The sequence below is a fragment of the Paenibacillus sp. 1011MAR3C5 genome (genome assembly GCF_003591485.1).
Taxonomy (GTDB): Bacteria; Bacillota; Bacilli; order Paenibacillales; family Paenibacillaceae; genus Pristimantibacillus.
This window is the reverse complement of sequence record NZ_QZCF01000005.1, coordinates 57,158-114,828: the sequence shown is the minus strand read 5'-3', so window position 1 is coordinate 114,828 and position 57,671 is coordinate 57,158. Positions and strand designations below refer to the sequence as shown.

Sequence of the window (57,671 nt, the reverse complement as noted above, 5' to 3'; positions counted from 1 at the left end):
GGCAGCAAGTTGAAGATGCCAAGGTACAAGCTGAGCAAAGCCGTCCAAGATGTAAGCTGAACAATTCCTTTGCGCGCTATCTCGGCCGTCATATCAGCTGTTCGAACCGGACCGCCCAGATCCTCCAGCTTGAATTGACCGGTAATCAGCATCTTGAAGCTCTCAAATATAAACTCTGTCGATACCTTCATGAGTGTTGCTGCCCTGGAGATCGTCTCGGTGAACGTCGCCGATCTCATCGGCGGTGACGCACTGATGCCGACCTTGCCTACGCCAAGCTCATTCAACATTGGCGTGACCTTGATCGTATGTACTTGGCCATCCCTGTTCACGATCATTTCGACCGGTTTGCCAGGCGATTTGCCGATAATATCGATCATTTGTTCCAAATCCGCCCCGATTTTAACCCCGTTCACGGACTCCACCACATCGCCTTTTTTCAGATCTACTCCGGCTGCGGGCATTTTCTCTTCGATCGAGCTAATGATCAGCTTATCCGGATTCTCCACCGGCACACCCACCATTTGAGCATACACGGCATAGAGCACGAATGCCAGAATAAAATTCATCATCGGGCCGGCAAATATCGCCATCGCTTTTTTGCCGACCGGCTTGCTGCCGAAATGCCTGTCAATCGGCGCGATCTGTGTGTCTCTGCCTTTGGCAATGACCAGCGCTTGCGGATGAACATCGTATCTCTCCGGCTCTCCCTCAACCAGCAGGGAAATCGAAAGCCTGCGCTCCAGATCCACATCCTCCACCTCGCCGCGAACGGTTCCCGTCCGCTCATCAAGCCGATCCAGGAAGATGCGAGTGACTTGATTATCCTTAATCCGAACGGCTACCGTCTGCCCTGGCTGGACTTCCACAATCTCGGGATCTTCTCCCGCCATCCTGACAAAGCCGCCTGCCGGTATGAGCCGCAGTGTATATCTGGTTTCGCCGCGTTTGACGGAGAAGAGCTTCGGCCCAAAGCCGATTGCAAATTCCCTGACGAGAATACCCGCCCGCTTGGCAAAATAGTAATGTCCCCATTCATGTATCGTCACAATGACGAAAAATACGAGCACGGTCGATAAGACGACCTGAATCATCCCCATAGACGTGTTGCCTCCTGTTCGTTACGGCCTGTACATAGATTATCATTATTCTCCCGCCCGATACAAGAGAACCACTTTTTCGGCAGGGTCAGACCGTCGCGGCTAGACCGCGAGCCCACTCGTCCACTTCCGCAATTGTCTGTAAATCATGGACATCGCATACGTTATGCCGCTCTACTACGGTTTCCAGCACCCGCTCGATATCGAGGAAGGTAATTTCTTTATTCAGGAATCGGGCTACCGCCACTTCATTCGCCGCGTTATACACCGTCGGCGCAGACTGTCCCAGACGTCCGCAATCAAAAGCGAGTCTAAGGCAAGGGAAGCGCTCATAATCCATAGCTCTGAAGTTAAGCTTGCCGATCTCTGCGAGACTAAGTCGTTCGGTAGGCGTAGGAAGCCGCTCCGGATAGGTCAGCGCATACTGAATCGGCACGCGCATATCCGGCATGCCGAGTTGAGCTATGATGCTGTGGTCATTGAATTCAACAAAAGAATGAATAATACTCTCTGGATGGATAAGAACATTAACCTGATCGTAATCAAGACCGAACAGCCATTTGGCTTCAATGACTTCAAGACCTTTGTTCACCATTGTAGCGGAGTCGATCGTTATCTTGGCACCCATCGACCAATTCGGATGCTTGAGCGCATCCTCTACCGTGACGCCAGCCAGTTGTTCCCGCGTACGGTCGCGGAACGAGCCGCCGGAAGCTGTCAACGTAATGCCGAGCACGTCATTCCGTCGCTCACCATTCAGACACTGATAGATAGCAGAGTGCTCAGAGTCGATCGGCAGAATCGACACGCCTCGCTCCTTGGCTCGCTGCATAACAATATGCCCTGCCGTAACCAGCGTTTCTTTGTTCGCCAGACCAATGGTTTTGCCGGCATGAATGGCGGCAAGCGCAGCAGGCAGCCCTCTGCTGCCGATAATGGCCGTCACGACCGTATCCGCGTCAGTCCCAGCGGCAACCTCGATCAGTCCTTCTTCACCGTAGGTGACACGCGTTCCACCCGGCATGTATGGCCGGGCCTGCTCCGCCAGCTCCTTTGTAGCGAGACTTACTAATGCGGGTCTGAATTCTTTCGCTTGCTCGATGACGAGCTCCACATTGTTTCCTGCCGACAAGGCCGTGACACGGAAGCGGTCCGGTTGATGCCTCACAATATCCAGCGTCTGAGTGCCGATGGACCCCGTGGAGCCTAATAGCGCTATCTTCTTCAACTAAAGTACCTCCAACTTAAACAGGGATAAGCTCCGTTAGCAATAATAGCGGAAATACGATCAACCAGCTGTCACAGCGGTCGAGCACGCCTCCGTGGCCAGGAAGCAAATTGCCTGTGTCTTTTATGTTCCTAACGCGCTTGTACGCCGATTGGATCAGATCGCCGAATTGACCAGCGATGGCTGCAACAACGCCAATTAGCAGCGCTCTGCCGATACCGACTGTATCCGGGCCCAGCAGGGCAAATACAACGGCAACAACTAACGACAGCACGATGCCGCCAACTGCGCCTTCAATGGTCTTGTTGGGGCTAATAGAAGGCCACAGCTTCGTCTTGCCTATTGCCCGGCCGGTGAAATAAGCGCCGATATCCGAAGCCCATATGCAACCAAAGGAAAGAAACGACCAGAACAGGCCATGCTCGCCCATGTCGCGTACCGCAATCATGGCAGCAAATCCATAACCTACATATAAGGCGCCAAGCAGCATAAGCGAAGCGCCGTCTATGGTCGTTTTGTTTTTGGTTACGACTGTTACGGCAAGCAGAAGAAATGCCAGCATCCACATAATCGTGAGCGGCGAAGGCATGCTGAGACCCCATGCCTCCCATGGAAGGACGAAGTACAGCACTCCGGCGAAGCCAAGCAACGCGGAAGGGTGAAACGGAGAAAAACCGTTCATGCGGGTATATTCATAAAATCCGATAATGGCAAGCAGCACCAGCAATCCTGTATAATAGGCTCCGCCCAATACGGCCAGGGCGACAAACACTGCGCCTGCAATGACACCTGTAATCAATCGTTGTTTCAATGCCAAGTCACACTCCGTCGTTTGATGCTATAATCCGCCATACCTCCGACCTCGCCGTTGATAGGTTTCAATGGCTTCGTGGAAATGCTTTTCCGTAAATTCAGGCCAATATACATCCGTAAACCAAAACTCACTGTACGCCAGCTGCCAAAGCATGAAGTTGCTTAGTCGCAGCTCGCCGCTTGTACGAATAAGCAAATCCGGATCAGGGATGTCGTTTGTAAGCAATCGGCTCGACATGGCGTCTTCGTCGATCGCTTCCGCATCCAGCTTGCCGTTCTTCACATCCAGCGCGATATGTTTAATAGCGTCCAGCATTTCCATGCGGCTGCCGTAATTTAGAGCGAAGTTAAGGACAAGTCCCGTATTGCCAGCTGTCTTGCTGACTGCTTCTTCCAGGGCGTGTATCGTATGCTGAGGCAAGTTATCCCTGGATCCCATCATGCGTACTTGCACATTGTTGGCGATCAGCTCGTCCAGCTCGATCTCCAAAAACTGCTGCGGCAGCTTCATCAGGAAATCAACTTCAGCTTTAGGCCGTTTCCAGTTCTCCGTGGAGAAGGCGTACATGGTTAGATATTGTATACCAAGCCGGTCCGCAGCAATCGTAATGCGCTTGACCGTTTTCATCCCGGAATGATGGCCTGCCATACGCGGCAAACCGCGTTTCTTGGCCCATCTTCCGTTCCCATCCATAATAATGGCTACGTGCCTCGGCACATTTCCTGTCTCAATTGAAGCCGGCTTCGGCGCGAATGATTCGCTTAATCTTGCCCAAAGTCGCTTGATCATCTAGCTTCCTCCCAACCGATAAGAACAATCGTCTATCGGAGTACTTCGAGGATGGGTGATTATCGCCCATCCCTCTTCGTATGATCAATAAAAACGTAACCCCACCTGTCGGAGGGGTTTAAGCGTGATTTAAACTTCCATTATTTCTTTTTCTTTGGCAGAAAGAACCTTCTCGACTTCTGCGATGAATTTATCCGTTGTCTTTTGAATATCATCCTGATGGCGACGCGACTCGTCTTCGGAAATATCCGTTTTCTCCAGCTTCTTCACATCATCGTTGGCATCGCGGCGAATGTTGCGGATCGCTACTTTTGCTTCTTCACCGAATTTCTTGGACGTCTTCACCAGTTCAGAGCGGCGCTCTTCCGTTAGTGGCGGCACGGAGATCCGGATGGAAAGTCCGTCATTGGATGGCGTCAGGCCAAGATCCGACTTCAAAATCGCTTTCTCGATCGCTCCCAGTGACGATTTGTCCCAAGGCTGGATCATCAGTGTCCGTGAATCCGGCGTATTGATGTTCGCGAGCTGGTTCAGAGGCGTCTGTGCGCCATAGTATTCAACTTGAATACGGTCAAACAGCGCCGGGCTTGCCTTGCCCGCGCGAAGCGTGGACAGATCGCGCTTTAACGCGCCGATCGCTTTCTCCATGCGCTCTTCTGCACTTTTCTTAATCGCTTGTGGCATGCTATTTCGCACTTCCTTTCACGATCGTACCGATTTTCTCACCCAGCACGACCCGTTTAATATTTCCATTCTCCGTGATGGAGAATACGATTAGCGGGATATTATTATCCATGCAAAGCGAGGATGCCGTGGAATCCATTACGCCCAGATTGCGGTTAAGCATGTCTAGGTATGTAAGTTCTTCGAATTTCTCGGCGTTTTCGTCTTTGAACGGATCGGCGGAGTATACGCCGTCTACTTTGTTCTTCGCCATTAGAATCACTTCAGCTTCAATCTCCGCTGCGCGCAGAGCTGCTGTTGTATCTGTGGAGAAGAACGGGTTGCCTGTTCCGGCAGCGAAGATCACGACGCGCCCCTTCTCCAGATGGCGAATTGCGCGACGTCTAATGTACGGCTCAGCGATTTGCTGCATGGCAATCGAAGTTTGAACGCGAGTTGGCACATCAATTTGCTCCAGTGCGTCTTGAAGAGCTAGTGAATTCATGACGGTGGCCAGCATGCCCATGTAATCCGCCGTTGCACGATCGATGCCTTTGGCTGTGCCTGCGATGCCTCTCCAGATGTTGCCGCCGCCTACGACAATAGCAACTTCTACGCCAAGATCAATCACTTCCTTCACTTGATTGGCTATGGAAGAGATAACGGATGCTTCAATGCCGTAACCTTCTTGACCGGACAATGATTCGCCGCTCACTTTCAAGACGATGCGTTTAAATACAGGATGTTCCAACGTTATTACCTCCATCATGCACCTCGCAACCGAGGACACTCTTTTTTATTCCGGTTAAGCTAGAATTGTACGATATGCCATTTATAGAAAAGAAGGCGGGGCGGACGCCCCGCCCCGCCTGTGCGTTCGGATTACAGTTTTGCTTGAGCCATAACTTCTTCAACGAAGTTGTCGACTTTTTTCTCAAGGCCTTCGCCCAGCTCATAACGAACGAAGCGACGGATCGAAATATTTTCGCCGATTTTGCTGATTTTTTCATTCAGCAGGTTAGAGATCGTTTTGTCCGGATCTTTAATGAAGGACTGCTCAAGCAGGCAATACTCTTCATAGTATTTCGAGATGCGGCCTTCAACCATTTTTTCAACGATTTTCTCAGGCTTGCCTTCGTTTAGAGCTTGGTTTTTAAGAATTTCTTTTTCTTTTTCGAGTTCTTCAGCCGGAACTTCTTCACGACGAACGAATTTCGGATTTGCTGCAGCGATTTGCATCGCGATATCTCTTGCAAACTCACGGAATTGATCCGTTTTTGCAACAAAGTCAGTCTCACAGTTAATTTCAACCAGCACGCCGATACGGCCGCCAGCATGGATGTAGGATTCAACTACGCCCTCAGTCGCAACACGTCCAGCTTTGTTCGCTGCCGCAGCAAGACCTTTCTCGCGAAGCAATGCGATCGCTTTTTCTACGTCGCCACCTGTTTCGTCCAGCGCTTTTTTGCAATCGAGCATACCTGCTCCCGTTCTCTCACGAAGTTCCTTTACCGCGCTTGCGCTAACTGCCATGAAAAACCCTCCTAAAAGTTTACATCAGAATTTTGTTCAAAAAAAGGGTAGTGAGAGGTTTGCACCATCTGACCACCCTTTGTTGTTACGAAATGATGTTTTAGTTTGCGATTAGGCTGTTGTTTGCTCGCCTTGGTTCGCTTCGATGATCGCATCAGCCATTTTAGCTGTAAGAAGCTTAACTGCACGGATCGCATCGTCGTTACCAGGGATAACGTAGTCGATTTCGTCCGGATCGCAGTTTGTATCAACGATACCTACGATTGGGATACCCAATTTGCGAGCTTCAGCAACGGCAATACGCTCTTTGCGCGGATCGATAACGAACAATGCGCTTGGCAGGCCTTTCATGCCTTTGATGCCGCCCAGGAATTTCTGAAGACGATCTTTTTCCTTACGAAGAATGATAACTTCTTTCTTCGGAAGAACTTCGAACGTGCCGTCCTCTTCCCATTTCTCAAGCTGCTTCAGACGGTCGATACGCTTTTGAATCGTTTGGAAATTCGTCAGCGTGCCGCCGAGCCAGCGTTGGTTAATGTAGAAGTTGCCGCAACGCTCTGCTTCTTCTTTCACCGAATCTTGAGCTTGCTTCTTTGTGCCGACAAACAGCATAGTGCCGCCCTCAGCTGCTACGGATTTAACAAAGTTGTACGCTTCGTCAACTTTCTTAACCGTTTTTTGCAAGTCGATAATGTAAATTCCGTTTCTTTCTGTGAAGATATAACGATCCATCTTCGGGTTCCAACGACGAGTCTGGTGACCGAAGTGTACCCCAGCTTCTAGAAGCTGTTTCATGGAAATAACCGCCATTTCTTCAACACCTCCTGTAATGGTTTTTGTGTGTCCCTCCGCTCGATCGCGTTTTCCGACAAAACTCTCGCCTGGCGAAAGCACCGTTGACGGAATTGATCAGCGTGTGTTTTTAACACCGTCAATTAATATATCATAGATGAGGGGCCCATGCAAGAACACTTTGCCACTTCCGTATGAGAAATCCATTATTGCGCGGCCAGCCACGCTTCCGCTTCCGACTTGCTAATCGGTTGTCCCGTTACGCCGACTATTGCCCCGTCGATTCCGGCCTTCTCAGCAATCAAAAAATAACCGGCTCTGACCTGCTTGTTTTTAGCTTTCATTTGTTTGACGAATAAGGGCGCATCATCGATGATGCCGCTGGCAAGCAGCAGCTCCGATGTCTCTGTCAGATTAAAGCCGGGCTCGATGCGGATGAGCTTCTGAGCCGGCTCCTGCAGCTCTCCCGCTTCTTCCTCCCCCACATCCGCAACCGGCGTTTCGGACCCCTGAGCTTCCGAAGGGGACACCTCTGGGGTCCCTTCAGGAGAAGCTTCCGGTGATTCCGAGACGGCATTTTCATTGCCCGCTGAGGAATCCGGCGTAAGTTCTTCTCCGGTCGGCTGTTCCTCTTGCAAACCGCCTTGCCTTAATTCCTGCTCCATTTCGTTCAGCTTATTCTGGCTGTTCTGTCCCAGCATGAACAGCTGCAGCAGCAGCGCACCTGCAATGATCCCAACGCCAAGCCCAAGCACAAAGGAACGTTTGTTAAACATGGAGCGAGCCCTCCTGCTTGGACAGGCCGATAATAAGCTGAACCTCTCCTTTATTCATCCCGAGCTTCTTGGCAATCGCTTCGATCGACTTACCTTCCGCATAGAGCCGGAACAGCTCCGAATAGCGGTCATGAATCGAGCTCGGCTTGGCGCTTTGGTCCTCAAAGCCGATCTCTGCCATTTCGGTCCTGGCTGAATGAGAAGCCGAAACGGGAGCCGCTTGCCCCGCTAGATCGGCAGTTGCAGACTGCTCAGCGATCAAGCGGGCTTCGGCAGGCTTAACAAGCGAATCTTGCAGAAGCTTCTCAAGCTGCCCGCAGCGCTCTTCTAATGTAGCGATCCGTTTATCCTTGCTGTCCGCCTCCTGCTTGGCCGCTTGCTGGGATTCCGCAATCAGCCGGATCAGATGCTCATTGTCCTTCTCCATGTTTTCCATGAATTGATCGAGCGCGGTCTCCATATTGCGGACTGACTGCGGGGCTTCAGTGCTGTCCGGCTTCTTCCTCGGCATGGCGAAGGCGCCTACGGCGACAACCGCTCCTACGAGTACAATATAGTGCCATGGTTCCATGTATAGCATCCCGCCTCTTTTTACTTATACTGCTGATCTACAGCTTGATATCCAAACGATGTCCCTTATACGGATGCACCGGCGGCTCGTCTTCTGGGAATTCCTCGTCCGTTCCATCCGCTTTCTTGCGGGTTCCCCGCTTATACCCGCCATCATTCGCACCGTCTTGATCCGCACGTACTTGAGGCTTCGAGGATTGCTCGACCGCCGTATTCTGGTTGCGCAGTTCTTCCGTTTGCTTTGTCGCCTGATTCGCCAGCATGTTCTGCTCCGTTTGCGGACGCTGCGCAGCCTGCTGCTGCATGCTGCTGAACTCCTGCGTACGCGGAACCGACATTTGAAGATCCAGTGGCTTAAAGGTCATTCAAGCCGCACCTCCCGTTATTTGGACTTGCGGGTCTTTTAAGGGTGATAAGGAACCATCGCGATATCTCCCTCCATTAACCGGAAGGAAACGCGCTGAGCGCTGTCCTTGACAAATTTGGTATAGCGTCCGATCACGATTTTGGATCCGCCGTACGCGGTTCCGCTTACATTTATTCTGGAACGGTTCGTATCCTCCAGCGTCTTCTCAATCTCCAGCATGCGTGCCTTCGACTCATCGATCAATACGCTCGTCTGCCGTTTGGTTGCATTGAGCTTTGCACGCAGCTCCAGCCGGTCAGGCGTCAATTGGCCGGCAGCCGCCATTTGATCCAATATGACAAGCGCCTTCTCCGTCTTCTCATTGCTTTCGAAGGATTGCTTGATCGTGGCGCGCAGCTCAACAAGCTCCTCTCGAAGCCGAGGATTGACACCAACCTCGATTGCTGTTGCTGTGGACATGGCATTGCCGAGCGTGCGCGCAACAACCTGCTCCCCTGCCTGTATTATACCTCCGACAATTAGTCCTTTCGCTCCGGAACAAATGACATTTTTGCCCGCTTTGACGGTTGAATGCATGATGCTTTGCGAGACGATTACATCCTCTCCAGCAAAAACATGTCCGTCCTGTATAAAGGAACTGCGAACATTCCGTCCCGCCTTGACATGCCCCTTGTTGCTTGCCATAATGCCGCTTGTGATCTCGATCGATCCATCCGACTCCAGCTCTGCTCCCTCTACGCCGCCAACTACGCGGATGTCACCTGATGCCCTCACTCTGAACCCGGTCAGCACATTGCCGCGAATTACCACTGTGCCTACGAAATCGATATTGCCGACACTGTAATCGACATCCCCATTCACCTCGTACACGGGAAATACATTGATCTTTCCCTTGTCCGTAATTGTAATGAGTCCGTCAATTGCTGCATAGAGAGCGGTTTCGCCATTTTGAACAACGTTTTTCCCGATTTTGAAGCGGGCTTTTTTGCCGAATTTGGGAGGAATGACTTCACCGGTCACCATCTTGCCTGAGGAACCGGAGAGCGGCTCCACAAGCTCGGCGATCAATTGACCGCGTGTGACGTTTTTCAGCCTGGTTACTTCTTTCAAGTCCACCTTGCCGTCTTGATCCTCCGCAGGCTTATGCTGCTTGCTGTCTTCCATGTCATAGACAAACCGAATTGCTCCGTCCTTTCCTACTCCGGGAGCTTCCCCTTGTGCGATCATGGTCTGCTCCCTGCAGTAGGCTAGCGGATTTCTGCATATTTGATCCAGCACATCGATTCGGAGTCCATGGACAACACCTTTGCTGCGTACAAATTGTTCTAAATCCGATGACGCACATACAAAATCTTCCGTAATCCGACTGAATGTTAGGAAGGCAGACAGCTTGTCAGCTGAAGTCTGGATACGCAGGTATGAATCTAATTGAATATTGTCCACCTTACTCCCTCCTCTCTAATGCTGCATTAATTGATCTTTATGTTTAGCCAGTGCTCCACGAAGTCTCAATATAGCTTTGGAATGGAGCTGGGAAATTCGCGATGGGGATAGCGACATCACTTCTGCGATTTCGCTCAACGACAATTCTTCGTAATAAAACAGTGATACAACCGTTCTTTCTTTCTCCGTCAACCGTTCAATGCCTTTGACCAGCGATTCTTTCAAATAAAATTCGTGAACTTTGTAATCCGGATTTTTCGCTTTGTCATCGATGAGCAGCGACATGCGCGTCTCCGATTCTTCTTCGCGGATCGGATCTTCGAGTGAACAGATCGTTGCGACGGAGATGTCCTGCAGCATATTGGTAAATTCTTTTTCAGTTACCTGCAAATACGAGCTGACCTCCAGATCCGTAACCGAGCGCATATACTGCTGCTCCAGATGCTGGTAAGCCTCCTCGACCCGCTTTGCTTTCTCGCGTACGGAACGCGGCACCCAATCGCCTTGACGCAAACCGTCAATGATAGCGCCGCGAATGCGCCAAGAAGCATACGTCTCGAATTGCAGACCGCGCAAATAATCAAACTTCTCGATCGCATCGATCAGGCCCATGACGCCATTGCTGGCGAGATCGTCTTTAATGACGTTCTTTGGCAGACCGATTGCCATGCGATTCGTTACATACTCGACCAAAGGCAGATACGTTTCAATCAATGCCTTCTTCGCTTCAAGATCACCGTGTTCTTTCCAAGCTTGCCACATCTGGATGTTAGTCAAATGAGGCGTCTTCAGCTCAGCCATCGACTCACTCTCCTGTCAGGTGACGTAATGCCTTCGCCAAATCTTCTGGCTGTTGTTTGTTCGTTGCAGATACGAATTGCGGAGGCGTCAGCGGACGGAAGTCCGGAGCCGCTTCATGATTGCCCACGCCTTTCTGTTCCTGTACTTCCGCCGAATTAGATCCTTGCATTTGCGCTTTCAACAACTCATTCAGATCTTCGCCCTCGTCCGGGGTCGTCATATCAAGCGAACTGCCTTTTGTTTCATCGCTATCTTGCGAATCTCCGATCATCGCCGGGGGTTTCAGTATAAAAGCCATTAGAAAACGGGCCGGATAAGCAAGCGCGAAAAACGCGATGAACGCATAAAGACTTCTAAGCATGATCACGGATAACGGATTGTTGCCGATGGAGAAGAGAACCGTCAGAACCACACCCGTTAAGCCGAATACCACATTCCACCGCCAAGTACCTTGCATCTTAAATCTCCTTTACACCATGCTGCACGCTTCTGATGAGCAAGATTCCCTTGTAACTGTCGAACTCTACTGTTCTGCCGTAGTTGCCTCCCGTATCCGTCCCCAGAATCGGGATGCGATAGTGCTGCAGGATGGCTGTACAAGACTCTACATTGCGCGGTCCGATCCGCAGCGTATCCGAGCCGCCAAGCGCGAACATCTGGGCTCCGCCCGCCATCTTGGCTTCTAGCCGGTTTAACCGGGCGCCTGCGGCTTGCATTCTTTCAAGCAGTTCCGGAATAGCCGTGTCTGCGTATTTCGCCTGATTAAACTGCGCTTCACGAGCGATCTCCGACGAAGGAAGCATCACATGCGCCATACCGGCAACTTTGCTCTGGGAATCGAACAGCGTCAATCCAACACATGATCCCAGTCCCGTTGTTTTCAGAACGGCACCATCTATTGCGATATTCAGATCGGCCATGCCCACCTTCACCAACGTTTGCCCTGTCATCCCAGTTCGACTCCCAATGCCTTAAAAATTTTGTTAAACGATTCCGGATCGGGGATTAGGAAAAAATGTCCTTCCAGCGATTGCCGATCTTCCAGAAACGTCGTCTCGATCAATAAGGCGGAATCGCCCATCTCTCCGAATTGCATTAAGCCGTAGCTTAGTATTGCGCCTGCCATATCATGAGCAATTGCGGGAACGGATGGCACCATCGGCAGTTGTGTGAAATCGGCAAGTGAAGACAAATAGGAGCCCGCTAATATATTGCCGATCTCACATAATGCGGACAGCTCCATCTCCGAGTAACCATCCTCATCCTGATGATTCATCGACAGGAGCTGATTCAAGATGCGCTTGGCCGACTGCTCTTCAATAATAAAGAACATATTGCCTGGAGCCTCGCCTTCTACCCTTAGGAAGACAGCAAGCACGATCTGCTCCGCGCCGCCAACGCGATCTGCCACTTCCTCAAACGGCAGCAGGCTGACCTTTGGAACCGCCATATCGACAGGCTTGTCCAACAGCTTGGACAATGCGGTAGCCGCATTGCCCGCCCCAATGTTGCCGACTTCCTTTAGCACATCCAATTCAAATGCTTTAAAAGAATCGAATAACGACACAGGTTATACCTCAAGCTGCTCGAGCTGAATAATTTCGTTTTTGTTGAGCACTTCCGAAAGGTTCAGCATAATAAGCAAGCGTCCTTCCCCCAACTTGGCAATCCCGCGAAGATACTTCGCTTTGATGCCCCCGACAATTTCCGGCGGTGAATCGATCGTATCGGTGTCGATATCGATGACATCGTTGGCCGAATCTACGATAAAGCCCACTTCCAGGTCTTCGACGGCAACAACAATGATACGGGAGTGCTCGGTATGTTCCGTCTCGGACAAGTTGAACCGGCCTCTAAGATCGATCACTGGAACAACGACACCACGCAGATTGATGACTCCCTTGATGAAGGTTGCGGTCTTCGGGACGCGAGTAATGGGCGATAATCTTTCGATCGTACGGACTTTGTCGACTTCAATCCCATACTCCTCCTTGCCTAGCGCGAACACGATAACCTTTAATTCTTCTCCCATCGAAAACCCCTCCTTATTTAATCAGTGCATTCGGATCGATAATAAGTGCAACCTGTCCATCACCCAGTATGGTAGCCCCGGATATCGCATGGATTTGAGTCAGGTATTGTCCAAGTGTCTTCAATACAATCTCGCTTTGGCCGATGAACTCATCTACCATTATCGCTGCCCACTTGTCCCCTTTGCGGATGACAATAATTTCGGTTTCTACCTCTGTTGTCTCGTCATAATCCGGCGACTCCAGCACTTTGCTAAGTGATACCAGCGGAATGATCGAATTGCGGAACTGAATCATTTGATTGCCGTGAACCTGCAGGATATCGGCCCGCTTTATGATTCCGGTCTCTACGATCGATGTGAGTGGAATCGCATATTTCTCCGATCCCAGCTTAATGAGCATCGCAGAGATAATGGACAGTGTCAGCGGCAATTGAACGGAGAATTTGGTGCCTCTGCCAAATGCCGAGTCGACGGTTACATTGCCGCCAAGCGAGGTGATCTTCGTCTTCACGACATCAAGGCCAACTCCGCGGCCCGAGATATCGGAGATTTTATCTGCCGTACTGAAGCCTGCGGCAAAGATCAGCATATTGATCTCTTCCGGAGTCAGTTTGCGGCCTTCCTCTTCCGTTACGACCCCGTTCTTGATCGCAATCTGAAGCACTTTCTCCTGATTGATGCCGCTGCCGTCCTCTTCCACTTCGATGAACACATGGTTCCCGCTATGATAAGCGCGCAGATGAATCGTCCCGGTCTCTGGCTTGCCTGCTGCAATACGGTCGCCAACCGTCTCAATGCCATGGTCGACGGAATTGCGGAGCAAGTGGACAAGCGGATCGCCGATCTCGTCGATGACCGTACGGTCAAGCTCGGTATCTGCGCCTGTAATAACCAGCTCGATTTTTTTGTCCAGCGACTTGGCAAGATCCCGAATCATTCTCGGGAACCGGTTAAATACCGAATCAACAGGAACCATCCGCAATTTCAATACGATACTTTGCAGGTCGGAGCTGACTCTCGCCATGTGCTCCACCGTCTCCGTCAGATCATTGCGCTTCACTTCACTCGCGAGCTGCTCCAGCCGTACCCGGTCAATAAGCAATTCGCTGAACAGGTTCATCAGCGTATCCAAACGTTCGATATCGACACGTATCGTTCTGGCTACCGCCCCTCCGGTCGCAGGAGGCGTCTTCTTGGCCGGCTCCGATGCTTGCTTCGCAGTGCTTGCCGCAGCCGGCGCTTCCGCTGGCGATGCAACAGCTGCTTCCGCAGCAGCTGCCGCTGGCGCTGTTGTCAGTGAAGCCAATGACTCAGGATCAAGTGGCGTTACCTGAACAGTCGCGATTTCCGAGATGTTGCCAATTTGCTCAAGCAGCTCTGATTCTTTCAGGGATGAAATGGTAAAGACGGAAAACGAACGGTCAAACTTCTCTTGCTCCAGGTCCTGTACGGAGGGATCAGACTTTACGATCTCGCCGTTGCGCTCCAGCAGGTCGAACACCATATAAGAGCGGGCAGCTTTGAGGACACAAGTCTCCTCCAAGGATACTTGGACGAAAAATGGCTGGTGGCCGCTCTCCATCGATTGCAGCAGAATGGACGACTGGAATTGGTCCAGGAGCGCCGCATTTGTTGAAATGGATGGTGCAGCTGCAGCCGCCACCGGTGCAGGATCAGCAGAGCCGCTCTTATAGTCGCTTTTCAAAATCGTCTGGAGCGAAGCGACTATAGCCGTGACATCGGCTTTGCCTGTGCCGCCCGCCACGATATCTTGTACCATCGCCTCAAGCGCGTCGAGCCCCTTGAACAGCGTATCGAATATAAAACTGTCCATCTTCAGCTTGCTGTTGCGCACCAGGTCAAGCACGTTCTCCATCTCATGCGTCAAAGCCGCCAAATCTTCAAATCCCATCGTCGCTGACATGCCTTTCAGCGTATGCGCTGAGCGGAAGATCGATTGCACAATGCTTAAATCATCAGGGTCGCTTTCCAGTTGAAGCAGGTTTTCGTTCAAGGATTGAAGATGATCGTTGGATTCGTCGATAAACATGGACAAATACGCGTTCATATCCATTTCCAAGCACCTCCTGTTAGTATGATCGTAATCGGAACTTCTTTTATGTCAATATTGTGCTAGCAAGCCGCCCGGCAATACTATGCAAAGGAAGGACATGCTGTGCTGCTCCGCATTCAACGGCTGCTCTCGGCATTCCGTATACGATACATGTTTCTTCGGATTCTGCGATCGTCGTGGCAGCTCCGCCATCGGACAGAGCCTTCAGTCCCTTGGCCCCGTCGCTGCCCATGCCTGTCATAATAACGGCATGCCATTCGATCTCAGGGAAGGGCAGCAGCGATTCAAACATCACATCTACCGACGGACGATGGCCGTTGCGCTGCGGCTGATCAGTCAAACGAATAAAGTATCCGGCAGCGTCCTTGCCCAGCTCCATATGCTTCCCGCCGGGAGCGACGTGTACGACGCCCGCGCTCACCCGCATCCCTTGTTCCGCCTCTACGACGGTTAGAGCGCTGAAGCTGTCCAGCCGCTGCGCCAATGATTTCGTGAATTTGGGCGGCATATGCTGGACGACGAGCACAGGTGCCGGAAAACCGCTCGGCAAGGAGCATATGACCTCATGGAGCGCTCTTGGACCGCCAGTAGATGTGCCAATAGCGACAATATGCTTAAAGGTCCCTGCTCCTGGCGCCTTCCGAACAGCTTGCTGTTGTGCAGCAGTTGGCTGCACTGTCGGCTGCTTGGATGACAGTCCGCCACTTGCCGCTATCGGCCGCTTCTCCAGCTTGGCTGTTTTTTCTGCTGGCTTCGGCGCTGCGGACTTCCGCTTCTCCTCCGGCATAGGTTCCAGCTTGGCTTTATGTAAAGGGGTTGCCGAAGGAGGAGGCGTTTCGGTTGGCTTCTGCTTTGCCTTGATGCGAGGCTCTGGCTTAATATCCGTCTGCGCCGCTGTTTCTGGCTTCTGTCTCTCCGGCAGGGTTCCCGTTTTGCTTCGTCTGGCGAATACCGCAATGCGCAGCTTCTCCAGCAATTGCTCGCCTACTTGATGGATATCGCCTGACTTCGACATGGACGGCTTACGAATAAAGTCCAGTGCGCCGTACTGCAGCGCTTTGATTGTATCGCGCGCATTGTCTTCGCTAATGCCCGAGAGCATGATGACCGGCGTCGGAGTCTGCTTCATGATGAGCTGAAGCGCTTCGATACCGTTCAGCACCGGCATCTCCAGATCCATCGTGATGACATCCGGCTTATGCTCTGCCGCAGCCGCTACAGCTTCTGCGCCATTGGTTGCAGTAGCCGCGATAACAAATTGCTCATCCTGCTTGATGAGATCGCTGATGATTGTCCGCATGAACGCGGAGTCGTCCACTACTAGAACGCGATAGGTTGCCAATCGTATCTCACCTCAATTCCAAAGGATTATCTTGAGAGTCTGAACCATTTTGTCAAAAATCCTTTGACACCGCTTGAATCCCTGCGGGTTAGCGGCATGTCCAAAAACGTTCTAGCTATTCGCCCTACCGCAACAGCTGATTCGCATTCCGGATATGCGATCATAAACGGTACTTGACGTTTCACTGCCTTCGATACAAGCGGATCATCTGGAATCATGCCCAGCGATGGAATATCGGAATGTAGGAAGCGGCTGGCGACAAGACTGATTTTTTGAGCGGTCGCTTTTCCTTCCCGCTCATCGGAAGCACGATTGACGATCAGCTTGAACGCGACACTTTGATCCATGGACTTCACCATTTTGATCAAGGCGTACGCGTCTGTCAGGGAAGTCGGTTCAGGCGTCGTCACAACTATCGTTTCTTGCGCTGCTGTGATGAATTTGACCGTTTCCTTGGATAAGCCCGCTCCCGTATCGAATAGAATAACGTCGTATTCGCCATGAAGCTTCTCTACCTCAGCTGCAAATCTGGCAAGCTGATCTTCCGACAACTCCAGCAAATCCTTGAAGCCCGAGCCTCCTGCGATATAGTGCAATCCTTCCGGCCCGGTGCATACAATATCCCAGATCGTCTTCTCTTGCTTCAAGAGATGATAGAGGCTGTAAGCCGAGGACTGCCCCATCAGCACATCAATGTTGGCCATCCCGATATCCGCGTCGAACAGAAGCACTTTTTTGCCCAGCCTTTGCAGCGCTAGGGCGAAATTCAGGCTAAAGTTCGACTTGCCGACTCCGCCTTTGCCGCTTGTAACTGTAACGACTCGTGTTTCCTTCCGATCCATGCGATCATCTTGCTGTCTGACCATATGTCGCAATGCTTCGGCTTGGTCATTCATGTTCAGCGTCTCCAAGCAGCAGGTCTACATAGCTGCCGGCTTTGAACCGCTCGATATCATCGGGCACGTTCTGGCCGCTGGCCAAATGCGTAGGGTACAAGCCATAATTCAGAACCAGATTCATAATGGCTCCGTATACCGTCGTTTCATCAAGCTTGGTAAATAACACTTTTTGAATGCCGAATTTGGAGAATCTCTCGGCGATTATAGCCATGTCCGTAGTTTTGCCTGTCAAGCTGAGCACAAGCACCGTCTCATTCGGCTCATTGGACTGCAGGAGACTGATGACTTCGGATACATGAAGCTCACTTCTGAAATTGCGTCCTGCCGTATCCATCAAGATCAAATCCCGTTCGGACAGGGCCTTGTAAGCTTTGGGCAAATCCATCGGAGAGAATACGACCTCCAGCGGCACATTTAGAATATTCGCATACGTTCGGAGCTGGTCTACTGCTGCAATCCGGTACGTATCCGAAGTAATAAATCCGACATTTCTGCCGCGCTTGATCGTTTGCTCCGCCGCCAGCTTTGCTATGGTTGTGGTTTTGCCGACCCCTGTCGGACCTACAAAATGCACCACACGCGCTTCTCTGCTAATCTCGGCATTGCTGTATGGATGAATCCACTCTACCAAAATTCGCTTGGACTCACGCCAGACCTCTGTGCGGTCGTAGACCCGCTCTGCACTCTTCTCAGATTCCCGCAGGGCTTCAATCAGCTTGTCCGTCCACTCATCGTCCAGTTCCTGCTCTAGCAATCGTTCTTTCAACGCGATCATCGGTTCAGAGAGGATATGAAGCTCGTTTTGCTGCCTGGATAGCTTCACCATGTACTCTCGCAAATCTCGAATCTCGTTAATGATAAATTGCTCGCGCTCCATTCGCTTATCCAAGATCGCTGGTGCCGCTTGAGGCGCTGGAGGATCCATGACCGCCGCAGCCGCTCCATTCCGCTGAGCTGTTTGCAGAATCTGCTCGACGACTGCATTCACTTCCGGCGACGGCTTGCGCTGTGGAAGCTCCGCCTGCGCGTGCTTCGAAGCTCCGGATTCTATGGCTGCTATCACTTCCATCCTTTTCTTGCGGAACATGCCCATAAACCCGCCGACCTTAATTTCCTTTGTATCCAGAATGACCGCGTCCTTGCCAAGATCCGTGCGAATCATCGACACCGCCTCAGGGAGAGCATTCACTACGTACCGCTTTACTCTCATAGATTAACCACCCCTACACTCTGGATTTCAATATTCGGCTCAAGCTCGCTATAAGACAATACCGGAACTTCCTGCATCGTTCTTTCAATAATTTGTCTCAAGTACATCCGAATCGTTGGCGAAGCCAGTACGATCGGCTGCTGACCGGATTGAATCTGCCGGCTCACATGCTCGTTAAGCTTCTGATAAATTTGCTGAGTAGATACCGGGTCGAGCGCAATATAGCTACCTTGGTCGGTCTGCTGCACGGACTCCGCGATTCGCTTCTCAAGCTGTGGACCTACCGTTATGACACGCAGTGTGTCGCCTCCTGGGGAGAATTGCTGCGTAATCTGGCGAGACAGCGCTTGCCGCACATACTCCGTTAGAATATCAGGGTCCTTCGTATAATGACCGTGATCGGCCAGCGTCTCGAAGATCGTAACCAAATCCCGTATCGAGATTTTTTCTTTAAGCAGCTTCGCCAGCACTTTCTGTACATCGCCAATGGTCAGAATGGATGGAATCAACTCGTCGATAAGAGCCGGATACGACTCCTTTACATTCTCGACCAGCATCTTCGCTTCCTGGCGACCAATCAGCTCGTGGGCATGGCGCTTTATGATCTCGGTAAGATGAGTCGCTACGACAGACGGCGGATCAACCACGGTATAACCCGACAGCTCTGCGCGCTCCTTCATCGCTTCGTCAATCCAAATGGCCGGTAATCCGAATGCGGGCTCCATCGTTTCGATGCCTACGACAGAATCATCCTCGAAGCCCGGGCTCATTGCCAAATAATGATTCAGCAGCAAGTCGCCGCGTGCAACAGTGTTTCCTTTTATTTTGATGACATATTCATTTGGCTTAAGCTGGATATTGTCCCGGATACGAATGACCGGAACGACCAATCCAAGCTCAAGCGCGCACTGTCTCCGAATCATGATGATACGGTCAAGCAAGTCGCCGCCTTGCTGCGTATCCGCTAGCGGGATCAAGCCATATCCGAATTCGAATTCGATCGGATCTACTTGCAGCAGGCTGATCACGCTTTCGGGACTGCGAACTTCCTCGATCTGCTGCTCCTCGACCAACATTTCATCCTGTTCAAGCTGCTTGGCCTGCTTCTTCTGCATGACATAGGCGCCGACACCCAGGATAATCGCGAAAGGCCAGGTGCTTAGAATGCCGATTGGCGTTAAGCCAAGAACTGCAATCGTTCCAGCCGCGATGTAGAGCATCTTCGGATACTTGAACAGCTGCGAGGTCAGATCTTCGGACAGATTACCTTCGGACGCGGCACGCGTCACGATCAGACCAGCTGCAGTAGAGATTAAGAGTGCTGGAATTTGCGCAACCAGACCGTCACCAATCGTCAGGATCGAGAACGTCGACAGCGATTCGCCGAATGCCATGCCATGCATGGCCATCCCGACGATAAAGCCGCCGATAAGGTTGATAATCAAAATAATGATGGTGGCGATCGCATCGCCTTTGACGAATTTACTCGCGCCGTCCATCGCGCCGTAGAAGTCGGCTTCTCTCTCGATCTTCGAGCGGCGCTCCCGCGCTTGCTGCTCATTGATCAGGCCGGAGTTCAAATCCGCGTCAATACTCATCTGCTTGCCGGGCATCGCGTCGAGCGTAAATCTCGCTGCAACCTCGGCCACGCGCTCCGAACCTTTTGTAATGACGATAAACTGAACGACAACGAGAATGAGGAACACGATAAAACCGATGACAACCTCACCGCCGCCAACCCAGCTTCCGAAGGTGGCGATAACTTCACCCGCTTCGGCATTCTGGAGAATGCTTCGGGTTGTCGAGACGCTTAGTGCCAGACGGAAAAGAGTTGTGATCAGCAATATTGCCGGAAAGATGGAGAAGTCGAGTGCTTCTCTCGTATTCATGGCAACCAGCAATATGATCAAAGCAATCGAAATATTCAATATGAGCAGCAAGTCAATGAGGAAGATCGGGATCGGGATAATCATCATGAGTACGATTCCGATAATTCCGAGAATAATGAACAAATCCTTAGCTTTCATGATGTCTTCCTCCCCCCTAGCGTTTGTGAGATCAAGAACCGCAGCTAGCGTCCCTTCATCTTATATACGTAAGCCAGCACTTCGGCCACAGCCTGGAACAGGTCTGCCGGAATGGCATCCCCGATCTCGGCCCGCTCGTACAGCGCTCTGGCCAGCGGCTTGTTTTCCATCGTGATGACGCCGTTCTCCTTGGCAATCTCTTTGATACGCAAGGCCACGTGATCCATCCCTTTGGCCAATATAGTCGGTGCTTCCATCTTGGAAGCATCATACTTCAAAGCGATGGCAAAGTGTGTCGGGTTCGTAATGACGACGTCGGCTTTCGGGACGTCCTGCATCATTCGCTGCAACGCCATTCGGCGCTGCCTCTCGCGAATACGTCCTTTAATGAGGGGATCGCCCTCGGATTTCTTATATTCATCCTTAATATCTTGCTTGGACATTTTAATGCTTTTTTCATGCTCATACCGTTGATACAGAAAATCGAGAAAAGCCAGCACCGCCAATACGGCGCCGATTTGAATCCCCAGTTTAATCGTCAAGCCTGCGGTGAAAGCGAATATTCGTTCAAGGGGCTGCATCGATAACGATAGCAGTTGATCCCACTCACGCGTAATGGTCGTGTAGACAAGTACGCCGATAATGCTAACTTTCAATATGCTTTTGAAAAATTCCACTAAGCTTCGCATTGAGAAAATCCGTTTAAAGCCTTCAATCGGATTCAGCTTGTTCAGCTTCAGCTTGAGCGGCTCCCCGGTTAGCAGGAAGCCAAATTGAATGACGTTGCCCACAATGCCAATTACCATGACGATTGCGAATATAGGAAGCAACATGACAAGTAACTGTTTTGTAATGCTTAGGAACAAATCCATTACATTTTCCGTTGTCACTTCCATCGTAAGCCAGTGTTCGAACAAGCCGCCGAACAGTTCGTTGATATGCGACTTGTAATAGTTGCCCAGCATGAGAAAGGAAGCGAAGGCGAATAAAAGGATAAATGCGCCCGGAAGGTCGGAAGACTTCGCGACCTGCCCCTTCTTTCTGGAATCCTGGCGCTTCTTTGGCGTCGCTTTTTCTGTTTTCTCTTGGTTGAATAGCTGCAGATCCAGCTTCAAGCGATAGTGTCGCACCGATACAGCCTCCTATTGCCCTGCAGGCGGTCCTTGTACTATACCGAACAGCCCTTCAATCGATTGGAACATGATTGTGAACAGCTTGTCGAATAGCATGGCCATTCCAGGCATCAGCAAGATGAGAAGGAACAAGCCAAGCAATATTTTCAGCGGGATGCCGACAACAAATACGTTGAACTGCGGGGCTGTCTTTGTTAAGAAGCCAAGCCCGACATCTGCCAGAAACATCGCCACGACAAGCGGCGCGGCAATCTGTAGTGCCAATAGGAATGTATTGCTGAATACCCGAACCAGATATTCCGTCAAGCTGCCATTGAGCAGTTGGCCGAACAATTCATTATCCAGCGGCATCCATTGATAGCTGTTCATGAGGCCCGACAACAAATAATGATGTCCATTCATCATCAGAAACACGACCAGCATCAGCATATACTTGAAATTGCCAAGCAGAGGCGCGGACACTCCCGTATGGGGGTCGACGACGTTCGCCATTGCGAAGCCGATCTGCATATCCATAAAGGCCCCGGCTGTCTGCACAACCGCAAAAAACAGAAAAACGACAAAACCGATCATAAGTCCGATCAAAATTTCTCTCAAAATTAAGATGACATACTCAGCTGTGTCCGGTACGATCGTCTGGCTCATGCCATACGATAGGAATACCAGAAAAGACATAAAAAAACCGAGGCCAATCTTAAAGGTATTCGGGACGCCGCGCGACGAAAAAATCGGCGCTACGACGAAAAACGCAGTAATTCGACAAAAGATTAACAAAAAAATAGGAAAACCTTGTACGATTGCATTCATTCACTCACAACCTAACCGATATAGTGATGAAGATTGTTCAGTATACGGTAAGTGAAATCGACAACCGTATTCAGAATCCACGGTCCAAATACGATAATAGAAATAAAGACAGCTACAATCTTCGGAACAAAAGCAAGCGTCTGCTCTTGGATCTGCGTAGTCGCTTGGAACACGCTTATCAATAAGCCGACAACCAACGCAAGAACGAGCATCGGGGCACTGGCTTTTAATACCGTATAGACAGCTTCTCCCGCCAATCCGATGACAAAGTCAGCACTCATCCTGTTCCCCTCCAGCTTTCATCATGTATTGAAACTGAGCAGCAACGACTTCACGATCAAATACCAGCCATCTACCAACACGAATAGCAGCAGCTTAAACGGCAGTGATATCATGATTGGCGGAAGCATCATCATCCCCATCGCCATTAGCGTACTGGCTACGATCATATCAATGACGAGGAATGGGATAAAGATCATAAAGCCCATCTGGAATGCTGTCTTCAATTCACTGATTGCATATGCGGGAATGAGTACCGTGAGCGGAATATCCTCGAAGGATTCAGGCTTTTCCGTTTTCGTATAATTCATAAATAATAGCAAGTCTTTCTCTCGTGTATGAGAGAACATAAATTTCTTCATCGGAACAGCTGCCTTGTCGAATGCTTCCGTCTGAGAGATCTCTCCCTTCAGATAAGGCTGCAAGGCTACTTCATTCACTTGACCAAAGGTCGGAGCCATAATGAACAGGGTTAGAAATAATGCCAAGCCAATGATAACCTGGTTAGGAGGCATCATCTGCGTACCTAGAGAAGTACGAACAAATCCAAGTACTACAACAATTCGTGTGAAGCTCGTCATCAGCACCATAATGGCTGGCGCAATGCTTAGTACGGTAATGAGCAGCAGAAGCGACAAAGCGCTTGTTCCCGGCTGTTCCCCTTCGCTTCCTCCGATATTTATGGAGATATCGGGCAGCGGCTCAGCAAATGCTTGAGTATGTATCAAGAGGGACAGCAGCAGGATCGCCGTAAATGAAAGCCACCTCTTATTTCTCATGATCCATCAACCGTTCATTCTTGTTTTGGTCTTGCAGCATGTCCTCAAGCTGCTGCTTGCGGTCAGATTGCTTGTTCAGCTTGCTCTGCAGCATCTGCTCGAAGGACGAGGAAGAATTCCATTGCTCTTTCCCCGGTTCAGCCTGTGCCGAACGCCGATTCCGCCATTGCTTGACCATATCCGTCAAATCCTTTGGCGACCAGGCTGTATTCGTCTGGTTGTCCAAAGCCGCGATAAGCTCGGCAGCTTCTTCGGAATCCACAAGCTTGTCTAGCAGCGTAATCTGCTGGCCTACTCCAACGATGTATACCCGACCACCAATCTCCACGACCTGGACGGAGCTGTTCTGTCCAAGAGCTATGCCGCCTAGAGAACGCATCGAGCGATTGGCTCCCCAGAGCTGGTTGCGCCTTGACAGCCACTTGATGACGAGAATGATCAGAGTAATGACGATGGCAAGCGCCACCATGACCCAAACCATATTGCCCAGCAGCTCGCCTGGGCTTGTGTTCGCAATATCGATCGGTTGCTCGATATCGGAGTTGCTGCCGCTGGAGCCAGCAGCAGCGATGGTTGGCAAAGTCGCAAGCCCGATGATGGTAAGGATCGCCGCGTGCATTCTTGATTTCCCCATAAGAAATGCCGTTAGCCGAGCGTTTTCTTGATAGCTTCGATTACGCGATCAGCTTGGAAAGGCTTCACGATAAAATCTTTGGCACCTGCTTGAATGGCGTCAATAACCATAGCTTGTTGTCCCATTGCAGAGCACATGATGACTTTGGCGTTGCTGTCCATTTTTTTAATTTCCTTGAGGGCGGATATACCGTCCATCTCAGGCATTGTAATATCCATTGTGATCAAGTCTGGCTTCAGTTCCTTGTATTTCTCAATAGCTTGTGCGCCGTCTGGGGCCTCACCTACTACTTCGTAACCATTTTTAGACAAGATATCGCGAATCATCATGCGCATGAAAGCAGCATCATCTACGATAAGAATGCGGTTTGCCATCTTCATTTCCTCCTAGGATGTTATTGTAATTTTTGAATGCGGTCCCATTGGCTAACGATATCCGTGACACGAACGCCGAAGTTCTCATCGATGACGACGACTTCTCCCTTGGCGATGAGCTTGTTGTTGACCAGAATGTCAACAGGCTCGCCTGCGAGCTTGTCCAATTCGATGATGGAGCCTTGCGACAACTCCAGAATATCCTTAATTTGCTTCTGGGTCCTTCCTAATTCTACAGTGACCTTCAGCGGAATGTCGAGCAATAAATTCAAATTCGTTCCGTCAGTCGGCGCATAAGGAGGCTGGCTGAAATTCGCGAATTGTACAGGCTGGACATTCACATTGCGACTGGCGCTTGGGGCGAATCCGGCCGGAGGCGCACCATATGGATCGTAAGCCGCTGCCGGCTGTCCAGCAGGCTGTGGAGGCGCTTGATGCGTCATCGCTGGCGGAGGCGCCGGCACACTGGTAGCAGCCGTCTGCTGCACCGCCGCTTGTTGTTCCGCTGCTGCAGCAATCTGCTGGGTTGCAGGCGCGTCGGACGGCGCTAACGGCTCTTCCGCCGTTCCCATCAGGGTTGAAACCATCTGCTTCGCGAAGGAAACCGGAAGCAACTGCATAATGGTCGAGTCGATCAGATCTCCTATCGTCAGATGGAACGAAATTTTAATAAATACATCAACTGGCGGCAAGTGATTCATGCCGTCACCGTTGTTCACATCCAGAATATCGATGCCTGGCGGCGAAATGTTGACAAATCGATTAAAGATGGTAGACATGGACGTCGCGGACGAACCCATCATCTGATTCATAGCTTCTTGTACAGCGCTGATATGAATTTCATTCAGCTCTTGAGCTGTTACTTCTCCTTCACCGCCAAGCATAAGATCGGCGATGACTTGGGCATCCTTCGTACGAATCACCAGAGAATTAATGCCCTCGAAGCCGTCCACATACTGAACGCTGACCGCTACATGCGGCTTAGGAAAAATATCGCCAAGTTCCTCGCGTCTGACCAGCGTAACCTGAGGCGTCGTAATATCTACCTTTTTGCCCAGCAAAGTCGACAATGCAGTAGCCGCGCTGCCGAATGTAATGTTGCCGATCTCGCCCAAAGCATCTTGCTCCATCGAGGACAGGTAATCGGAAAGCTGCACTTCATTTGATGGAGACAGTACGTCATCTGGTTCATTGGAGGATTGACGAAGCAATGCGTCGATTTCCTCTTGTGACAAATAATCTTTACTCATCATAATCTTCTTCCGCTCCTTCGCTCACAATCTCTTCCACCTGAACAGCCATCTTGTCCCGAATCGAGCCAGGGCTGCCAATAAATTTCAACTTCTCACCAACTTTTATTTTCAGACCTTCATCGACTGATTTATTGAGCGTTAGCACATCGCCGAGCCCCAAGTTCAAAAACTCAAGGATCGTTATCGATGTTTCTCCCAGCTCCGCTACAATTGGCAGCTTGGCTTTATTGACGCGTTGCTCCAGAATTTCAACCTCTTCCGGAATCCGCTCCTTCTTCTGCGACACAAACCAATGATGGACAGACAATCTTGGCATAATCGGTTCCAGCACGACATGCGGGATACAAAGATTGATCATGCCCGTTGTATCGCCGATTTTGGTGCTGAATGAGATAAGAGCAATCGTTTCGTTCGGAGATACGATCTGCATAAACTGCGGATTCGTCTCCAGCGCTTCCAGTCTCGGCGAGATATCGATAACCGTCTTCCACGCTTCCTGCAAGCTGTCGAACGTTCTTGCGAAGATGCGCTCCATTATCGTCGTCTCAATCTCAGTCAAATTGTTGATCTTCGATGGCGCAATGCCTTGTCCGCCTAACAAGCGATCCAGCATAGCGTAAGCGACGTTCGGATGAACCTCCAGCACCATGCGTCCCTCGAGCGGTTCAGCTTCGAATATGTTCAAAATCGTCATCTTCGGAATGGAACGGATAAACTCGTCATAAGGCAATTGTTCTACGTCAACGACGTTGATTTGAACAAACGTGCGAAGCTGCGCCGAGAAATAGGTTGTCAAATATCGCGCGAAGTTTTCGTGAATGCGTGTCAAGCTTCGGATATGATCCTTCGAGAAACGAACGGCACGCTTGAAGTCATATACACTAACCTTGCGCGAAATTTCTTCCTTCTTTAAGTCCTCGGCATCCATTTCACCTGAGGACAACGCAGCGAGCAGCGCGTCAATTTCGTTCTGCGATAAAACATCAACCAATTCTCTCACCCCCTTCGAGGAATATCGCTACAGATGGATTTACATTTTTGCAACCATAATATTCGTAATTTCTACCTTCACAAGCTTGCCTTTCGGCAGCACAGGGTTAATCAAGTTTAGCAGCTTCGCTTCCAGCGCGTCCTCGCCAATAGATCCGCTAAGATCTTCTGCGGTCGTATCCGCAAGCGTACGGCTAATGATTGGCTTTATCTCGATCTCCAGCAGCTTATCGAAGTCTTCTTTTGCTTTCTTGGAATCTAGCTGGAACGCAAAGCTTACGATGACAACATTTTTGGAATCCGCCAGGTTACGACGGAAATCCTTGAGCTCTGATGTTACCTCCACGCGTTCTTTCGCTGACAACACTTCGATCTTCACAGGCTTTTTCGCCGCCTCTGCGTCTGACGGATCATTGATCAGCGAGCGGAACAAAATGATGGCCACGATTGCGATGAGCGTAATGGATAGCAAAATGGTTATTAACCAAGGCAACATTTTTTTCATGTCGAAGGACCCTCCTGTTATTCACTCTTTTGGGCCGCTGCAACGAGGCCAATTGTTTGAAGAAACTGCTGATTTAGCTCAATGAGCTCGCTAGTCTTCTCTTTAACTACCAGCTTGTTGCCGGTCGTAAGCGTTATAACCGTATCAGCAGCCTCTTCAATCAATTCAATAAGAAGTGCATTTATTGTTACTTTCGTTCCGTTCAAACGCGTTACGGTAATCATCAGCTACCCCCCTCTTATGTAGGGGAGGCTGATAGCCTCCCGCTTAGTTCATCCCTTTATTAATTAACGCTTCAGGTTGACAACTTCCTGCAGAATCTCATCAGATGTCGTTATGATTCTGGAGTTGGCCTGGAAGCCGCGCTGCGCGACGATCATCTCTGTAAATTCAGCCGTCAAGTCGACGTTCGACATCTCCAGCTGGCCGGAGATAATAGCGCCCGTACCAAACTCAGGGTCGTTGGCAGCCAGCAGTTCGAACTCGCCGTCCGGGTTCGCGTTTACTGTCATCCGGTACAAGTTGCCGCCAAGCTTCTCAAGGCCGCTTGGGTTAACAACCTGCGCCATACCGAGCTGCGCAACCTCTACTTGACCTTCAGGCGTAACGCCAAGAATCATACCGTCCTGACTGATGCTGAATGCTGTAACTTCCTCATCCAGAATAATCGGAGCGCCGTCAATGCCAAGTACGAACAATCCATCCGCAGTAACCAATTGACGTGCCGCATCCAGGTTGAAGTTACCCGCACGCGTCAGCATCATCTCTGCGCCGTCGCCAGCGGATACAACAAAAAATCCGTCGCCGTCGATACGTACGTCTCTTGCCTGGTTCGTCGTCATGGCGCTGCCTGCCGTATGAATGGTATCAATAGAAGCAATTGATACGCCAAGGCCGATTTGCTTCGCGTTAACGCCGCCGCGCTCGCCATCCTCAGGAGCGGTTACACCCGCTACCGTCTGACTTAGAATATCCGAGAACATGACGCGGCCAGCCTTAAAACCGACCGTATTCACGTTTGCGATATTGTTGCCGATTACGTCAAGCTTGGTTTGAAACCCTCTCATACCGGAAACGCCTGAATACATGGATCTGAGCATGCTTTATTCCTCCAATGGGTTGTATTTGACTCGCGGCTGCTTCAGTCGATCCGCAGCCTGAGGCTTCCTGTTCGGTCCAGCCTCTATCAAGACAAAATAATAGCACTGTCAATCTGCGTAAATACGTTGCTCTGCATTTGCTTGCCATCCATCGCTGTTACGACGGTACGCGTCGGAACATTCACGATCATCGCAATATCCTTGAATACAATGAGCGAATCTTTTGCACCTTTGGAAGCAGCATCGTCGACGGCTCTCATAATTTGAGTCAACGATTCAGGCTGCAGCTGGATGCCTCTTTGCTCCATACGCATTTCGGCATGATGGCTGAACTTCAGCACCTGCGATTCCAGCAAGTCGCGGAATTCGGTAGATGACGGGGCCTTGCCCTGCTGTCCCCTCGCAGCTTTGTCTAGCTGCAGCGGTGCTGTTCTTATCGGATACAGGTGGCCGATCTTCATGCTGTCGCTCATGGCGTTGCCTCCTCTTCCGAGCCGCCATCCGTAGAAGGTGGCTGAGGTTCGCTCTCCGAGATAGACAACAGATAATCCAGCGCAACTTCCTTGTCTCCGATTCTGGAATAGAGAATGCCGTCTTTCGATACAATGGATTCGACTTGGCCGCTAAGCGACTGTATCGCGCCTGCTTCGTCATACTCGTTCCACTGCACCCACTTGCCGATCAGACTGGATGCCGAGCCTATGCTATTACGCATTTGCGTCAAAGCCGTGTTCATATTCATCAGCTGCTCAACGGATGTGAATTGAGCCATCTGAGCGATAAATTCCTTGTCCTGCATAGGCTGCATCGGATCTTGGTTCCGAAGCTGCGCAACCAGTATCGAAAGGAATTGATCCTTGCCCAGCGTATCCGATGGTTCGCGATTAGCTGCCTTCTGCACATTGTTTTTATGGTAATCCGGCCAAACCAAGCCTGAAGAAACACTTCCTGACATTATGATTCACCTCCGATCACTGCTTCTCGAATAAGCCATTAAGCCATTTCATTAATAGCCCGTCCATAGCCCAATCCTTGAATCGCGGCTTGCTCGACCAGTTCGGATTCAAACGCGTTATCCGTTACATTCTCGTCTTCCCCAAAGCCGGAACGGTTGTCCGAGCCCTGCTTGCCTTGTTGACCTGGTCCGCCTTGTTGATGCGACAGTTCCATAGTTGCTGGACTTTGCGTCACCTCCAGCTTCTCAACGTTCAGGCCCTGCGCTTGCAAAGCTGCCCGCAATTGAGCCATCTGATTTTCCAGCATATCTTTGGCTTTTGCTGTGTCGGTCTGGAACATCGCGGTCAACACGCCATTCTGCATCGAAATGCGTACATCTACTTGTCCTAATTGCTCAGGGAACAGCTTAAGCTTGGCTTCTGACAACCCGTCTACGGAACGTATGTTGAACTTCTGAACAATCAGCCCATTCATCGTATCTGCAAAATTGTCAGCCAGCACAAACGCGGTAGGAGCAGCCGATCTTGCAAGAAGCGGCGCAAAGTCACGAACATTATGCGGACCAACAAGCGGCAATTGAACAGTAGCCGATTGATCTGCAGGAACGTTAGCTTGAGAGTCGGCTGGCGTCTGAACTGCCTGTCCCTCGCTCAACGCGGACATTACGGCCTGAAGAGCTGACGGATGTACGCTCTGCTGAGACAATCTCTGCAGGAGAGCACTCGCATCCTTAGAAGCAGCAGGCTGAGCGACAAGCCATGAAGGCAATGTATTAGCATCGGCCTTCGGAGATCCGTTCTCTTTGCCTGATTCATCCGTCACTAGAGCCGCAGACAAAGCTTGCAGCTGGTTGGCGATGAGCGCAAGCGGCTCTTGCCCTTGAATTTGCTTCAACGAGCCTTGCTGCAGCAGCGTTTGCAATTGAATCAGACCAACCTGCATGCTTGCTTTTGTCTGTTCAAGCGCTTGAGCATTCTGAGCCATGCCGCCCGACTGTTCCGTATCCCATGCACTAGTCGAGGTGCGAGGGGTTGGAATTCCGAGCAAGGCAAGCAAAGCCTGGAGCGCGTACAACATCGATTGCAGTTGATCCTGCATGCTGCCCGGATCCGCATCCACATTCTCCGTTGCGGCATCCAGCTTGTCCATCAATCCGTCGATCAGTGACATCAAGTCTTCCGTTGAAACAGCTGCTTCAGCTGCATTCAGAGATACGATCGCATTCTGAGACGTAATGACGCCAAGCAAACCCGGTTGCTGAGCTGATCCGCCTGATGAAGTCGACTCACTGACGATTTGTTGAACAAGGGCTTGCTTGAAGCTGCCCTCCGCTCCTGTGCCTGTTTTCGTCGCTGACGTTCCGCTGATCGCGGAAGCCTGTCCTGTAACTGCCATGCCTGGAATGATCATTTCCATATGTATTCACCTCCTTTCCCGTGCAATAGTGTCTGGAAGGAGCTAGCTACATCTATGTGCCGGACATCAGCTTCGTCATAATATTCGCTGTCGCTGTTTTATCCGCCTTGGACATTTCAGTCAGTATCGCGGACCGAGCCGCATCTTCTACCGAGTTCAAAATCCGAATCACTTTGCTTGGGCTGATCTCCATCATTTTGATGAGCATTTCCCCTGCGCTTTTCGCATCCATCGATGTAAAGGTTGCATTAAGCTGTTCCTGATTAAGCGTAGCGGATACCGGCTTCTCTTCCGCCTTCTCTGTCTTATCCAGACGGGATTGCAATGCGGCAATCTGCATGTCCTTCGCATTTTGGCTGTCCTTCAGCTTAATGGTTGCTTCAGCCGCAATACGCGGATCCATCTTCTCCATTATGCGAACCCGATCATCCGGTCTCATGGAGGAGAACAGCAATACGATCTCATCCGTCGTCATGTTCTGTACGATAGGAGCGGCCTTGCTTGGCGTCATTTTGGAGAACATGCTGGCAAGTTCCGTAATCTTAGCCGTATATTCTTCATCCTCCAACCGTTTGTCCTCGCTCTGCTGCTTCAGCAGCGCATTCTCTGCCTGCAGATCCTCAACCGCATCGGACTGAGCGCCTTTCTCTCCGTTGGCAACAGCCAATTCCTGCTTGACGGAGGCCAGCTCCGTCTCAAGCTCTTCGATCTTCTCCATCATTTTAATGGAGCGGATCTGGCTGTCATCCATAGAACTGCCGGTTACCTTAGGTTCAGGCAGCACATTTTTGACAACTGGAATCGATTGCCCGAATTGAAGCGCCCGATTGCGGAAGTCCGAATCGAACATCGCATAAAGCACGCCAAGCAGTACGATGACAAACAGGATAGGTATTAACATGAACATTAACCGCTCAAATGCGTTATAGCCTTGTTTTTCAACTTCTGTATCCGCCAATTCCACTCACTCCTCTAGCCGGTGTTACGCTTCACTTATGGGGTTGGCATGATAAACCGGACAGTTGCCATTTCATCCAACTCGTTCTGCTCCTTGAGCTGCAGCGCTTGCCGGAACCGATCCATGGCATGATCTTTTGCCTTGAGCCACACTTTTTCATCTTTCATTCTGTCTGCCAGCTTGGAGCGGTTCTGCTCAACGACCCTCTCTGCCTTCTTCACATCCAGCAGCTTGCTCTCAATACAAGTCTGCAAGTAATCCAGATATTGTCCGATGATCTGCAATTCCGCAAGCGGCACAGCACGTTGCGAAGCGGCTTGAAGCTTCTCTTCCCATTCAAGCCTCGTCTCCCGAAGCTCATGCAGCGACTTTTCCTCTGCCGACAGGGCACCCAGCGCGCTTGATAACAGCCATTCCTGCTGGGTTTTTTGGCTGGTTTTCAGATCAACGACCTTTTGAAATGAATATTGAAAGGAAGCCACCTATGACTCAACTCCTGTGAAATTCGTTCACCAATCGTTCCTGCGATTCGCCAAGCGTTACTTTTTCATTCGTCTTTTGTCTCGTAAAGGAATGAATGGCATCAATATATTCGAGGGCAAGATCAATTTCCTTGTTGGATCCTTGCTGATACGCCCCGATATTGATCAGGTCTTCCGAATCTTTATAAATAGAAAGAAGTCGTTTCAAATCATTAGCCGCATCCTGCTGCTCCTCGGTCACAATTTCCTTCATGACGCGGCTGACGGATGCCAGTACATCGATTGCCGGAAAATGCCCCTTATGCGCCAAGTGGCGGCTGAGCACAATGTGCCCGTCCAGAATTCCCCGCACGGCATCGGCAATCGGCTCGTTCATATCATCGCCGTCCACCAGAACTGTGTAAAATGCGGTGATCGAGCCTGTCGGTCCAGTCCCAGCGCGTTCCAGCAGCTTGGGCAGTGCAGCGAATACAGACGGCGTATAGCCTCTTGTAGCGGGAGGTTCGCCGATGGCGAGTCCGACTTCACGCAGAGCCATCGCATAACGCGTAACGGAATCCATCATCAGCATGACATTCAGACCGCGATCGCGGAAGTACTCCGCAATGGTCGTTGCGATTAACGCGCCCTTCATCCGAATCAGCGCCGGCTGGTCGGAGGTGGCGACGATTACTACGGATCGGGCTAAGCCCTCCGGACCCAAATCCTTTTCGATGAACTCCAGTACCTCGCGGCCGCGTTCGCCAATGAGTGCAATTACATTCACATCTGCTGATGTATTTCTGGCGATCATCCCAAGCAGCGTACTCTTGCCGACACCGGATCCGGCGAATATGCCGACCCGCTGGCCCTGTCCTACCGTCAACAAACCGTCTATGGCTCTTACGCCGATGCTTAACGGCTCCGTTACCCGCGGACGGCTGAGCGGATTGCTTGGCTCATTGTGTGTGGAATAGTGATGCATCCGGCTAGGCAAATACGAACCGTCAAGCGGATTGCCGAGTCCGTCCAGCACTTTGCCCAGCAGCTCTGAGCCAACCTGAATGGTCAGGGGTTTCCCTGTTCCGACAACATCGCAGCCCGGACTGATCGAATGCAGATCGCCAAGCGGCATCAGAATAACCTTGTTGTCCCGGAAGCCAACCACTTCCGCTTTCAGAGGTTTAGCGCTTTTCGACGGATAGATATAGCACAGATCGCCTATGCTTGCGTCCGGCCCTTCCGATTCGACGGTTAGTCCGATCACCTGCGTCACCTTGCCATTCACGCGAACCGGATCAAGCGGTCTAAGGTGTTCAAGATATTTCAGGGCGTCCAGATTACTCGCGTTCATCCGCATGTCCTCTTTCTGCATCATTCTGATGGGCAAGCGAGATCAGCTCGCGTTTAATCTCTGACAATTGGGTATCAATTCTTGCGTCAATGCTGCCATAAGCGGAGCGTATGACACAGCCGTTATCCTTAACCGATGAATCCGGCAAAATCTGCAGCTCGGCTTGAGAATCGATCGATGCATGCAGCTCTTCCCGGGCAGCCTGCACGAATGTCAGCTGCGATGGTGCTACGCATAGCGTAATGACACCTTGCTCCCGTCTGCGGGATAATGAGCGGCGAATCATCTCAATCGTTACATCCGGTGTGAGCGATAGCTGCTGTCCGATAATTTTTTCGGCAATCGCGCAGCTCAGCTGTACCAAAAACGGCTCGGCTTCCTGGATAATTTGTTCTCGTGAAGCGTAGGCGTGCTTCAGCACATCAGCAGCTTCTATAATTTTGGACTCCCAACTCTCGCGCAGTTGCGCTTCGGATGTCGCCTTACCTTCGGCGAAGCCTTGCTCATAGCCGGATGTTCGGGCTTCTGCAGAGGCAAGCTCATCTGCCTCCCGTTTTTCAAGCCACCATACATCGATCTGAGCTTGCGCATCCGCAAGCATCTTCTCGCATTCCTGGGCTGTATCGCGCAGTCGGTTTTCGGCAAAGATTTCGGCATCCGCTAGAATTTGATCCCGGAGCGCCACCGTTTCTTCGTCAGGACCCGGCTCCGCAAGCGGCTCCATATCCAAATCCATACGCTCAGGCACTTGATAAGGATTAGCCCATTTCAGCTCTTTCAGCTGATCCAACGGAATGACACTGGAGGATTTAATCAAATTAGACAATGATATCATCTCCTCCGCCACGTGCGATGATGATTTCACCCGATTCCTCTAACCTGCGAATCGTAGCCACGATTCTGGTTTGGGCTTCTTCCACGTCACGCAGCCGCACAGGACCCATGAATTCCATTTCTTCCTTGAAGGTTTCGGCCATACGCTTGGACATATTGCGGAAGATCGCTTCGCGAACTTCTTCGCTTGCCACCTTAAGCGCAAGCTGCAAATCCGCATTTTCGATATCCCGGATGATGCGCTGGATGGAACGGTTGTCGATATTGACGATATCCTCGAATACGAACATCCGTTTTTTGATTTCTTCGGCCAGCTCCGGATCTTGAATCTCAAGAGCATCGAGAATGGTCCGTTCCGTACCGCGGTCTACGCCGTTCAAAATCTGTACGATTGAATCAATGCCGCCGGCATTCGTGTAATCCTGCGTAACCGTAGCGGACAGCTTTTGCTCCAGCACTCGCTCCACTTGAGAAATAACTTCCGGTGATGTGCTGTCCATTAGCGCGATCCTTCTTGCAACATCCGCCTGCTTGTCTTGCGGCAAGGAGGATAATATTTGCGAAGACTGGTCGGATTGCAGATACGATAACACGAGTGCGATCGTTTGCGAGTTTTCATTTTGGATAAAGTTCAGAATTTGAGTCGGCTCCGCTTTTCTAGCGAAGTCAAACGGCCGGACTTGAAGCGTTGCTGTCAGGCGATTAATGACTTCCAGTGCTTTCGCTTCGCCAAGGGCCTTCTCCAATATATCTTTGGCATACGAAATGCCGCCTTGCGATATATATTCCTGCGCCAGACAGATCTGGTGGAATTCACTTAAGATCATCTCTCGATCCTGGCCGTCGACCTTCCGTACGTTCGCAATTTCAAGAGTAAGCTGTTCGATTTCTTCATCTCGCAGATGCTTGAAAATTTGCGCCGACACTTCAGGACCTAGAGTAATTAACAAGATTGCCGCCTTCTGGCGTCCCGATAAGCCTTGCGTCGCTTTAGACAATTACAGCACCTCTATTCATCCACAAGCCAGGTGCGAAGAAGGTTGACGAATTCGTCAGGCTTGCGTTTGGCGAGTGTTTCAAGATTTTTACGTGCTTGGCTGTCGTTGTTGACACTCTCAAGATCAAGTGTCGGATACTCCACTTTCGAAGGAGCAGCAGCCATTTCCACTTCCTCAACCTGCGCCTGTTTCCGTCTGCGCGTGAGCATTACGACGAGTCCGCCGATAATCGCCAGCGCAGCAACGCCGATGCCGATTGCCCATGGCAGAGACAGACCGCTTGTTTGAGTTGCTGTTACACTTTCCGCAAAATTTCTTGCGATAAGCGAAACTTTTTTGTTCATCAGAACGTCATCATTAACATCCTGACCAGAATCAGCTAGCTGCGATCGAACCAAAGTCGTCAAGTAGTTGGTAATGGCCGCTCTGGAATCCTCATCATTAAGCTGAGCTGCTTCGACACCAATACTAATGGACAAGTCCTTTAGGACAAAAGGCCCTGATTCGATGCTGTTATTGATCCGGTCAAATTCATAATTCCGGACTTGCGAATTTGTTTCCGACGAATTGCTGCCTTGTCCGGCCGCTTCATAACCCGGGATATCTGTTTCACCTGTTCCGGCTACTCCGCCCGCCTGCGCGGATGACCCCGTCGAAGATGTGCTGTTCAACTCTTCACTTAGGACAATGCCGTTGTTGTTATTGTTTTGCAGGGGTCTAACCAGACTCTCCTGCGTCAGCTTCTTGTCAAAGTTCATGCTGCTGGAGATGCTGACCACCAAATTGTCGCTGCCTACAATAGGACCCAGGAACTGCTGGATATTTTTCTTGAGGTCCGATTCATACTTGCTTTGAATCTGGAACTGCAATTCAACAAGATCCGTGCTCCCTGTTCCTACTCCTCCCGCCTCGGAGGATACCAGTTCGCCATGCTGCTTGGAAGATATCGTAATATCCTTAATCGCCAGATCAGCCACTGTGGCTCTTACCAGGTTGTAATAGCCGTCGATTTCTTTTTGATTCGGTCTGTAGCCCGGCTTGAATTGCATGACAATCGCAGCCGATGCTTTGGTTGCATCTTCCGGTCTTAGAAATACACTTTCCTCCGGCGAGTTGATCAGAACCTTGGAGCTTTCCACTCCTTGCAATCCATTAAGCAATTTCTGAACTTCGCCATTTAGCGCATTCTGGTATAGCACGTTGAATTCATTTTCCGTAGTACCAAGCTTGGACGAATTAGAGCTGAAAATCTCAAATCCGATAGAGCCGTTCTGCACCAAGCCTTGAGAACCAGCATCCACTTTCACTCGGGATGCCACGTTGCTTGGAACCATAATGCTTGTGCCATTGGCCTCAAGCTTATAAGGAATTCCGCTAGCGTCCAGATAACTCATGACCGCTGCAGAATCAGTCGCATCCAGATTTTGGAACGCGAGCTCATATTCCGTTCTAGTGAACACAATTGTCAGCAGGATGACCGCCAACAACAATCCGCTAATAGATGCCCCCAACCATATTTTTTGTTTTCTGCCCATCTGGCTCCAGAATAGCTTGAGCCGTTCGCGATATTGGGCGAATCTCTCGTTCACATTGTCACCTCACCCAAATACTTTGCTAGGAAAAAAGTACGATTAAATTTGCATCCGCATGATTTCTTGATATGCCTCAACAACCTTGTTGCGGACTTGTGAGGTAAACTGCAAACTGAGATGCGCTTGCTCTGCCGCCAGAAGCACCTGCGTCACATCGACCTGACCGACCAAATATTGATCATTTAGTTTATGGACATTTTTCTCCTGAGCGCTGACGTTTTCAAGCGCCGTCTGTAAGTATTGGCCAAAGCTTTGTGTCAACTCAGCCGGAGTCGCTTGCTCAATCGGCTTGGTCTGTACCATCTTAGCTGGGGCCACCGGGCCCAATGACATCGATTGAATCATTATTTTCCCTCCGGGTCTTCTACGTATTAAGCTCGACCGATCTCGAGCGCCTTCATGAACATCGACTTTGTGGCGTTGATCGCTGTGACGTTCGCCTCATAGGCTCTCGATGCTGCAATCATATCCACCATTTCCTTTGCTACATCAACGTTTGGCATATGTACATAACCATTTTCATCTGCATCGGGGTGAGTTGGATTGAATACCAGCTTGTTTGGCGACTGGTCTTCTTGAATACGGCTTACTTTTACTCCTTGCGCCGTTCCATTGCGGCCCATCTCATTGGCAAGGACATTCGAAAACGATTGACCATTCGGTTCCAGCACGACCAGCTTTCTCTTATACGGTTCAAACTTTCCGTTAACGAAACTACCGCGAGTCGTCTCGGCATTGGCAATGTTGGAGGAAATGACATCCATCCGCATACGCTGCGCCGTTAGCGCCGATGCGCTTATATCAAATCCCGTTGACAATTTCATCGTCTAGCCCCTCCCTTCTATTGCGGTACGCATCATTTTCAGATCATGATTAATTTGCTGGGTATACATGTAATAGCTTAGTTGGTTCTTGGCAAGTAGCGACATTTCACGATCAGGATCGACATTGTTCTTATTGTTGTTCATGGCAGTCGATTCATCAGTTACGACCTCGGCAACAGGCAGTCTCGATGCGTTCGAGCCAATAGGAATATGTCTGCTGTCACTGCTTCGACCAGCCAATTTTCTCTCTGGCCCCATCGTTTCCTCTAGCAACTGCTCGAATACTAGCTCTGATCTTTTGAAATGCGGCGTCTCGGCGTTAGCAATATTGTTCGAGATGACGCGCTGCCTAGCTTCTGCAGCGTAGGCCGCAGCCTCCATCCGTTGAAATGCTGCGCCATTCAACAATTTCATGTAGTTTCACCACTTTCGCTATAGAAATCTTACGTTACCTATTCAACAGAATAATCTTCATTCCTTCTTCATTCGACATAAAAACATTAAAAAAATGAGATAAATCTGTCGATTTGTGCTGACACGATTATCTTCATCAATTACCTAAATTATTACAATAAGAAAATAGCCCTATCTTTGTATAAAAGATAGGGCTTGCATGGTTAAATCGGACTAGGTCCTATGATTTTATCTTTTCGAGCTCTTGGAGCAACTGATGGTTCAAAATTCGGATATAGGTCCCCTTCATACCGAGCGATCTTGTCTCGATGACACCCGCACTCTCCAGCTTGCGCAGCGCATTAACGATTACGGAACGCGTTATGCCAACACGGTCGGCAATCTTGGAAGCGACCAGGAGACCTTCCTTCCCATCCAGTTCCTCAAAGATATGCTCTACGGCCTCAAGCTCGCTGAAGGACAATGATCCTACCGCTACAGAGACGACGGCGCGGCTGCGAACTTCCTGTTCGATCTCTTCGGCGCGCTCGCGCAAAATCTCCATTCCGACAATCGTTGAGCCATATTCGGCCAGCACCAAGTCATCGTCATTAAATGAACCTGACGGCCTAGTCAGCACAAGCGTGCCAAGACGGTCACCGCCACCGATAATTGGAACAACAGTCATCACTTCCTGGTCGCCCAAGCGTGTCAGCGACTGGAACATGTCCGGATCAGGCTTGACATTGGTCATCGATTCGCCTGTCTCCAGGAACCCTGCATTCGTCTCTGGCGAGAAGCGAAGCTCGTCCCCTGTAAGATTGCGGATGAAATCATGGTCATACACGTCAACGGCTGCAGAACCCAAAATTTTGCCTTTGCGGCTAACAACGAATACGTTGCTTTGCACCGTGGAGCATAGCACCTCAGCCATTTCCCTGAAGCTGAGAGCTTTGCCGGCCGCTCGTTGGAGCAGCCGGTTCAGCGTTCTTGTCTTATTCAATAAACTCATTTCCAAATGCCTCCCAAAACTGTAACCACTACAATATATATTGACTCAGATCGCGATCCTTGGCAATGCTGCCTAGCTTCTCGCGTACATATTCCGGCGTAATTGTCATTTTTTCCAAAGAAAGCTCTGGTGCCTCAAAGGAAAGGTCCTCTAGCAGCTTCTCCAAAATCGTATGGAGCCTGCGTGCACCGATATTCTCCATATTGCGATTCACATCTGCCGCGATGGATGCCAGCTCGCGAATGGCTTCCGGCGAAAACTCTACCTCGATGCCTTCCGTTTCCAGCAAAGCCGTGTACTGCTTCGTCAGCGCGTTCTTCGGCTCAGTCAAAATGCTGATAAAATCATCCAGACTAAGGCTCGTCAGCTCGACCCGAATCGGAAAACGTCCTTGCAGCTCCGGAATGAGATCCGAAGGCTTGGCGATATGGAAGGCGCCAGCAGCTATGAATAGCACGTAGTCCGTTTTGACGGGACCGTACTTGGTCATGACCGTTGATCCCTCAACAATCGGCAGAATATCCCTCTGCACGCCTTCACGGGACACATCAGGGCCTGAACCGCGTGAAGGGCTGGCAATCTTGTCGATCTCATCGATAAAGATTATGCCGCTTTGCTCTGCGCGGATGATCGATTCCGAGATGACGTCATCCATGTCGATCAGCTTATTTGCTTCTTCCTGAATAAGCGCTTTTCGCGCTTCTTTTACAGGAAGCTTGCGTTTTTTAGGTTTTTTAGGCATCAGCTGCCCGAAGAGCTCCTGCATATTCATGCCCATGCCTTCGGGACCTTGGCCCGATAGCATATCAAGCATATTAGGAGATGTGTCCTCTACCTCAATCTCGATCATCTCATTCTCGAGATTGCCTGCCGCAAGCTGCTCCCGGATTTGATACCGTTTAGCTTGAAGAGAATGATCCTGTTCTTGATCCTTCTCTTCTTCCTTTTCTTCGCCTCCGCCGCCGAACAGCATTTCGAACGGATTTTTGTTCGACTTCGGCTTTGCCGCAGAAGGAGCAAGCAGCAGGACAATACGCTCGTTGGCAAGCTTTTCCGCTTTATCCTTGACGCCTTCTGTTTTTTCCGCCTTCACCATGCGAATCGCGATCTCCACCAAATCGCGGACCATCGACTCTACATCACGGCCGACATAGCCAACCTCCGTAAACTTGGTAGCCTCCAACTTAACGAATGGCGCCTTCACAAGTTTGGCCAGCCTGCGTGCGATTTCCGTCTTGCCCACGCCAGTTGGTCCGATCATCAGGATGTTTTTCGGCACAATCTCGTCCCGGATTGTCTCGTCCAGTTTGCTTCTCCGATAACGGTTCCGAAGCGCTACGGCAACGGAACGCTTCGCGTCCTTCTGGCCCACGATATATTTATCCAGCTCCGCGACGATCTGGCGCGGTGTCAGTGCGTCATTTCCCATTCTCCATCGCCTCCGCTTCTCTACTAGCCGATTTCTTCTACAATAATATTCGAATTCGTATACACGCATATCTCAGCCGCAATCTGCAGCGACGACTTCGCGATTTCTTTCGCCTCCATGCCAGGAGCATGACGCTTAAGCGCTCTGGCAGCCGACAGGGCAAACGTTCCGCCAGAGCCGATAGCCAGAATATCATCATCCGGCTCAATGATTTCCCCATTGCCTGAGATGAGCAAGAGGCCGCTCTTATCCATCACAAGCATCATCGCCTCCAGCTTGCGCAGGACGCGATCAGAACGCCAGTCCTTGGCCAGCTCGACAGCGGCACGCTGCAAATTGCCGTGATGCTCCTCCAGCTTCGCTTCGAACTTTTCAAACAAGGTGATGGCATCCGCTACTGAACCTGCGAATCCGGCAACTACCTGCCCCCGATACAGACGTCTAACTTTTTTCGCTGTATTTTTCATCACCATGCTATTGCCGAACGTTACTTGACCGTCGCCTGCAATAGCTCCTTTTCCTTCATGACGAACCGCACAGATCGTCGTCGCATGAAATTGCATTTCCATCGGCCAGGCCTCCTTCAAGTAATAAGAAATCATATTCGCCCTCATAGGAAGAGGAACATCTCTTACGGTATAAACCGTTGCAACCGGCGCATATGCTTAAGTTTTATGATTCAAGTTGTTGCAAAATACTTGTTTTGGGAACAAATCGCAGCCAGGTAGGCTGAACACCTCTATGTTACTGTACGGCGGCCGACGATAAATGTTCCTGTTTAAATTGCTCAATGCGCTCCAAAGCGCGGTTCGCTATCGCTTCATTCTTTTCTTTCTTGTTCTTGATCCGTTTCTCAAGCGGCGGGAACAAGCCGAAATTGGCATTCATCGGCTGGAAATGCTTGAAATCAGCCGTTGTAATGTAATGAGCCATGCTGCCAAGAGCCGTCTGCTCCGGCAATACAAGAGGTTCGAGCCCCTTCGCCACACGAGCGGCGTTCAGACCCGCGATCAGACCGGATGCAGCGGACTCGACGTACCCTTCCACGCCCGTCATTTGGCCGGCAAAAAAGAGTGTGTCCCTGTTTTGAGTCTGATAAGTCGGTTTCAGCAATTTTGGCGAATTGATGAACGTATTGCGGTGCATGACGCCATAGCGGACAAATTCCGCATTCTCGAGCCCTGGAATAAGCGAGAATACGCGCTTCTGCTCGCCCCACTTCAAGTGGGTTTGGAAGCCTACCATATTGTATAGCGTACCTGCCGCATTATCCTGACGCAGCTGGATAACCGCATGCGGAAGCTTCCCTGTATGCGGGTTGACCAGTCCCACAGGCTTCATCGGGCCAAACAAAGCGGTCTGCTTGCCTCTGCTCATCATAACCTCGATCGGCATACAGCCCTCGAAATAAATCTCTTTCTCGAATTCCTTAAGCTCTGCCTTCTCAGCCGTGATGATCGCTTCGTAGAACACGTTGAATTCTTCTTCGGTCATCGGGCAGTTCAAATAAGCGGCTTCGCCTTTGTCATATCTGGATGCCAAATAAACCTTGCTCATATCAATCGATTCTTTGTCGATAATCGGAGCTGCCGCATCATAGAAGTAGAAGTATTCTTCACCGAGCAAGCCTTGTATTTGCTTAGAAAGATCAGGCGCTGTAAGCGGACCCGTAGCAATAACCGTAATTCCGTCTTGCGGGATTTCCGTTACTTCTTCATTGCGCACTTCAATCAGCGGATGATTATGGAGCCTGTTCGTGATTTCACCGGAGAATCCGTCGCGGTCTACCGCAAGCGCCCCGCCTGCCGGCACCGCATGAAGATCGGCGCTGCTCAAGATAATGGAATTCAGCCTGCGCATTTCTTCCTTCAGTACGCCTACTGCATTGGCTAAGCCGTTAGCGCGAAGGCTGTTGCTGCATACCAGCTCAGCGAATTTATTCGTATGATGGGCCGGCGTCTGTCTCACCGGGCGCATTTCATATAAAGTAACGGGCACGCCTTGCGATGCGATCTGCCAAGCGGCTTCGCTTCCGGCTAGTCCTGCTCCGATTACGGTTACTTTCTGTGTCAATGGTGTTCATTCCTTTCCGTAGTTTAAACCCCAAGCCCCTAAAGGGATTTCGAACCCTCCCAAACCTTCCCTTCCAAGGGAGGGCCCCAAGGTGCTGCGCCCCTCTGGACACCCGCCAGAATAATGAGTATACCTGCAGAGAGGATTTGGTGAGACTGCCTGCGAAGAACGCTTAGCCCCTTCGGGTCAAGCTCCAGTTTGTGCGAACAAACCTTCAAACCCTTCGGGACTTGGGTTTTCTGATCTATTTTTTCGTAATAATCCATTCATTCATCGTAACTGCTTCTTCAGTGCGGGGTGCTATTTTTCATTTCATATATGAAATTTCAAAGCACAGACGATCGATTATACCACAATCGGGACGGCTGATCTAATTTAACATCAACTAGCGATTTATAAGTGCGTTTGATAGGTAAATAATGGACTCCTGTGCCAGAGCCGAGGAAGTCCTTCAAACAACATCATCCTCCCTGATGAAGGGAGGACGTGTGGTTACGTGTGTGCGATATGCAAGTCAGCGCCGAGCCATTATACAGGCCCTACGCTTCTTCTTCCTGATCCTCATCCTGCACTTCCTCCGAATAATCGCAGGAAACGCATTGCAGCTTCACGCCGCTGCGGTTTCGCTTCTCGACCAGCATAGCCTCGCAATTCGGGCATGGCTTGCCGGTCGGCTTATCCCAGGATACATAATCGCAGCCCGGATACTGATCGCAGCCGTAGAAGATACGTCCTTTTTTGCTGCGCCGCTCGATAATATGGCCTTCGCCGCATTTCGGACAAGCGACACCAATATCTTTGACGATCGGCTTCGTATTGCGGCATTCCGGAAAGCCCGAGCATGCAAGAAACTTGCCGAAGCGTCCCATCTTATACACCAGGTGTCTGCCGCATTTCTCGCAGATCTCATCCGATACCTCATCCTGGATTTCAATTTCCTTCATCTCTTCTTCAGCAACTTCAAGCCGCTTCTCGAAGGAGTCGTAGAAATTGGCAAGTACCTTTACCCAATCTTCCGTTCCTTCCTCGACATGGTCGAGGTTGCCTTCCATGTTAGCCGTGAATTCTGCATCCAGAATCTCGGGGAAAAATTCCTCCATCAGCTGAATGACCAGATCGCCAAGCTCTGTCGGCATAAACTTCTTCTCTTCAATTGCCACATATCCGCGCTTCTGGATGGTCTCCAGCGTCGGTGCGTAAGTACTTGGACGGCCAATGCCCAGCTCCTCAAGCGTTCGGACGAGCCTTGCCTCCGAATATCTTGGAGGCGGCTGCGTGAAGTGCTGCTTGGGATCGATGCTGTCTGACTGGATAACGTCTCCAGCAGCAAGCTGCGGCAAAAACTTGTATTCTTCAACCGTGCCGTCATCGTTGCCTTCTACGTACACCTTCATAAAACCAGCGAATTTCACCTTGGAGCCGGTAGCCCGGAATACCGTCTTGCCGGATTTCAGATCGACAGTCATCGTATCGAGAACAGCGGAGGACATTTGACTGGAAACAAAACGCTCCCATACCAGCTTATACAATCGGAATTGATCTCTTGATAGAAACGGCTTCATCGTCTCCGGATCGCGATGGATCGATGTTGGTCGGATCGCTTCATGCGCGTCTTGGGCATTGCTGTTCTTCTTGGTGTAAACCCGCGGCTGCTCCGGAAAGTAATCTGGCCCGTATTTCTCAATAATGAATTCTTTTGCTTCTTCTTGGGCTACAGGCGAAATTCGGGTCGAATCCGTTCTCATATACGTAATAAGACCTACTGTCCCTTCTTTCCCCAGCTCGACACCCTCATACAGCTGCTGAGCTACGGACATCGTCTTCGAGGCGCGGAAACCGATCTTGCGTGCCGCTTCCTGCTGAAGCGAGCTTGTAATAAACGGAGGAGCCGGATTGCGAAGGCGCTCCTTCTCTTTCACTTCGGCAACCGTGAACGGACTGCCGCCCATAGCCTGCAGCACTTCCTGTACATCCGCCTCTTTGCCAAGCTCCCGCTTCTCGCCAAGGATAGAATGATACTTTGCATCGAATGCAACGCCGCCATGATTAAGTTTTGCCGTAATCGACCAGTATTCTTCCGGCACGAACGCGTCAATCTCATTTTCACGGTCAATAATAAGCTTCACCGCAACGGATTGCACTCGTCCAGCGGAAAGCCCTTTTTTGACTTTCTTCCATAATAAAGGACTGATCTTGTAGCCTACGAGACGATCCAATATCCGTCTTGCCTGCTGAGCATTAACCAAATCCATATTGATTTTCCGCGGATTCTTGAATGCATCCTTAACGGCTTGTTTTGTTATCTCATTAAATACAACGCGGCAAGTATCTTTTTCGTTCAGCTCCAGGTAGTGGGCCAAATGCCAGGCTATCGCTTCTCCCTCGCGATCAGGGTCAGCTGCAAGAAATACGTTTTTCACTTTTTTACTGGCATCCTTCAATTCTTTCAGCACGCTGCCCTTGCCGCGAATCGTAATGTATTTCGGATTGAAATCATTTTCGACCTCGACGCCGATCTGGCTCTTAGGCAAATCCCTGATATGACCCATGGACGCTTTTACAATATATTTGCTGCCCAGATACTTTCCAATCGTTTTGGCTTTGGCCGGTGATTCGACAATGACTAATGAATCTGCCATGCGAGGTGCCTCCTCTCTCTACGACAAGTTACAATGCTATATATATGGAACCGGGCTGAAGCTCGATTTTCCGTTTTATACATAAATTTAGCAGAAGTGCGTTCAAATGTCCAAACGGAATAGCGGACAGCTCGTGCAATTCATTAATGGAAAGGGGCTGATCCTGCAAAAACGCAATCAATTTGCGCTCCTCCGGTTCAAGCGGTTCCGACTTCAGGTTAGCTGAATCATGCGCGCTGCTGCCCGCATATGGACTTGCCTGGTCGAGCAGCCAAGGTAGCTCGTCAAATAACTGCGGCGTCTCGCTTAACAATCGAGCTTTCCCCACGCGTATAAGCTCGTTTGGCCCATCGCTTTTTGGAGAAGTAATTTGTCCCGGTACTGCGAAAAGCTCGCGATCCATCTGAAGCGCGTGGCTGGCTGTAATCAGCGAGCCGCTTTTGCGGGCGCCTTCGACGACAATGGTTGCTCGGCTGAGCGCCGCTATAATTCGATTGCGCTGATGAAATTGGCCGGGATGGAGCTTCGTGCCGATCGGCGTCTCCGATATAAGCAGCCCTCTTTCTGCGATCCGCCGGAATAAAGATGCGTTCTCTGCTGGATAGCAGGTATCTATTGGCGTAGGCAGCACGGCAATTGTGCCTCCTGGGCCCTCCATTGCCGCTTCATGGGCTTTGGAGTCAATCCCCCGAGCAAGACCACTCACAACTGTAACCCCCGCCTCAGAGAGCTCCTGGGCGATAGCAGACGCCATATGTCTGCCGTAGGCTGTCGGCACTCGCGTACCAACCATTGCAACAGCAGGACGCTCCAGCAGCTCCACTCGCCCCTTGGCGTAGAGCACCCAAGGCGGCTGCGCGATCTCCAGCAGTACGGCGGGATATTCTTCGTCGAATGGCGTAAGCACCGAGATATCATCAGCATCCTCATTTGAACGTCCCCCGGCCGCTTCCATCCAGGAAGCATCCCGGAAAAAACGCTCAGCCTTCGCTGCTTGTTCCTGCTTAAGACCGATGCCCAGCAGTTCTAGTTGTGTCCACGCTTGCTTGCGCCATAATTGATGACGCACCGCTTTCTCAACGGCATGCCAGCCGATTCCTGGCAGCTCATAAAAGGAAATAACCATTTTTCTGCGCAACATATGCTCAAGATCCATATAACCAGCCCTCATCTCTTTCGGGCCGGCCTGCATTCCTATCTATTGTGCGTTACGGAGCAGCAGAATGCAAGTCGGCCGCCAAATTTATAAGCCGTCTCAGGTCAGACGTCCATGCTTTCACGGCGTGAATCCGTGATTCTGTCAATGAAAAAACAATCATCTAGACAAAAAAAAAGCAACCTCCAGACACCGTACAAGGTGTCCAAAGGTTGCTTACCTTCATTTATATAATTATTTGCGAGTGATGCACTTTTCAAGCAAGCCTTGCTCTTCCAGAACGCTTACCAGCGTGGAGCCCATCTCGGACGGAGTTGGAGCTACTTTGATGCCGCAAGCTTCCAGCGTAGCGATTTTCTCAGCAGCTGTACCTTTGCCGCCGGAGATGATCGCGCCTGCATGTCCCATACGTTTGCCCGGAGGCGCCGTTGCGCCGCCGATGAAGCCTACAACCGGCTTCTTCATGTTCGCCTTGATCCACTCAGCTGCTTCTTCCTCAGCCGTGCCGCCGATCTCGCCGATCATAATTACCGCATAGGTGTCAGGGTCGTCGTTGAAGCGGCTCAGAATATCAATGAACTCAGAGCCCTTCACCGGGTCGCCGCCGATTCCGACAGCAGAAGATTGACCGATGCCGCGAGTCGTCAGTTGATGAACCGCCTCATAAGTCAGTGTTCCGGAGCGGGAAATGACACCTACATGGCCAACGGAGTGAATGTAGCCCGGCATGATGCCGATCTTGCATTCGCCTGGCGTAATAACGCCTGGGCAGTTCGGCCCGATCAGAACCGTCTTGCTGCCTTCCATGTAACGCTTTACTTTCACCATGTCCAGAACCGGAATGCCTTCTGTAATACAGATGACCAGATCCAGCTCAGCATCAACGGCTTCCATGATGGAATCAGCTGCGAATGCAGGCGGAACATAGATGACGGAAGCCGTAGCGCCCGTTGCGTTTTTGGCTTCCTCCACTGTATTGAATACCGGCAGGGAAACAACGGAGCCGTTCTCCAGCGTAATGTCAACGTTCGTGCCGCCTTTGCCAGGCGTTACGCCGCCTACCATTTGCGTGCCGTAGTCGAGAGCTCCCTTAGCATGGAACATGCCAGTTTTGCCTGTTATGCCTTGAGTGATGACCTTTGTATCCTTATTGACCAAAATACTCAACTTAACTCACATCCCCTGATTGAATTCGTATGCGTATCGTCAGCCGCAGGTTCAGCGGCTTTATTTTACGAGTGCGACAATTTTTTGCGCGCCGTCAGCCATAGAATCAGCTGCGACGATGTTCAGGCCGGATTCGTTCAGCAGCTTCTTGCCAAGCTCAACGTTCGTGCCTTCAAGGCGAACGACAAGCGGACGGTCAAGGCCAAGCTCTTTTGCAGCCGCAATAACGCCTTCCGCGATAACGTCGCATCTCATGATGCCGCCGAAAATGTTGACGAAAATACCTTTTACTTTCTCGTCAGACAGGATGATTTTGAAAGCTTCCGTAACTTTCTCTTTTGTAGCACCGCCCCCTACGTCCAGGAAGTTCGCCGGGTCGCCGCCATAGTATTTGATAATGTCCATTGTAGCCATAGCAAGGCCTGCGCCGTTAACCATACAGCCGATGTTGCCATCTAGCGCAATATAGCTAAGATCGTATTTGGACGCTTCGATTTCTTTTGCGTCTTCTTCTTCCAGATCGCGAAGCTCAAGAATTTCTTTTTGGCGATAGAGCGCATTGGAATCGAAGTTCAGCTTCGCGTCAAGCGCCATAACATTGCCATCGCCCGTTACAACAAGCGGATTGATCTCGGCGATCGAGCAGTCTTTCTCGATGAAAGCTGTGTATAGAGCCAGCATGAACTTCACTGCTTTGTTCACAAGCTCGCTTGGAATATTGATCGCGTAAGCCAGCTTGCGCGCTTGGAAAGCTTGCATGCCGACAGCCGGATCGATGACTTCTTTGAAAATTTTCTCAGGGGAATGCTCGGCTACTTCTTCAATCTCCGTGCCGCCCTCTTCGGAAGCCATCATCGTCACGCGGCCTGTGCCGCGATCCAGTACGACGCCAATATAGTATTCTTTCTTAATATCGCAGCCTTGCTCGATCAGAAGACGTTTTACTTCTTTGCCTTCCGGACCCGTTTGATGAGTCACAAGCACCTTGCCCAGGATTTCGCTCGCGTACGCGCGAACCTCGTCCAAGTTTTTGGCTACTTTAACGCCGCCCGCTTTACCGCGGCCGCCTGCGTGGATTTGCGCCTTCACGACAACCACCGGTGTTCCTAGCGCTTGTGCCGCTTCGACAGCTTCGTCAACGGAGAATGCGACTTTGCCCTCCGGCACGACTACACCATACTGTTTCAGCACCGCTTTGCCTTGATACTCATGGATATTCATTGTTGAAATCCTCCATTTCACAGACTCGAATCAGTCATATGTACACAAACCTTTATCATTGTAGCACTTTTCCTTGTCCAGTTCCTTAGTTTTTCCCTGAAAGCGCAAACTTTTTTGATATGGATATCATCTCAAAATGAGATCAAAGCCGACTTACGCCAACTAGTATGGCCTATTCGATGTCTTTTAATCGCAGGGCAGACTGTTATTGACAGCACTGTCCCATGCCGCTATGATAAGAATCAATCGAATGAAATGAGATACGTGAGGAAGCACCTTCGTGATGGACTTAACCGTCAATGGAGGTGCTTTTTATTGTTCAGCATCATGCACAGCGCTAGCGTAATCGGCGTGGAAGGCAAGAGCATTTCGGTAGAGGTCGATATTAGCAGCGGCTTGCCACAAGTGAGCGTGGTTGGACTCCCAGATCCCGCTGTCCGGGAATCGGTGGAGCGAGTCAGGGCCGCGCTGAAAAACAGCGGTTTCACGTTCCCGATGGACCGCATTACGGTCAACCTGGCTCCAGCCGATCTGCGGAAGGAAGGAACGGCCTTCGACCTGGCGATTGCAGCCGGCATTCTCGCAGCAAGCGGGCAGCTGGATTCCGGGCTCTTGGAGGGAGCCTTGCTAATCGGAGAATTGTCCCTGAACGGTGGCATCAAGCCGGTTACGGGCGTACTCGCGATGCTGGAGCAGGCCAAGCGGATGAGGATCAGACGTGTACTGCTTCCGATTGCCAATCGGAAGGAAGCCGCCTGGATATCCGGCATTCAAATTTTCGCCCTGTCCCACCTGCATGAGTTGAAGCCGAAGAGCGGCTATGCCACGTACTGGGATCAGTTCAATGACACCTCCGAGATGGACCATTCAATACCTGAATCCGATCCAGGCGAACAAAGTCCGGACCGCGAGGACTTCGCCGACATTATCGGCCAGCACCAGGCCAAGCGGGCTATGCTCATCGCCGCTGCAGGCAAGCATAACATCCTGCTGTGCGGTCCACCGGGTACCGGCAAGACCATGATGATCCGGCGGCTGCCGGGCATCCTGCCGCCCCTGACCGAGCAGGAAGCCTTGGAAGTAACCAAAATATACAGCGTTGCCGGCAAGCTGCCGGAAGGAACAAACGGATTAATAGACCGCCCTCCCTTCCGGGCGCCTCATCACAGCACCTCGTCCGGCGGTCTGATAGGCGGCGGCTCGATACCGAAGCCGGGCGAAGTCACGCTCGCGCATCGCGGCATCTTGTTTCTGGATGAGCTCCCTGAATTCCCTCGAATGGTGCTGGAACTGTTAAGACAGCCGCTTGAGGACCGGATCGTCTCGATCGCGAGAGCCAGAGCTACGGTCCGGTTCCCTGCCAACATCATGCTTGCCGCATCCTATAACCCGTGTCCATGCGGTTACTACGGGCATGATTATGGAGAAAAGCGATGCACCTGCAGCGCCCCGGCAATCGCGCGCTACCGTTCCAAGCTGTCCGGCCCGCTGCTCGACCGCCTCGACCTGCATATCGAAGTACCAAGGCCAGTCTCCTTCGAGAAGCCAGGGAATGAATCCGGTTGCTCAACTGCCGAGTTGAGAGGCAAAGTGGCTGCCGCGCGCTTCATCCAGCTGGAAAGGAACCGAAAGTGGGGCGCCATGACGAACGGCGAGCTTTTTGGCGAGGGATTGCGCAAGACGGCTATGCTGAAGCCGGACGCCCATAAGCTGCTGGAGAATGCATTTCAGATTCTGGGCATCAGCATGCGCGCCTATGACCGATTGCTCAAACTCGCAAGGACGATCGCCGATATCGAGAACAGCGATTCAGTTGAGGCCGAGCATGTGGCGGAAGCGATTCAATATCGGCGGATGGATGCTCGTATAACCTGACTATCATCCTCTTGCAGATCAGCAGGCTCAGTCGATTCAGAAAAGAATTTATATAGCCACAAAGCCGCATCATGAACCCGATAGAGAATGTTCCCCGGATCAGAATGCGGCTTCATAATGTCTATACTCGGCAATCGTATCATCAGCACCGATTGTAACGGCAATCACATCGAATCGCATGGCGGCCTCATGTCGGTTCGTCATTTGCATATACTTCTGCGCAAGCATTCGAACCTGCCTCTGCTTGCGGGGATCGACTGATTCCGCAGCCGTCCCGTATCTGCCGCTGCTGGCAGCGCTGCGCGACCTGACCTCGACAAAGACAATCCGCTCTCCGTCTTTGGCAACCAAGTCAAGCTCTCCCTGCCTCGTACGCCAATTGGCAGCCAGAATAGCATAACCCCCAAGCTCCAGGCGCCGCTTGGCCTCCGCCTCCCCGATCCGGCCTATTCGCTGGCGATTAGCGCTCATCGGTCATCTCCTTCGCTCTCCGGTCCGACTGATAGACAAAGGTCAATATCTCTGCAACCAAAGCATACAGCTCTGGCGGTATCTCTTGATCTACATCCAGCTTGGACAGCACTTCAACTAGCGACGAGTCCTCTTGAACCGGCACTCCGCTTTCCTTGGCCTTCTCCAGAATACGATCTGCTATTAGTCCTTGCCCTTTAGCCACAAGCACCGGAGCAGTCCGGTCGCCGCCAGGCTCATACTTAAGCGCTACAGCCTTCCGCATAGGCGCGGGCTTGTCCTTGCCTTCGTTCTCCGTGCTCATATCCGGTAATCCACTCCTTTGTATCGCGTGGAGGCGAATTGCGCAAGATCTGGCGGTGCCTGCTGTTTCTTATCCTTAGCCGCAATGGCCTGCTCCTCTCCTGCTTCCCGATTAGGCAGAGGAGTAGTGCGCAGCGACAGCAGCTGATACCCCGTGCCCTGGAGCCGCTCGGCAATATCGTTGCGCGAGCCCTCGATCAGATCCGCTATTGCAGGATGGTCATTCCATATGTTCAAGCTGACGATTTTGTCGGTTACGTTCACATCCACCAGCGTATCGCCTAGCGACGCCATGGAGAGATTGAACAGAAGGCGGCAATTATCCGCGTCCAGCTCCCCTCTTTTGCCGCGACGGGTCTGGATATGAACGGATGCTGTTGTTCCGCCTTCAGCATCTTTAAGCGGAATGAACATCGTCACATGGGTGAACACAGAGCTATTGCGCTCCGGCGTGAGCAAAAGCTGCTGTCCGGTAATCTGATGGATTAGCTGCTGAGCTGTCTCCTTGATCGCTGGCGGCATATCGCTTGCCTGCATAAGGGTGAGCAGTGCGTTTTTCAATGTCTCCGTCGGCACCGCGCTTGAAGGTGCTGCGGCTGCATGTTGGACAGGCTGCGATGACGCAGGGGTCTGATCTCCGCGACTCGCCGCATCCGTCATCGTTGCTTGAACCGACTGTAAACCCTGTTGAGGTTGCTGCGAAACAGGTTGCACCGAAGCCGCTTGTCCTCTTCCCGCTTCTGTGGCGCCCGCTTCCGCGCTTCTTGCCGATAGTGCAGCGGTATCGCTTCGCAGTCCCGCCATTGGCTGTTCCGTCCGCGCCGGGAGGGTAGCTGGCGCTTCTCCATCGACACCACCCGCCACAGACGCTGCCTGACCTGGAGCTGCGCTTTGAGGCTGTCCGCCAGCCGCTCCGGCTTGAGGACGCAAAACCCCCGTATCGGATGCAGCTTGCTTAGAGGCCTGCGCTGACCCCTGCTGCCCGCTGGCATCTACCGTGGTCGCCGCCTTCGCAAGCTGCAGCTCATGATCGACGCCAAGCCATTTCATCATGCCGCCAAGCCAGTTGGTGCCGGCAGCCGGTGCTGTAGACTGGGTTGCGGCTGCTTGTCCTGCAAGAGCCCCGCTCATCCCTCCGGCAGCGGCTTGCGCTGCACTCTGCCCGGTAACTTGCGCTGCACTCTGCGCTGCAGACTGGGAGGCATTCGGTGTCAGAGCTTGTGCAGCTTGCCCTGGAACAGCTGGCTGCGCAGGCGCAGCAGCCGGCTGACCTTGTCCTTGTGCGGCAGCGGCACCTGCCGAACTGCCGTTGCCGCTTGCGGCAAGTCCTCCACGCAATAACGCATCGCCTTGCATTAACAACGCGAGTACACGCGCTCCCGCATGCTGGGCCGCTCTCGCATCGCCGCCCGCCTCTGGCATGCCGGAGTCTGCAACAAACGCCCCCAGCTGCCGCTGCAGCGAATCCATCAGCTCATGCGGCGCCCTGCCGAACATGACCTGACCCATCGACGCAATCGTTGTTGCCGTCATGGGCAAGCCGCGTTTGAAAGCGGCGGCAGCGGCTGTCATCCACTGCTCCGTATCCATCCCTCGCGGCATTGCCGCCAGCGCCGCCTGGAATGCCAGCGCTGTGGTCCGATTGAACGGAAAGCCTTCTCTTCTTAGATCCTTGATAATATCCAGCGCCCAGCGCTGATCCGGAAGACCAAGCAGCTTGGCGTAATCGCGGAAGGTGTCGTCCAGCAGGCCGGATGCGCTTAGATCCACTGCCTTCAGCATTACAAGCGAACCATTCGAATCAGGCTGCACTTGAAGCATAGCCGACTGGCCCGCTGTCATTGGCATCTCCAGCTTGGCGCGAACTTGTACGCCATTTATTTGAATAAGCGCTTCATTATTTTCGAATGTCTGCACCACGACGCCTCTCACGACCTGGCCGACCTTTAATTCCATAGCGCGGGTCTCCCCGCTCACCGCATCTCCCAGCAATCCACGCATCATTTGACTGATATTCACTTTAATTCTCCTCCGCCCCGCGGCTTGCTTCCCACATTAAAGATATATGTAGTATATCGGTCTCCAGGCCCCATCCATGAAGGTCCTTTCAAGATTGAATGCACGGATGAGCCTGGCTCCATTTTAGACACAAAAAAACGCCTGGCACCAGCAATAGAACGAACAAGGCGTTCTTCGCCGAATAACAAGCGTTTCACTATTCTCATACCTCGCCAAGCAGCTTGCGCAAAAAGGTGCGCCGATGGAGAGGAGACGGACCGAGCTCAAGCAGCCGCTCCTGGTGCAGCTTCGTGGCATACCCTTTATGTATGGCAATTCCGTAATCGGGATACTGCTGCTCCCATTCTCCGGCACATAGCCGGTCACGCGTTACCTTAGCCATAATGGAGGCCGCCGCAATGGACTGGCTGGTCGCATCGCCCTTAATAATAGCTTGCTGCGGCAGCTCCAGATCAACCTTCTCCGCATCAACCAGCAAATATTGCGCCGGCACGCTCAGCGACTCTACCGCAAGCTTCATCGCCAGGCGGGCCGCCTGCTTAATATTAATCCGGTCCACCGTCTTGGCGTCGACATGCGCGACAGACCAGGCTACCGCATTCTCCGCAATGACATCATACAGGTATTCGCGCTTCTTCTCGGACAGCTTCTTGGAGTCGTTGATCCCGTCAATGACAAGACCAGGCGGCAGGATGACCGCTCCAGCGACCACATCGCCGAACAGGCATCCGCGCCCCACCTCATCGACACCCGCAATCCGAACGATCCCCTCATCCCAGACCGCACGTTCCAGTCCCAGCAAGTTTCTTTCCCCCGTTTCTCCCATGCCGCTGCCTACCGTTCTCTCACCGGCATATCGTCGTAAGGAGCCTCCAGCGTAATTCTACCCAGCTTGCCCGCTCTAAGATCGCGCAGAATGATGCCAGACGCTTTCTCCAGATCGACGCGCCCGCCTCCCATTAGACAGCCGCGCTTGCGGCCGATATCTTCCATGATGCGCACGATCTCTTCGCTGTCCTCCGGATCGGAAGGCGGCTTCACAAGCTCGTACCGCTCCTGCAGCGCAGGCCAATACCGATCAGCCAGCTCTCGCACAGCGAAAAACGCAATATCGTCCACGTTCAGGATTTGCTCCCGAATCGCCCCCGTCATAGCCAGACGGTACCCAACTAATTGATCCTCGAACTTCGGCCACAGGATGCCCGGCGTATCAAGCAATTCCATCTCTGTGCCGACCTTAATCCATTGCTGGCCTTTCGTGACGCCCGGCTTGTCGCCGGTAGCGGCAATGTTGCGACCTGCCAACCGGTTGATCAGCGTTGATTTCCCTACATTCGGAATACCGACGATTAGCCCGCGTACAGCGCGCGGATTGATGCCTTTGGCAATTTGTCTCGCAATTTTCTCATGCAAAATCTCTTTTGCCTTAGTGGGAATATCCCCCACTCGGGTTCCGGTCTGGGAATCGACGGCGACGCACTCATGACCCTCATGGGCGAAATACGCCATCCACTTCTCCGTCGTCTTCGGATCAGCCAGATCGGACTTGTTCAGCACGATCAACCTCGGCTTGTTCTGCAGGATATCGTCCACCATCGGGTTTCGGCTTGATAGCGGCACACGCGCGTCAAGCAGCTCTATGGCAATATCGATAAGTTTAAGTTTGTCTTGAATTTGCCGTTTGGCACGGGTCATATGACCCGGAAACCATTGAATGGCCATGCCTTCACCTCATGTCTAATACCGATGCTTAATAAAACTGATTTTATCGAGCGGCCAGAAGATGACATCCGCCCGTCCTACGACCTCTTTATCCTCTACAAAGCCGATCATACGGCTGTCGGTGCTATTGTCTCGATGATCGCCCATCGCGAATATTGTTCCCTCCGGCACCACCATCTCCTGCACGAGATCGTTCGGGAAATTATAGCTTGTGCCGTCGCCATTGTACAATTCACCTCTGGCATGGGCTTCTTCGATTGCTTCTTTAATATAAGTTTCCTCAACCAGCTGGTCATTAATGTATAGATTGTCGCCTTCGAGCTTAATCTTGTCGCCAGGCACCCCAATTACACGTTTAATGAATTTGCGGCCTTGTTCAGGAACGTCGAATACGACCACTTCCCCGAACTTCGGCTCGCGGAACGTATACAAAATTTTATTCACAATCAGTCGCTCGCCCGATTCAAAGTTAGGTTCCATGGACGGTCCGTCCACAATAAATGGCGAGAACAGGAACTGGCGAATGAAAAAAACAAGAACGACCGCAATGACGAGCGCCTTGATCCACTCTATAATTTCCTTATACGCTCCCCCTTTTTTGTCACCGGAGCGCTGTCTGGTGGAACGTCCCGTCATCTCGTCGGATTGACGGTTCGTATCGTTGGGTGAAGCGCCGATTGTTTCAGTCGGGCTTTTATCCTCGTTGTGATTTTGCGAATCCATCCATTTCGCCTTCTTTCCTTTAACGCTGTAGTATGTAAGGGTAGCGATAAAAAAACGAAAAGGAGCTTGTTTGCGCAAGCCCCTCTTGACGTTTGTTCTTAGCGAATCTCTTTAATTCTAGCAGCTTTACCGCGCAGATTGCGAAGGTAGTACAGCTTAGCGCGACGTACTTTACCACGGCGTGCTACTTCGATTTTGTCGATCTTAGGCGAATGGATCGGGAAAGTTCTTTCCACGCCAACACCGTAAGAAATTTTGCGCACCGTAAAAGTCTCGCTGATTCCGCCGCCGCGACGTTTAATAACAACGCCTTCGAACAGCTGAACACGCTCACGCGTTCCCTCGATAACTTTAACGTAAACCTTCAGCGTGTCACCAGGACGGAAGCTTGGAAGATCACTACGCAATTGTTCTTGAGTAATTGCTTGTACGATATTCATTGAGTTCACTCCTTCCACCATAGACGTTCATGTAAGCTCCTGGACTCCTCTGAGCCGATCTTCGCTTATAGCGGACCGTCCGACTTTACGAACAACATTAGAAATTTTACCATAGTTAGATGCACAAATCAACTGGTTTTCTCCACCTGCCTTGTTCATGTATACTATCAATGACAACATAAGAATCAGATGGAGGTGTGCCTTGTTGCCACATAAGACGGAACCTGGCCTAAAGGCGGTTCCCAGACCCGCAAAAACAATGATAAGCATGATGACAGTGGCAAGTTTGCTCCTCTCTCCACTTGCACCAGCCGAGCAGGCATGGTCGGAAGCCTTAACCGATACGAGAGGACACTGGGCTTCCTCGTACATCGAATGGGCCTTGGACGAAGGACTGGCGAAAGGCTACGAAGACGGAACCTTTCAACCTGACAGACCGGTAAGCGAAGCAGAATTTCTCGCCATGCTCCTGCGAGCATATGGATCTGCCGTTCCCGATGCCAGCACAGGCGCCCAATGGTACGACTCTTATTACCAATATGCTGAAGGCTTCGGCTGGCCCGTATCCTTCAATAATGAACGCGGAAGCTTCCGAAGAGGACAAGCGGCATTATTAATGGCAACGGCGGCAAGCGGCAAGCGCTATTCCGAGAATGAAGCCATTCAGTGGCTGCTGGATGAAGGCATATCCAAGGGCCGCACCTCAGCGACCATTAAGGGATTTGTTCCAGATGGCGGCGTAACGCGGGCAGAGGCGTTGACCTTTCTGTTCATGCTCAAAGATCACACCCGACAGCTATCGAGTACAAAGGTTCAGGAGTCTGCCGGCTTGAACGGCATTGACATCGGGGATCAGATCGAGAAGCTGACTTTAAAACTCGGCAAGCCGGATCGCATCGACCCAAGCGAATACTCGTACAGCTGGTATGTATACAACCAGAACTATGCTGAGTTTGCGATGTATGGCGTATTGGATGGAAAGATTGCTGCCGAATTCTCCATATCGAAGAAAGGCTGGCGTCTTCCAGGCGGCCTGACAACTGGTCTTACGCTCGGCGCAGCCCAGAAAGGGCTGACCGGTGTATCCGATGCGGAGAAGAAGGAAACTTATTATACTTATACAGCCAATGGAATCCAGACCACCTTGTTCATTGATTCGCAAGACGGGGACAAGATCTCAGGCATCCTGCGGCAAAATAGTTCAGTGTCCAAACAAGCGCCAAGCGCTAAAAACACTGCTTTCCGCGATGCTATGGAACGGCAATTATTCGATCTCGCTAACGCAGAGCGTGCCCTCAGAGGCATTCCTGTATTGCAATG

62 protein-coding genes (2 of these 62 running past the window's edge) are annotated in these 57,671 nt (G+C 51.3%); 2 read left to right on the top strand and 60 right to left on the bottom strand.

All coding sequences use genetic code 11. The features are described from left to right. The 53 genes from rseP to sucC all read right to left on the bottom strand — a co-directional run. Nucleotides 1-1,100: the 5' portion of an RIP metalloprotease RseP gene (gene rseP, locus D3P07_RS16495; RefSeq protein WP_119801351.1), read on the bottom strand. It extends 175 nt beyond the left edge of the window; 1,100 of the gene's 1,275 nt are visible here — the first part of the coding sequence; it begins with the start codon at nucleotides 1,098-1,100; the stop codon falls past the left edge of the window. An 88-nt stretch (nucleotides 1,101-1,188) separates the two neighbouring features. Next, complete coding sequence (locus D3P07_RS16490) at nucleotides 1,189-2,328, bottom strand: 1-deoxy-D-xylulose-5-phosphate reductoisomerase (protein ID WP_119801350.1); 1,140 nt, start codon at nucleotides 2,326-2,328, stop codon at nucleotides 1,189-1,191. Between the two features lie 16 nt (nucleotides 2,329-2,344). Beyond that, nucleotides 2,345-3,139 (bottom strand): phosphatidate cytidylyltransferase, encoded by a 795-nt coding sequence (locus D3P07_RS16485; RefSeq protein WP_119801631.1) that lies wholly within the window; start codon nucleotides 3,137-3,139, stop codon nucleotides 2,345-2,347. Nucleotides 3,140-3,166: 27 nt separating this feature from the next. Next, nucleotides 3,167-3,931 carry an undecaprenyl pyrophosphate synthase gene (locus D3P07_RS16480; RefSeq protein ID WP_119801349.1) on the bottom strand — a complete coding sequence of 255 codons (765 nt, stop codon included), beginning with the start codon at nucleotides 3,929-3,931 and terminating at the stop codon, nucleotides 3,167-3,169. Nucleotides 3,932-4,060: 129 nt separating this feature from the next. Next, nucleotides 4,061-4,615: a ribosome recycling factor gene (gene frr, locus D3P07_RS16475; protein ID WP_119801348.1), complete on the bottom strand. Its 555-nt coding sequence runs from the start codon at nucleotides 4,613-4,615 to the stop codon at nucleotides 4,061-4,063. 1 nt (nucleotide 4,616) lies between these two features. Beyond that, nucleotides 4,617-5,345, bottom strand: a complete 729-nt coding sequence (gene pyrH / locus D3P07_RS16470) for a UMP kinase (RefSeq protein ID WP_119801347.1) — start codon at nucleotides 5,343-5,345, stop codon at nucleotides 4,617-4,619. A gap of 131 nt (nucleotides 5,346-5,476) precedes the next feature. After that, complete coding sequence (tsf, locus tag D3P07_RS16465; protein ID WP_119801346.1) at nucleotides 5,477-6,127, bottom strand: translation elongation factor Ts; 651 nt, start codon at nucleotides 6,125-6,127, stop codon at nucleotides 5,477-5,479. 111 nt (nucleotides 6,128-6,238) lie between these two features. Further along, nucleotides 6,239-6,937 (bottom strand): 30S ribosomal protein S2, encoded by a 699-nt coding sequence (gene rpsB, locus D3P07_RS16460; protein ID WP_119801345.1) that lies wholly within the window; start codon nucleotides 6,935-6,937, stop codon nucleotides 6,239-6,241. 188 nt (nucleotides 6,938-7,125) lie between these two features. Then, the gene (locus tag D3P07_RS16455; protein WP_119801344.1) at nucleotides 7,126-7,695 is read right to left on the bottom strand and encodes a hypothetical protein; all 570 of its coding nucleotides are present in this window, start codon (nucleotides 7,693-7,695) and stop codon (nucleotides 7,126-7,128) included. Continuing rightward, nucleotides 7,688-8,266: a DUF6115 domain-containing protein gene (locus D3P07_RS16450; RefSeq protein ID WP_119801343.1), complete on the bottom strand. Its 579-nt coding sequence runs from the start codon at nucleotides 8,264-8,266 to the stop codon at nucleotides 7,688-7,690. Before D3P07_RS16450 ends, D3P07_RS16455 begins: the two co-directional genes overlap by 8 nt. A gap of 37 nt (nucleotides 8,267-8,303) precedes the next feature. After that, on the bottom strand, nucleotides 8,304-8,630 hold the full coding sequence (locus tag D3P07_RS16445) for a hypothetical protein (protein WP_119801342.1): 327 nt from the start codon (nucleotides 8,628-8,630) through the stop codon (nucleotides 8,304-8,306). Nucleotides 8,631-8,668: 38 nt separating this feature from the next. Continuing rightward, a complete protein-coding gene (locus tag D3P07_RS16440) occupies nucleotides 8,669-10,075 on the bottom strand; it encodes a flagellar assembly protein A (RefSeq protein WP_119801341.1) in 1,407 nt (468 codons plus the stop codon). A gap of 15 nt (nucleotides 10,076-10,090) precedes the next feature. Further along, nucleotides 10,091-10,876: a FliA/WhiG family RNA polymerase sigma factor gene (locus D3P07_RS16435; protein WP_119801340.1), complete on the bottom strand. Its 786-nt coding sequence runs from the start codon at nucleotides 10,874-10,876 to the stop codon at nucleotides 10,091-10,093. 4 nt (nucleotides 10,877-10,880) lie between these two features. After that, nucleotides 10,881-11,333 carry a hypothetical protein gene (locus D3P07_RS16430; protein ID WP_119801339.1) on the bottom strand — a complete coding sequence of 151 codons (453 nt, stop codon included), beginning with the start codon at nucleotides 11,331-11,333 and terminating at the stop codon, nucleotides 10,881-10,883. Nucleotide 11,334: 1 nt separating this feature from the next. Next, complete coding sequence (locus D3P07_RS16425; protein WP_119801338.1) at nucleotides 11,335-11,826, bottom strand: chemotaxis protein CheD; 492 nt, start codon at nucleotides 11,824-11,826, stop codon at nucleotides 11,335-11,337. Then, complete coding sequence (locus tag D3P07_RS16420) at nucleotides 11,823-12,443, bottom strand: chemotaxis protein CheC (RefSeq protein ID WP_119801337.1); 621 nt, start codon at nucleotides 12,441-12,443, stop codon at nucleotides 11,823-11,825. Before D3P07_RS16420 ends, D3P07_RS16425 begins: the two co-directional genes overlap by 4 nt. Nucleotides 12,444-12,446: 3 nt before the next feature. Continuing rightward, complete coding sequence (locus D3P07_RS16415) at nucleotides 12,447-12,908, bottom strand: chemotaxis protein CheW (protein ID WP_119801336.1); 462 nt, start codon at nucleotides 12,906-12,908, stop codon at nucleotides 12,447-12,449. Nucleotides 12,909-12,921: 13 nt separating this feature from the next. Next, a complete protein-coding gene (locus D3P07_RS16410) occupies nucleotides 12,922-14,982 on the bottom strand; it encodes a chemotaxis protein CheA (protein ID WP_119801335.1) in 2,061 nt (686 codons plus the stop codon). A gap of 43 nt (nucleotides 14,983-15,025) precedes the next feature. Then, a complete protein-coding gene (cheB, locus tag D3P07_RS16405; RefSeq protein WP_119801334.1) occupies nucleotides 15,026-16,324 on the bottom strand; it encodes a chemotaxis-specific protein-glutamate methyltransferase CheB in 1,299 nt (432 codons plus the stop codon). 26 nt (nucleotides 16,325-16,350) lie between these two features. Further along, entirely contained in the window at nucleotides 16,351-17,220 is an 870-nt protein-coding gene (locus tag D3P07_RS16400) for a MinD/ParA family protein (RefSeq protein ID WP_119801333.1), read from the bottom strand. Continuing rightward, nucleotides 17,213-18,433, bottom strand: coding sequence for a flagellar biosynthesis GTPase FlhF (gene flhF / locus D3P07_RS16395; RefSeq protein ID WP_119801332.1), 1,221 nt, complete (start codon nucleotides 18,431-18,433; stop codon nucleotides 17,213-17,215). Before flhF ends, D3P07_RS16400 begins: the two co-directional genes overlap by 8 nt. After that, complete coding sequence (gene flhA, locus D3P07_RS16390) at nucleotides 18,430-20,460, bottom strand: flagellar biosynthesis protein FlhA (protein WP_259391543.1); 2,031 nt, start codon at nucleotides 20,458-20,460, stop codon at nucleotides 18,430-18,432. The genes flhF and flhA overlap by 4 nt, the downstream gene beginning before the upstream one ends. Before the next feature lie 44 nt (nucleotides 20,461-20,504). Next, entirely contained in the window at nucleotides 20,505-21,590 is a 1,086-nt protein-coding gene (gene flhB, locus D3P07_RS16385; RefSeq protein ID WP_119801330.1) for a flagellar biosynthesis protein FlhB, read from the bottom strand. A gap of 12 nt (nucleotides 21,591-21,602) precedes the next feature. Further along, on the bottom strand, nucleotides 21,603-22,400 hold the full coding sequence (gene fliR / locus D3P07_RS16380) for a flagellar biosynthetic protein FliR (protein ID WP_119801329.1): 798 nt from the start codon (nucleotides 22,398-22,400) through the stop codon (nucleotides 21,603-21,605). Between the two features lie 11 nt (nucleotides 22,401-22,411). Further along, nucleotides 22,412-22,681 carry a flagellar biosynthesis protein FliQ gene (gene fliQ, locus D3P07_RS16375; RefSeq protein ID WP_119801328.1) on the bottom strand — a complete coding sequence of 90 codons (270 nt, stop codon included), beginning with the start codon at nucleotides 22,679-22,681 and terminating at the stop codon, nucleotides 22,412-22,414. Between the two features lie 21 nt (nucleotides 22,682-22,702). Continuing rightward, nucleotides 22,703-23,458 carry a flagellar type III secretion system pore protein FliP gene (gene fliP / locus D3P07_RS16370; RefSeq protein ID WP_119801327.1) on the bottom strand — a complete coding sequence of 252 codons (756 nt, stop codon included), beginning with the start codon at nucleotides 23,456-23,458 and terminating at the stop codon, nucleotides 22,703-22,705. Beyond that, entirely contained in the window at nucleotides 23,448-24,077 is a 630-nt protein-coding gene (locus D3P07_RS16365; RefSeq protein ID WP_182914361.1) for a flagellar biosynthetic protein FliO, read from the bottom strand. The genes fliP and D3P07_RS16365 overlap by 11 nt, the downstream gene beginning before the upstream one ends. Nucleotides 24,078-24,103: 26 nt before the next feature. Then, nucleotides 24,104-24,466, bottom strand: coding sequence for a response regulator (locus D3P07_RS16360; protein ID WP_119801325.1), 363 nt, complete (start codon nucleotides 24,464-24,466; stop codon nucleotides 24,104-24,106). A 20-nt stretch (nucleotides 24,467-24,486) separates the two neighbouring features. After that, nucleotides 24,487-25,719, bottom strand: a complete 1,233-nt coding sequence (gene fliY, locus D3P07_RS16355) for a flagellar motor switch phosphatase FliY (RefSeq protein WP_119801324.1) — start codon at nucleotides 25,717-25,719, stop codon at nucleotides 24,487-24,489. Further along, nucleotides 25,709-26,710, bottom strand: a complete 1,002-nt coding sequence (gene fliM / locus D3P07_RS16350) for a flagellar motor switch protein FliM (RefSeq protein WP_119801323.1) — start codon at nucleotides 26,708-26,710, stop codon at nucleotides 25,709-25,711. Before fliM ends, fliY begins: the two co-directional genes overlap by 11 nt. A 39-nt stretch (nucleotides 26,711-26,749) precedes the next feature. Continuing rightward, complete coding sequence (locus tag D3P07_RS16345; RefSeq protein ID WP_119801322.1) at nucleotides 26,750-27,214, bottom strand: flagellar basal body-associated FliL family protein; 465 nt, start codon at nucleotides 27,212-27,214, stop codon at nucleotides 26,750-26,752. 17 nt (nucleotides 27,215-27,231) lie between these two features. Next, a complete protein-coding gene (locus tag D3P07_RS16340; RefSeq protein ID WP_119801321.1) occupies nucleotides 27,232-27,438 on the bottom strand; it encodes a flagellar FlbD family protein in 207 nt (68 codons plus the stop codon). Between the two features lie 63 nt (nucleotides 27,439-27,501). Continuing rightward, the gene (gene flgG, locus D3P07_RS16335; RefSeq protein ID WP_119801320.1) at nucleotides 27,502-28,314 is read right to left on the bottom strand and encodes a flagellar basal body rod protein FlgG; all 813 of its coding nucleotides are present in this window, start codon (nucleotides 28,312-28,314) and stop codon (nucleotides 27,502-27,504) included. A gap of 86 nt (nucleotides 28,315-28,400) precedes the next feature. After that, entirely contained in the window at nucleotides 28,401-28,787 is a 387-nt protein-coding gene (locus D3P07_RS16330; protein WP_119801319.1) for a TIGR02530 family flagellar biosynthesis protein, read from the bottom strand. Continuing rightward, entirely contained in the window at nucleotides 28,784-29,269 is a 486-nt protein-coding gene (locus D3P07_RS16325) for a flagellar hook capping FlgD N-terminal domain-containing protein (RefSeq protein WP_119801318.1), read from the bottom strand. Before D3P07_RS16325 ends, D3P07_RS16330 begins: the two co-directional genes overlap by 4 nt. 38 nt (nucleotides 29,270-29,307) lie before the next feature. Continuing rightward, the gene (locus D3P07_RS16320) at nucleotides 29,308-30,687 is read right to left on the bottom strand and encodes a flagellar hook-length control protein FliK (RefSeq protein WP_119801317.1); all 1,380 of its coding nucleotides are present in this window, start codon (nucleotides 30,685-30,687) and stop codon (nucleotides 29,308-29,310) included. 52 nt (nucleotides 30,688-30,739) lie between these two features. Further along, nucleotides 30,740-31,651, bottom strand: a complete 912-nt coding sequence (locus D3P07_RS16315; RefSeq protein WP_259391542.1) for a magnesium transporter MgtE N-terminal domain-containing protein — start codon at nucleotides 31,649-31,651, stop codon at nucleotides 30,740-30,742. A gap of 29 nt (nucleotides 31,652-31,680) precedes the next feature. Further along, nucleotides 31,681-32,127, bottom strand: coding sequence for a flagellar export protein FliJ (fliJ, locus tag D3P07_RS16310; protein WP_119801315.1), 447 nt, complete (start codon nucleotides 32,125-32,127; stop codon nucleotides 31,681-31,683). 7 nt (nucleotides 32,128-32,134) lie between these two features. Then, complete coding sequence (gene fliI, locus D3P07_RS16305; protein WP_119801314.1) at nucleotides 32,135-33,460, bottom strand: flagellar protein export ATPase FliI; 1,326 nt, start codon at nucleotides 33,458-33,460, stop codon at nucleotides 32,135-32,137. Then, nucleotides 33,447-34,286 (bottom strand): FliH/SctL family protein, encoded by an 840-nt coding sequence (locus tag D3P07_RS16300; RefSeq protein ID WP_119801313.1) that lies wholly within the window; start codon nucleotides 34,284-34,286, stop codon nucleotides 33,447-33,449. The genes fliI and D3P07_RS16300 overlap by 14 nt, the downstream gene beginning before the upstream one ends. Further along, entirely contained in the window at nucleotides 34,279-35,292 is a 1,014-nt protein-coding gene (fliG, locus tag D3P07_RS16295) for a flagellar motor switch protein FliG (protein WP_119801312.1), read from the bottom strand. Before fliG ends, D3P07_RS16300 begins: the two co-directional genes overlap by 8 nt. Nucleotides 35,293-35,303: 11 nt before the next feature. Further along, on the bottom strand, nucleotides 35,304-36,881 hold the full coding sequence (fliF, locus tag D3P07_RS16290; RefSeq protein WP_119801311.1) for a flagellar basal-body MS-ring/collar protein FliF: 1,578 nt from the start codon (nucleotides 36,879-36,881) through the stop codon (nucleotides 35,304-35,306). Between the two features lie 42 nt (nucleotides 36,882-36,923). Continuing rightward, nucleotides 36,924-37,229, bottom strand: a complete 306-nt coding sequence (gene fliE, locus D3P07_RS16285; protein ID WP_119801310.1) for a flagellar hook-basal body complex protein FliE — start codon at nucleotides 37,227-37,229, stop codon at nucleotides 36,924-36,926. 26 nt (nucleotides 37,230-37,255) lie between these two features. Next, nucleotides 37,256-37,708, bottom strand: a complete 453-nt coding sequence (gene flgC / locus D3P07_RS16280) for a flagellar basal body rod protein FlgC (protein WP_119801309.1) — start codon at nucleotides 37,706-37,708, stop codon at nucleotides 37,256-37,258. A 3-nt stretch (nucleotides 37,709-37,711) separates the two neighbouring features. Then, entirely contained in the window at nucleotides 37,712-38,122 is a 411-nt protein-coding gene (flgB, locus tag D3P07_RS16275) for a flagellar basal body rod protein FlgB (protein ID WP_119801308.1), read from the bottom strand. A gap of 220 nt (nucleotides 38,123-38,342) precedes the next feature. Continuing rightward, on the bottom strand, nucleotides 38,343-39,113 hold the full coding sequence (gene codY, locus D3P07_RS16270) for a GTP-sensing pleiotropic transcriptional regulator CodY (RefSeq protein WP_119801307.1): 771 nt from the start codon (nucleotides 39,111-39,113) through the stop codon (nucleotides 38,343-38,345). Between the two features lie 28 nt (nucleotides 39,114-39,141). Beyond that, on the bottom strand, nucleotides 39,142-40,542 hold the full coding sequence (hslU, locus tag D3P07_RS16265) for an ATP-dependent protease ATPase subunit HslU (RefSeq protein WP_119801306.1): 1,401 nt from the start codon (nucleotides 40,540-40,542) through the stop codon (nucleotides 39,142-39,144). A 23-nt stretch (nucleotides 40,543-40,565) separates the two neighbouring features. Next, entirely contained in the window at nucleotides 40,566-41,111 is a 546-nt protein-coding gene (gene hslV, locus D3P07_RS16260) for an ATP-dependent protease subunit HslV (RefSeq protein ID WP_119801305.1), read from the bottom strand. Nucleotides 41,112-41,286: 175 nt separating this feature from the next. Continuing rightward, a complete protein-coding gene (gene trmFO / locus D3P07_RS16255; RefSeq protein WP_119801304.1) occupies nucleotides 41,287-42,615 on the bottom strand; it encodes an FADH(2)-oxidizing methylenetetrahydrofolate--tRNA-(uracil(54)-C(5))-methyltransferase TrmFO in 1,329 nt (442 codons plus the stop codon). Nucleotides 42,616-43,154: 539 nt separating this feature from the next. Beyond that, complete coding sequence (gene topA, locus D3P07_RS16245) at nucleotides 43,155-45,254, bottom strand: type I DNA topoisomerase (protein ID WP_119801302.1); 2,100 nt, start codon at nucleotides 45,252-45,254, stop codon at nucleotides 43,155-43,157. Between the two features lie 28 nt (nucleotides 45,255-45,282). Continuing rightward, entirely contained in the window at nucleotides 45,283-46,410 is a 1,128-nt protein-coding gene (gene dprA, locus D3P07_RS16240; RefSeq protein WP_119801301.1) for a DNA-processing protein DprA, read from the bottom strand. A gap of 234 nt (nucleotides 46,411-46,644) precedes the next feature. Continuing rightward, nucleotides 46,645-47,577, bottom strand: a complete 933-nt coding sequence (sucD, locus tag D3P07_RS16235) for a succinate--CoA ligase subunit alpha (protein WP_119801300.1) — start codon at nucleotides 47,575-47,577, stop codon at nucleotides 46,645-46,647. 60 nt (nucleotides 47,578-47,637) lie between these two features. Next, entirely contained in the window at nucleotides 47,638-48,798 is a 1,161-nt protein-coding gene (gene sucC / locus D3P07_RS16230; protein WP_119801299.1) for an ADP-forming succinate--CoA ligase subunit beta, read from the bottom strand. Between the two features lie 315 nt (nucleotides 48,799-49,113). On the opposite strand from sucC, the gene D3P07_RS16225 reads away from it, so the two are divergent. Then, on the top strand, nucleotides 49,114-50,673 hold the full coding sequence (locus D3P07_RS16225) for a YifB family Mg chelatase-like AAA ATPase (RefSeq protein WP_119801298.1): 1,560 nt from the start codon (nucleotides 49,114-49,116) through the stop codon (nucleotides 50,671-50,673). Between the two features lie 99 nt (nucleotides 50,674-50,772). Here D3P07_RS16225 and D3P07_RS16220 read toward each other — a convergent pair whose 3' ends face one another. From D3P07_RS16220 to rplS, 7 genes are all read right to left on the bottom strand, one after another. After that, nucleotides 50,773-51,144, bottom strand: a complete 372-nt coding sequence (locus D3P07_RS16220) for a YraN family protein (protein ID WP_119801297.1) — start codon at nucleotides 51,142-51,144, stop codon at nucleotides 50,773-50,775. Next, nucleotides 51,134-51,448 carry an EscU/YscU/HrcU family type III secretion system export apparatus switch protein gene (locus D3P07_RS16215; protein WP_119801296.1) on the bottom strand — a complete coding sequence of 105 codons (315 nt, stop codon included), beginning with the start codon at nucleotides 51,446-51,448 and terminating at the stop codon, nucleotides 51,134-51,136. Before D3P07_RS16215 ends, D3P07_RS16220 begins: the two co-directional genes overlap by 11 nt. Beyond that, complete coding sequence (locus D3P07_RS16210) at nucleotides 51,445-53,466, bottom strand: flagellar hook-length control protein FliK (RefSeq protein ID WP_119801295.1); 2,022 nt, start codon at nucleotides 53,464-53,466, stop codon at nucleotides 51,445-51,447. Before D3P07_RS16210 ends, D3P07_RS16215 begins: the two co-directional genes overlap by 4 nt. A 202-nt stretch (nucleotides 53,467-53,668) precedes the next feature. Continuing rightward, nucleotides 53,669-54,292, bottom strand: a complete 624-nt coding sequence (locus D3P07_RS16205; RefSeq protein WP_119801294.1) for a ribonuclease HII — start codon at nucleotides 54,290-54,292, stop codon at nucleotides 53,669-53,671. A gap of 8 nt (nucleotides 54,293-54,300) precedes the next feature. After that, on the bottom strand, nucleotides 54,301-55,188 hold the full coding sequence (gene ylqF / locus D3P07_RS16200) for a ribosome biogenesis GTPase YlqF (RefSeq protein WP_119801293.1): 888 nt from the start codon (nucleotides 55,186-55,188) through the stop codon (nucleotides 54,301-54,303). 15 nt (nucleotides 55,189-55,203) lie between these two features. After that, on the bottom strand, nucleotides 55,204-55,824 hold the full coding sequence (gene lepB, locus D3P07_RS16195) for a signal peptidase I (RefSeq protein ID WP_259391567.1): 621 nt from the start codon (nucleotides 55,822-55,824) through the stop codon (nucleotides 55,204-55,206). A gap of 185 nt (nucleotides 55,825-56,009) precedes the next feature. Continuing rightward, nucleotides 56,010-56,351 (bottom strand): 50S ribosomal protein L19, encoded by a 342-nt coding sequence (gene rplS / locus D3P07_RS16190; RefSeq protein ID WP_119801291.1) that lies wholly within the window; start codon nucleotides 56,349-56,351, stop codon nucleotides 56,010-56,012. A gap of 277 nt (nucleotides 56,352-56,628) precedes the next feature. On the opposite strand from rplS, the gene D3P07_RS16185 reads away from it, so the two are divergent. Beyond that, nucleotides 56,629-57,671, top strand: the 5' portion of a protein-coding gene (locus D3P07_RS16185; protein ID WP_182914359.1) for an S-layer homology domain-containing protein. The gene runs 328 nt beyond the window's last position; 1,043 of the gene's 1,371 nt are visible here — the first part of the coding sequence; its start codon is at nucleotides 56,629-56,631; its stop codon lies off the right edge, out of view.

Excerpts from the sequence above, each read along its gene's own strand:
- D3P07_RS16480 (WP_119801349.1), bottom strand. The coding sequence starts at position 3,931 with ATGATCAAGCGACTTTGGGCAAGATTAAGCGAATCATTCGCGCCGAAG.
- frr (WP_119801348.1), bottom strand. The coding sequence starts at position 4,615 with ATGCCACAAGCGATTAAGAAAAGTGCAGAAGAGCGCATGGAGAAAGCG.
- tsf (WP_119801346.1), bottom strand. The coding sequence starts at position 6,127 with ATGGCAGTTAGCGCAAGCGCGGTAAAGGAACTTCGTGAGAGAACGGGA.
- rpsB (WP_119801345.1), bottom strand. The coding sequence starts at position 6,937 with ATGGCGGTTATTTCCATGAAACAGCTTCTAGAAGCTGGGGTACACTTC.
- D3P07_RS16455 (WP_119801344.1), bottom strand. The coding sequence starts at position 7,695 with ATGTTTAACAAACGTTCCTTTGTGCTTGGGCTTGGCGTTGGGATCATT.
- D3P07_RS16450 (WP_119801343.1), bottom strand. The coding sequence starts at position 8,266 with ATGGAACCATGGCACTATATTGTACTCGTAGGAGCGGTTGTCGCCGTA.
- D3P07_RS16445 (WP_119801342.1), bottom strand. The coding sequence starts at position 8,630 with ATGACCTTTAAGCCACTGGATCTTCAAATGTCGGTTCCGCGTACGCAG.
- D3P07_RS16435 (WP_119801340.1), bottom strand. The coding sequence starts at position 10,876 with ATGGCTGAGCTGAAGACGCCTCATTTGACTAACATCCAGATGTGGCAA.
- D3P07_RS16430 (WP_119801339.1), bottom strand. The coding sequence starts at position 11,333 with ATGCAAGGTACTTGGCGGTGGAATGTGGTATTCGGCTTAACGGGTGTG.
- D3P07_RS16425 (WP_119801338.1), bottom strand. The coding sequence starts at position 11,826 with ATGACAGGGCAAACGTTGGTGAAGGTGGGCATGGCCGATCTGAATATC.
- D3P07_RS16415 (WP_119801336.1), bottom strand. The coding sequence starts at position 12,908 with ATGGGAGAAGAATTAAAGGTTATCGTGTTCGCGCTAGGCAAGGAGGAG.
- D3P07_RS16410 (WP_119801335.1), bottom strand. The coding sequence starts at position 14,982 with ATGGATATGAACGCGTATTTGTCCATGTTTATCGACGAATCCAACGAT.
- D3P07_RS16400 (WP_119801333.1), bottom strand. The coding sequence starts at position 17,220 with ATGAATGACCAAGCCGAAGCATTGCGACATATGGTCAGACAGCAAGAT.
- flhF (WP_119801332.1), bottom strand. The coding sequence starts at position 18,433 with ATGAGAGTAAAGCGGTACGTAGTGAATGCTCTCCCTGAGGCGGTGTCG.
- flhA (WP_259391543.1), bottom strand. The coding sequence starts at position 20,460 with ATGAAAGCTAAGGATTTGTTCATTATTCTCGGAATTATCGGAATCGTA.
- fliR (WP_119801329.1), bottom strand. The coding sequence starts at position 22,400 with ATGAATGCAATCGTACAAGGTTTTCCTATTTTTTTGTTAATCTTTTGT.
- fliQ (WP_119801328.1), bottom strand. The coding sequence starts at position 22,681 with ATGAGTGCTGACTTTGTCATCGGATTGGCGGGAGAAGCTGTCTATACG.
- fliP (WP_119801327.1), bottom strand. The coding sequence starts at position 23,458 with ATGAGAAATAAGAGGTGGCTTTCATTTACGGCGATCCTGCTGCTGTCC.
- D3P07_RS16365 (WP_182914361.1), bottom strand. The coding sequence starts at position 24,077 with ATGCACGCGGCGATCCTTACCATCATCGGGCTTGCGACTTTGCCAACC.
- D3P07_RS16360 (WP_119801325.1), bottom strand. The coding sequence starts at position 24,466 with ATGGCAAACCGCATTCTTATCGTAGATGATGCTGCTTTCATGCGCATG.
- fliY (WP_119801324.1), bottom strand. The coding sequence starts at position 25,719 with ATGATGAGTAAAGATTATTTGTCACAAGAGGAAATCGACGCATTGCTT.
- D3P07_RS16345 (WP_119801322.1), bottom strand. The coding sequence starts at position 27,214 with ATGAAAAAAATGTTGCCTTGGTTAATAACCATTTTGCTATCCATTACG.
- D3P07_RS16340 (WP_119801321.1), bottom strand. The coding sequence starts at position 27,438 with ATGATTACCGTAACGCGTTTGAACGGAACGAAAGTAACAATAAATGCA.
- flgG (WP_119801320.1), bottom strand. The coding sequence starts at position 28,314 with ATGCTCAGATCCATGTATTCAGGCGTTTCCGGTATGAGAGGGTTTCAA.
- D3P07_RS16330 (WP_119801319.1), bottom strand. The coding sequence starts at position 28,787 with ATGAGCGACAGCATGAAGATCGGCCACCTGTATCCGATAAGAACAGCA.
- D3P07_RS16325 (WP_119801318.1), bottom strand. The coding sequence starts at position 29,269 with ATGTCAGGAAGTGTTTCTTCAGGCTTGGTTTGGCCGGATTACCATAAA.
- D3P07_RS16320 (WP_119801317.1), bottom strand. The coding sequence starts at position 30,687 with ATGGAAATGATCATTCCAGGCATGGCAGTTACAGGACAGGCTTCCGCG.
- fliI (WP_119801314.1), bottom strand. The coding sequence starts at position 33,460 with ATGAACGCGAGTAATCTGGACGCCCTGAAATATCTTGAACACCTTAGA.
- fliE (WP_119801310.1), bottom strand. The coding sequence starts at position 37,229 with ATGATTCAATCGATGTCATTGGGCCCGGTGGCCCCAGCTAAGATGGTA.
- flgC (WP_119801309.1), bottom strand. The coding sequence starts at position 37,708 with ATGAAATTGTCAACGGGATTTGATATAAGCGCATCGGCGCTAACGGCG.
- flgB (WP_119801308.1), bottom strand. The coding sequence starts at position 38,122 with ATGAAATTGTTGAATGGCGCAGCATTTCAACGGATGGAGGCTGCGGCC.
- codY (WP_119801307.1), bottom strand. The coding sequence starts at position 39,113 with ATGAGTTTATTGAATAAGACAAGAACGCTGAACCGGCTGCTCCAACGA.
- hslU (WP_119801306.1), bottom strand. The coding sequence starts at position 40,542 with ATGGGAAATGACGCACTGACACCGCGCCAGATCGTCGCGGAGCTGGAT.
- hslV (WP_119801305.1), bottom strand. The coding sequence starts at position 41,111 with ATGGAAATGCAATTTCATGCGACGACGATCTGTGCGGTTCGTCATGAA.
- topA (WP_119801302.1), bottom strand. The coding sequence starts at position 45,254 with ATGGCAGATTCATTAGTCATTGTCGAATCACCGGCCAAAGCCAAAACG.
- dprA (WP_119801301.1), bottom strand. The coding sequence starts at position 46,410 with ATGGATCTTGAGCATATGTTGCGCAGAAAAATGGTTATTTCCTTTTAT.
- sucC (WP_119801299.1), bottom strand. The coding sequence starts at position 48,798 with ATGAATATCCATGAGTATCAAGGCAAAGCGGTGCTGAAACAGTATGGT.
- D3P07_RS16220 (WP_119801297.1), bottom strand. The coding sequence starts at position 51,144 with ATGAGCGCTAATCGCCAGCGAATAGGCCGGATCGGGGAGGCGGAGGCC.
- D3P07_RS16215 (WP_119801296.1), bottom strand. The coding sequence starts at position 51,448 with ATGAGCACGGAGAACGAAGGCAAGGACAAGCCCGCGCCTATGCGGAAG.
- D3P07_RS16205 (WP_119801294.1), bottom strand. The coding sequence starts at position 54,292 with ATGGGAGAAACGGGGGAAAGAAACTTGCTGGGACTGGAACGTGCGGTC.
- ylqF (WP_119801293.1), bottom strand. The coding sequence starts at position 55,188 with ATGGCCATTCAATGGTTTCCGGGTCATATGACCCGTGCCAAACGGCAA.
- lepB (WP_259391567.1), bottom strand. The coding sequence starts at position 55,824 with ATGACGGGACGTTCCACCAGACAGCGCTCCGGTGACAAAAAAGGGGGA.
- rplS (WP_119801291.1), bottom strand. The coding sequence starts at position 56,351 with ATGAATATCGTACAAGCAATTACTCAAGAACAATTGCGTAGTGATCTT.